The 57,671-nt window shown below is 43.1% G+C and carries 48 protein-coding genes; 26 read left to right on the top strand and 22 right to left on the bottom strand.

From position 1 onward, the window contains the following. Positions 1-73: 73 nt before the first annotated feature. The 9 genes from ACF8EG_RS13200 (at position 74) to ACF8EG_RS13160 (ending at position 10,198) form a co-directional block, all read left to right on the top strand. Positions 74-1,201, top strand: a complete 1,128-nt coding sequence (locus tag ACF8EG_RS13200; protein WP_015296287.1) for a bifunctional tRNA (adenosine(37)-C2)-methyltransferase TrmG/ribosomal RNA large subunit methyltransferase RlmN — start codon at positions 74-76, stop codon at positions 1,199-1,201. Between the two features lie 413 nt (positions 1,202-1,614). After that, positions 1,615-2,565 (top strand): cytoskeleton protein RodZ, encoded by a 951-nt coding sequence (gene rodZ / locus ACF8EG_RS13195; RefSeq protein WP_025526823.1) that lies wholly within the window; start codon positions 1,615-1,617, stop codon positions 2,563-2,565. A gap of 6 nt (positions 2,566-2,571) precedes the next feature. Further along, positions 2,572-3,690 carry a flavodoxin-dependent (E)-4-hydroxy-3-methylbut-2-enyl-diphosphate synthase gene (ispG, locus tag ACF8EG_RS13190; protein ID WP_005460234.1) on the top strand — a complete coding sequence of 373 codons (1,119 nt, stop codon included), beginning with the start codon at positions 2,572-2,574 and terminating at the stop codon, positions 3,688-3,690. A 26-nt stretch (positions 3,691-3,716) separates the two neighbouring features. Then, on the top strand, positions 3,717-4,985 hold the full coding sequence (hisS, locus tag ACF8EG_RS13185) for a histidine--tRNA ligase (protein ID WP_020904180.1): 1,269 nt from the start codon (positions 3,717-3,719) through the stop codon (positions 4,983-4,985). Between the two features lie 125 nt (positions 4,986-5,110). Next, the gene (locus tag ACF8EG_RS13180) at positions 5,111-5,725 is read left to right on the top strand and encodes a YfgM family protein (RefSeq protein ID WP_005460236.1); all 615 of its coding nucleotides are present in this window, start codon (positions 5,111-5,113) and stop codon (positions 5,723-5,725) included. Positions 5,726-5,740: 15 nt separating this feature from the next. After that, positions 5,741-6,901 (top strand): outer membrane protein assembly factor BamB, encoded by a 1,161-nt coding sequence (gene bamB, locus ACF8EG_RS13175; RefSeq protein WP_025526815.1) that lies wholly within the window; start codon positions 5,741-5,743, stop codon positions 6,899-6,901. 167 nt (positions 6,902-7,068) lie between these two features. Continuing rightward, positions 7,069-8,565, top strand: coding sequence for a ribosome biogenesis GTPase Der (der, locus tag ACF8EG_RS13170; RefSeq protein ID WP_005483018.1), 1,497 nt, complete (start codon positions 7,069-7,071; stop codon positions 8,563-8,565). Positions 8,566-8,798: 233 nt separating this feature from the next. Continuing rightward, positions 8,799-9,680, top strand: coding sequence for an alanyl-tRNA editing protein (locus ACF8EG_RS13165; RefSeq protein WP_069506873.1), 882 nt, complete (start codon positions 8,799-8,801; stop codon positions 9,678-9,680). A gap of 293 nt (positions 9,681-9,973) precedes the next feature. Further along, positions 9,974-10,198, top strand: a complete 225-nt coding sequence (locus tag ACF8EG_RS13160) for a zinc ribbon domain-containing protein (RefSeq protein ID WP_005460239.1) — start codon at positions 9,974-9,976, stop codon at positions 10,196-10,198. Positions 10,199-10,219: 21 nt separating this feature from the next. On the opposite strand, the gene xseA is transcribed toward ACF8EG_RS13160, so the two are convergent. After that, positions 10,220-11,551 carry an exodeoxyribonuclease VII large subunit gene (gene xseA, locus ACF8EG_RS13155; RefSeq protein ID WP_023586017.1) on the bottom strand — a complete coding sequence of 444 codons (1,332 nt, stop codon included), beginning with the start codon at positions 11,549-11,551 and terminating at the stop codon, positions 10,220-10,222. Between the two features lie 233 nt (positions 11,552-11,784). Between xseA and guaB the strand changes: the two genes are divergently transcribed. The 6 genes from guaB (at position 11,785) to ACF8EG_RS13125 (ending at position 20,435) form a co-directional block, all read left to right on the top strand. Next, a complete protein-coding gene (guaB, locus tag ACF8EG_RS13150; RefSeq protein WP_069506863.1) occupies positions 11,785-13,251 on the top strand; it encodes an IMP dehydrogenase in 1,467 nt (488 codons plus the stop codon). Positions 13,252-13,349: 98 nt separating this feature from the next. Further along, a complete protein-coding gene (gene guaA, locus ACF8EG_RS13145; protein ID WP_069506860.1) occupies positions 13,350-14,903 on the top strand; it encodes a glutamine-hydrolyzing GMP synthase in 1,554 nt (517 codons plus the stop codon). A 165-nt stretch (positions 14,904-15,068) separates the two neighbouring features. Continuing rightward, positions 15,069-16,589: a Na+/H+ antiporter NhaC family protein gene (locus ACF8EG_RS13140; RefSeq protein WP_069489110.1), complete on the top strand. Its 1,521-nt coding sequence runs from the start codon at positions 15,069-15,071 to the stop codon at positions 16,587-16,589. A gap of 214 nt (positions 16,590-16,803) precedes the next feature. Continuing rightward, complete coding sequence (locus ACF8EG_RS13135) at positions 16,804-18,507, top strand: chitinase (protein ID WP_005483748.1); 1,704 nt, start codon at positions 16,804-16,806, stop codon at positions 18,505-18,507. 171 nt (positions 18,508-18,678) lie between these two features. Beyond that, positions 18,679-19,269 carry an acetate uptake transporter gene (locus tag ACF8EG_RS13130; protein ID WP_005460258.1) on the top strand — a complete coding sequence of 197 codons (591 nt, stop codon included), beginning with the start codon at positions 18,679-18,681 and terminating at the stop codon, positions 19,267-19,269. Positions 19,270-19,454: 185 nt separating this feature from the next. After that, entirely contained in the window at positions 19,455-20,435 is a 981-nt protein-coding gene (locus ACF8EG_RS13125; protein WP_069506857.1) for an HAD family phosphatase, read from the top strand. A gap of 104 nt (positions 20,436-20,539) precedes the next feature. On the opposite strand, the gene ACF8EG_RS13120 is transcribed toward ACF8EG_RS13125, so the two are convergent. Together ACF8EG_RS13120 and ACF8EG_RS13115 are read right to left on the bottom strand one after the other, a co-directional pair. Beyond that, the gene (locus ACF8EG_RS13120) at positions 20,540-22,087 is read right to left on the bottom strand and encodes a sodium:alanine symporter family protein (RefSeq protein WP_005464242.1); all 1,548 of its coding nucleotides are present in this window, start codon (positions 22,085-22,087) and stop codon (positions 20,540-20,542) included. Positions 22,088-22,391: 304 nt separating this feature from the next. Continuing rightward, complete coding sequence (locus tag ACF8EG_RS13115; protein WP_065765025.1) at positions 22,392-23,648, bottom strand: D-amino acid dehydrogenase; 1,257 nt, start codon at positions 23,646-23,648, stop codon at positions 22,392-22,394. 107 nt (positions 23,649-23,755) lie between these two features. Here ACF8EG_RS13115 and ACF8EG_RS13110 point away from each other — a divergent pair, with 107 nt between their 5' ends. From ACF8EG_RS13110 to ACF8EG_RS13100, 3 genes are all read left to right on the top strand, one after another. Continuing rightward, the gene (locus ACF8EG_RS13110; RefSeq protein ID WP_069506854.1) at positions 23,756-24,676 is read left to right on the top strand and encodes a LysR family transcriptional regulator; all 921 of its coding nucleotides are present in this window, start codon (positions 23,756-23,758) and stop codon (positions 24,674-24,676) included. A 152-nt stretch (positions 24,677-24,828) separates the two neighbouring features. Further along, the gene (locus ACF8EG_RS13105) at positions 24,829-25,401 is read left to right on the top strand and encodes a DUF6795 domain-containing protein (RefSeq protein ID WP_029784488.1); all 573 of its coding nucleotides are present in this window, start codon (positions 24,829-24,831) and stop codon (positions 25,399-25,401) included. A gap of 1 nt (position 25,402) precedes the next feature. Next, on the top strand, positions 25,403-26,545 hold the full coding sequence (locus ACF8EG_RS13100) for a lipase family protein (RefSeq protein WP_069506851.1): 1,143 nt from the start codon (positions 25,403-25,405) through the stop codon (positions 26,543-26,545). A gap of 154 nt (positions 26,546-26,699) precedes the next feature. Here the strand turns inward: ACF8EG_RS13100 and ACF8EG_RS13095 are convergent, their stop codons facing one another. Continuing rightward, the gene (locus ACF8EG_RS13095) at positions 26,700-28,445 is read right to left on the bottom strand and encodes an amidohydrolase (protein ID WP_020840163.1); all 1,746 of its coding nucleotides are present in this window, start codon (positions 28,443-28,445) and stop codon (positions 26,700-26,702) included. 291 nt (positions 28,446-28,736) lie between these two features. Between ACF8EG_RS13095 and ACF8EG_RS13090 the strand changes: the two genes are divergently transcribed. From ACF8EG_RS13090 to ACF8EG_RS13080, 3 genes are all read left to right on the top strand, one after another. Beyond that, complete coding sequence (locus tag ACF8EG_RS13090; protein ID WP_020840164.1) at positions 28,737-30,005, top strand: O-acetylhomoserine aminocarboxypropyltransferase/cysteine synthase family protein; 1,269 nt, start codon at positions 28,737-28,739, stop codon at positions 30,003-30,005. Between the two features lie 209 nt (positions 30,006-30,214). Next, positions 30,215-31,546 (top strand): aspartate aminotransferase family protein, encoded by a 1,332-nt coding sequence (locus ACF8EG_RS13085; protein WP_069506847.1) that lies wholly within the window; start codon positions 30,215-30,217, stop codon positions 31,544-31,546. Beyond that, positions 31,537-32,376, top strand: a complete 840-nt coding sequence (locus ACF8EG_RS13080) for a 3-keto-5-aminohexanoate cleavage protein (RefSeq protein ID WP_069506846.1) — start codon at positions 31,537-31,539, stop codon at positions 32,374-32,376. Before ACF8EG_RS13085 ends, ACF8EG_RS13080 begins: the two co-directional genes overlap by 10 nt. A gap of 75 nt (positions 32,377-32,451) precedes the next feature. On the opposite strand, the gene ACF8EG_RS13075 is transcribed toward ACF8EG_RS13080, so the two are convergent. The 4 genes from ACF8EG_RS13075 to ACF8EG_RS13060 form a co-directional block, all read right to left on the bottom strand. Next, on the bottom strand, positions 32,452-33,819 hold the full coding sequence (locus ACF8EG_RS13075; RefSeq protein ID WP_005464256.1) for a Na+/H+ antiporter NhaC family protein: 1,368 nt from the start codon (positions 33,817-33,819) through the stop codon (positions 32,452-32,454). A 166-nt stretch (positions 33,820-33,985) separates the two neighbouring features. Then, a complete protein-coding gene (locus tag ACF8EG_RS13070) occupies positions 33,986-34,573 on the bottom strand; it encodes a DedA family protein (protein WP_042769575.1) in 588 nt (195 codons plus the stop codon). 222 nt (positions 34,574-34,795) lie between these two features. After that, positions 34,796-36,328, bottom strand: coding sequence for a bifunctional GNAT family N-acetyltransferase/carbon-nitrogen hydrolase family protein (locus ACF8EG_RS13065; protein ID WP_005464264.1), 1,533 nt, complete (start codon positions 36,326-36,328; stop codon positions 34,796-34,798). Between the two features lie 135 nt (positions 36,329-36,463). Continuing rightward, a complete protein-coding gene (locus ACF8EG_RS13060; RefSeq protein ID WP_025795027.1) occupies positions 36,464-37,354 on the bottom strand; it encodes a LysR family transcriptional regulator in 891 nt (296 codons plus the stop codon). Between the two features lie 399 nt (positions 37,355-37,753). On the opposite strand from ACF8EG_RS13060, the gene ACF8EG_RS13055 reads away from it, so the two are divergent. Beyond that, the gene (locus ACF8EG_RS13055) at positions 37,754-38,317 is read left to right on the top strand and encodes a porin family protein (protein WP_005455971.1); all 564 of its coding nucleotides are present in this window, start codon (positions 37,754-37,756) and stop codon (positions 38,315-38,317) included. A gap of 118 nt (positions 38,318-38,435) precedes the next feature. On the opposite strand, the gene ACF8EG_RS13050 is transcribed toward ACF8EG_RS13055, so the two are convergent. From ACF8EG_RS13050 to ACF8EG_RS13015, 8 genes are all read right to left on the bottom strand, one after another. Next, positions 38,436-38,618 carry a hypothetical protein gene (locus ACF8EG_RS13050; RefSeq protein ID WP_228090049.1) on the bottom strand — a complete coding sequence of 61 codons (183 nt, stop codon included), beginning with the start codon at positions 38,616-38,618 and terminating at the stop codon, positions 38,436-38,438. 489 nt (positions 38,619-39,107) lie between these two features. Next, a complete protein-coding gene (locus ACF8EG_RS13045; protein WP_029786578.1) occupies positions 39,108-39,590 on the bottom strand; it encodes a helix-turn-helix transcriptional regulator in 483 nt (160 codons plus the stop codon). Next, positions 39,575-40,936, bottom strand: a complete 1,362-nt coding sequence (locus ACF8EG_RS13040) for a type II toxin-antitoxin system HipA family toxin (protein WP_180787742.1) — start codon at positions 40,934-40,936, stop codon at positions 39,575-39,577. Before ACF8EG_RS13040 ends, ACF8EG_RS13045 begins: the two co-directional genes overlap by 16 nt. 489 nt (positions 40,937-41,425) lie before the next feature. Next, on the bottom strand, positions 41,426-42,208 hold the full coding sequence (locus ACF8EG_RS13035; RefSeq protein WP_193283959.1) for a metallophosphoesterase: 783 nt from the start codon (positions 42,206-42,208) through the stop codon (positions 41,426-41,428). A gap of 620 nt (positions 42,209-42,828) precedes the next feature. After that, on the bottom strand, positions 42,829-43,215 hold the full coding sequence (locus ACF8EG_RS13030; protein ID WP_077458083.1) for a transcriptional regulator: 387 nt from the start codon (positions 43,213-43,215) through the stop codon (positions 42,829-42,831). A gap of 372 nt (positions 43,216-43,587) precedes the next feature. Then, positions 43,588-44,580 carry a DUF2955 domain-containing protein gene (locus tag ACF8EG_RS13025; RefSeq protein ID WP_140320263.1) on the bottom strand — a complete coding sequence of 331 codons (993 nt, stop codon included), beginning with the start codon at positions 44,578-44,580 and terminating at the stop codon, positions 43,588-43,590. Next, positions 44,570-45,676, bottom strand: a complete 1,107-nt coding sequence (locus ACF8EG_RS13020; protein ID WP_086597685.1) for an HlyD family secretion protein — start codon at positions 45,674-45,676, stop codon at positions 44,570-44,572. The genes ACF8EG_RS13025 and ACF8EG_RS13020 overlap by 11 nt, the downstream gene beginning before the upstream one ends. 19 nt (positions 45,677-45,695) lie before the next feature. After that, positions 45,696-46,190, bottom strand: coding sequence for a hypothetical protein (locus tag ACF8EG_RS13015; RefSeq protein ID WP_017041459.1), 495 nt, complete (start codon positions 46,188-46,190; stop codon positions 45,696-45,698). Positions 46,191-46,336: 146 nt separating this feature from the next. Here ACF8EG_RS13015 and ACF8EG_RS13010 point away from each other — a divergent pair, with 146 nt between their 5' ends. Continuing rightward, positions 46,337-47,017 carry a potassium channel family protein gene (locus ACF8EG_RS13010; RefSeq protein WP_161608934.1) on the top strand — a complete coding sequence of 227 codons (681 nt, stop codon included), beginning with the start codon at positions 46,337-46,339 and terminating at the stop codon, positions 47,015-47,017. 412 nt (positions 47,018-47,429) lie between these two features. Here the strand turns inward: ACF8EG_RS13010 and ACF8EG_RS13005 are convergent, their stop codons facing one another. The 3 genes from ACF8EG_RS13005 to ACF8EG_RS12995 form a co-directional block, all read right to left on the bottom strand. Next, positions 47,430-48,041: a hypothetical protein gene (locus ACF8EG_RS13005; RefSeq protein WP_029839331.1), complete on the bottom strand. Its 612-nt coding sequence runs from the start codon at positions 48,039-48,041 to the stop codon at positions 47,430-47,432. A 298-nt stretch (positions 48,042-48,339) separates the two neighbouring features. Then, positions 48,340-48,852: a hypothetical protein gene (locus ACF8EG_RS13000; protein ID WP_049878306.1), complete on the bottom strand. Its 513-nt coding sequence runs from the start codon at positions 48,850-48,852 to the stop codon at positions 48,340-48,342. Positions 48,853-49,396: 544 nt separating this feature from the next. Next, a complete protein-coding gene (locus ACF8EG_RS12995; protein ID WP_242536731.1) occupies positions 49,397-50,254 on the bottom strand; it encodes a MarR family transcriptional regulator in 858 nt (285 codons plus the stop codon). Between the two features lie 483 nt (positions 50,255-50,737). Between ACF8EG_RS12995 and ACF8EG_RS12990 the strand changes: the two genes are divergently transcribed. After that, positions 50,738-50,821 (top strand): AlpA family phage regulatory protein, encoded by an 84-nt coding sequence (locus ACF8EG_RS12990; protein ID WP_239524785.1) that lies wholly within the window; start codon positions 50,738-50,740, stop codon positions 50,819-50,821. 411 nt (positions 50,822-51,232) lie between these two features. Continuing rightward, complete coding sequence (locus ACF8EG_RS12985; RefSeq protein ID WP_140320324.1) at positions 51,233-52,048, top strand: restriction endonuclease; 816 nt, start codon at positions 51,233-51,235, stop codon at positions 52,046-52,048. Positions 52,049-52,502: 454 nt separating this feature from the next. Here ACF8EG_RS12985 and ACF8EG_RS12980 read toward each other — a convergent pair whose 3' ends face one another. Both ACF8EG_RS12980 and ACF8EG_RS12975 read right to left on the bottom strand, forming a co-directional pair. Next, positions 52,503-53,120, bottom strand: coding sequence for a deoxynucleoside kinase (locus ACF8EG_RS12980; protein WP_193283957.1), 618 nt, complete (start codon positions 53,118-53,120; stop codon positions 52,503-52,505). A gap of 77 nt (positions 53,121-53,197) precedes the next feature. Continuing rightward, positions 53,198-54,115: a viperin family antiviral radical SAM protein gene (locus ACF8EG_RS12975; protein WP_054395014.1), complete on the bottom strand. Its 918-nt coding sequence runs from the start codon at positions 54,113-54,115 to the stop codon at positions 53,198-53,200. 129 nt (positions 54,116-54,244) lie between these two features. On the opposite strand from ACF8EG_RS12975, the gene ACF8EG_RS12970 reads away from it, so the two are divergent. Next, positions 54,245-56,920: an ankyrin repeat domain-containing protein gene (locus tag ACF8EG_RS12970; protein ID WP_083148243.1), complete on the top strand. Its 2,676-nt coding sequence runs from the start codon at positions 54,245-54,247 to the stop codon at positions 56,918-56,920. 293 nt (positions 56,921-57,213) lie between these two features. Here the strand turns inward: ACF8EG_RS12970 and abiEi are convergent. Continuing rightward, on the bottom strand, positions 57,214-57,671 hold a 458-nt coding region (gene abiEi / locus ACF8EG_RS12965; RefSeq protein WP_392419483.1), incomplete at its 5' end, for a type IV toxin-antitoxin system AbiEi family antitoxin.

Below are 57,671 nucleotides of genomic sequence, written 5' to 3'. Positions count from 1 at the left end.
GACCTCTTGTTGTAGCTGCATAAAGGCTGTACAATTCGCGCCCTTATTCTTGTTTCAGTCATTGAGAGGCAACATGACTACTGAAAAAATCAATCTACTCGACTTTGATCGCAAAGGCATGCGTCAGTTTTTCGCGGAAGAACTAGGCGAGAAAGCGTTTCGTGCTGATCAGGTTATGAAGTGGATCTACCATTTCGGTGTTGATGACTTCGACAACATGACGAACATCAACAAGAAACTACGTGAAAAACTGCAGCACAAGTGCGAAATTAAAGCCCCAACGGTTGCAGAAGCTCAGCACTCTTCAGACGGCACGATTAAGTGGGCAATGAAGGTGGGTGACCAAGACGTAGAAACGGTTTACATCCCAGAAGAGGATCGCGCGACGTTATGCGTATCTTCTCAGGTAGGTTGTGCGTTGGAGTGTAAGTTCTGTTCGACCGCTCAACAAGGCTTCAACCGCAACCTAAAAGTATCTGAAATCATCGGTCAGGTGTGGCGTGCTGCACGTGAAATCGGTTTGCAAAAAGAAACTGGTCGTCGTCCAATCACTAACGTCGTAATGATGGGTATGGGTGAGCCTCTTCTAAACATGAAGAACTTGATCCCTGCGCTAGAAATCATGCTTGATGATCTTGGTTTTGGTCTTTCTAAACGTCGCGTTACTGTATCAACTTCAGGTGTGGTTTCTGGTCTTGATCAGATGACAGGTAAGATTGACGTCGCATTGGCTATCTCCCTACATGCGCCAAACGATAAGCTACGTAGTGAAATCATGCCAATCAACGATCGTTGGGATATTCAAGACTTCTTAGCGTCAGTTCGTCGTTACATCGCATCTTCGAACGCAAACCGTGGCAAAGTAACAGTCGAGTACGTGTTGCTTGATCATGTGAACGATGACATGGATCACGCACGCGAGCTGGCTGAGTTGATGAAAGACACACCATGTAAGATCAACCTTATTCCGTTTAACCCGTATCCAGGTTCTCCGTACAAGAAGCCAAGCAACTCACGTATTGACCGATTCCAAAAAACATTGATGCAATACGAGCATACGGTGACGGTTCGTAAAACACGTGGTGATGATATTGATGCGGCATGTGGTCAGTTAGTCGGTGACGTTATTGACCGTACTAAACGTACTGCGGCTTTAAAAGCTGCGCGCGGTGCAGAAACCATCGACGTAAAAGCGGTATAATTTGCCCCAAATTAAAAATAGCCAGAGCCTTTGCTCTGGCTATTTTGTTTGTTGTATTTGTAAAGTAACCCCTGAAATTGAATGGTTTTGGCGTTTATTTCAATTTACTGTGTCAAAGTTTGGACAAAAGCTTGAGCTATCTGTTAGTTTGAGTGGAAAGAGTTTTTGTCTTCGTTATACATTCGCTTATCATGGTGAAGAACATTCATGAAGACACCGATTATTCTCAACATTTTTTCTCATACGCTTTGCTGATTTTTGCAAAACGGGTATTCACACTCAATTGTTGAGAATTTCTTAAAAATATAATTTTGGTTAACGCGAACAGGCTAGCTATCTTTAAGTGAGGCTTAAGAACAACAACGAAAATAAATAACCGTGTTAGCCACTAAAACAGATTAAATACCACCATTATGACAGAACACGAAAATACCAATGAAGTACCGCTTTCGATTGAAGCGGGCACATTACTCAAAAACAAACGCGAATCTTTAGGTATGACTCAAAAGCAAGTTGCTGATCGCCTGAGACTTCGCGTTTCTGTTATTGAAGATATTGAAAACAACCGATTTGAATCTCAGCAAGTAGCGACATTCACTCGCGGCTATTTGCGTTCTTACGCAAAGTTTGTCGGGCTAGATGAGAAAGTGGTGCTGGTTGCTCTAGAACAGACGGCAGATGTAAAGCCAAAAGAGCAAGAAATCGAAATGCAAAGTTTTTCTCGTAAAACCAAACACGAGAAACACAACAGCCGAATTATGTTGCTGACTTGGGTAATAGCCATTGTCATCATCGGTATCTCAGCAGCTTGGTGGTGGCAAAATCAGCAAGAAAATAGTCTCGCTCAAGTTGTAGCAGAGGCTAATGTTGAAACAAGCCAACCAAGTGCCGATGAAATTGCTGATATTGATCTAATGACCGAAGAAGAGCTGATCGCAAGTACTCCAGCAGAACTAGCGGCATCAAACAATACAGCATCAGAATCATCCATCAATGCAGCGCAAACTGATGAAGTGGTACCTGCAGAAACAGAAGAGTCGACAACAGAAGCAACTCAACAACCAGTTGCTGTGATTGAAGCAGCAGAAGAGATTCAAGATGCATCTCCTGTCGTGCCAGAAGGTATGACTCTGCTCACCATGAAATTTAAAGCAGATTGCTGGATCCAAGTAAAAGATACAAACGGCAAAACACTCGTAAGTGGCACTCAGAAACCGGGTCAAGACGTGGAACTTACCGGAAAAGCGCCATTTAAAGTGATATTAGGCGCACCGGAAGGTGTAACAATGACATTTGCAAGTGAACCTGTCGACCTTTCTGGGTATACTTCAGGTAAAGTAGCTAGATTCACTCTACCGTTATAAAAAATTATGCAACACGAATCTCCAATTATTCGTCGTAAATCGACGCGTATTTATGTGGGTGATGTGCCAATTGGTGATGGTGCACCAATTGCCGTACAGTCAATGACTAACACTCGCACGACTGATGTGGAAGCGACAGTCGCACAAATCCGAGCACTAGAAAAAGTCGGCGCAGACATCGTCCGTGTTTCAGTACCAACGATGGAAGCAGCAGAAGCGTTTAAGCTGATCAAACAGCAAGTATCTGTTCCTCTGGTTGCTGATATTCACTTTGACTACCGTATCGCACTGAAAGTCGCGGAATACGGCGTCGATTGTTTGCGTATCAACCCAGGTAACATTGGTAACGAAGAGCGTATTCGCTCGGTTGTTGATTGTGCGCGTGATAAGAATATCCCGATCCGTATTGGCGTTAATGGCGGCTCTTTGGAAAAAGATCTGCAGATGAAATACGGTGAACCAACGCCAGAAGCCCTAGTTGAATCAGCGATGCGTCATGTAGATCATCTCGATCGTCTTAACTTTGATCAGTTCAAAGTCAGCGTTAAAGCATCGGATGTATTCCTTGCGGTTGATTCTTACCGCTTGCTAGCGAAGAAAATCGACCAGCCGCTTCACTTAGGTATTACTGAAGCTGGTGGTGCACGCGCAGGTGCCGTGAAGTCAGCAGTTGGCTTGGGCATGCTTTTATCGGAAGGTATTGGTGATACGTTACGTATCTCTTTAGCTGCTGATCCAGTCGAAGAAATCAAAGTCGGTTTCGATATTCTGAAATCTTTGCGTATTCGCTCTCGTGGCATCAACTTTATTGCTTGCCCAAGTTGTTCACGCCAAGAATTCGATGTTATTGGTACCGTAAATGCGCTTGAGCAGCGTTTAGAAGACATAATCACACCAATGGATGTGTCTATTATTGGCTGTGTGGTAAATGGTCCTGGTGAAGCTGAGGTTTCCCATTTGGGTCTTGCGGGTAGCAACAAGAAGAGTGCGTTCTATGAAGACGGAAAACGTCAAAAAGAGCGTTTCGATAACAATGACCTTGTGAATCAGCTAGAAGCAAAGATCCGTGCGAAAGCGTCTATGATGGATAGCGAAAATCGCATTGAAATAAAAGTACAAGATTAATCTCAACGAGTATTACGGTAAGTATTGTGGCAAAAACAATCCAAGCAATCCGAGGCATGAACGATTGTCTCCCAACTCAATCTCCACTGTGGCAGAAACTTGAAAACACAGTGAAAAATGTAATTAGCGCATACGGTTATAACGAAGTGCGCATGCCAATCGTTGAAGAAACAAACCTATTCAGCCGCGCTGTTGGTGAAGAGACAGACGTCGTTTCAAAAGAAATGTACACCTTTGATGATCGTAACGGAGACAGCCTAACACTTCGCCCTGAAGGTACTGCGGGTTGTGTACGTTCATGTATTCAAAACAGCCTGATCAACCGTGACGAACAGCGTCTGTGGTACATGGGGCCTATGTTCCGCCATGAGCGTCCGCAGAAAGGTCGTTACCGTCAATTCCACCAATGTGGTGTGGAAGTGTTTGGTCTAAATGGCCCTGACGTTGACGCCGAGCTTATCATGATGACTGCACGTCTATGGCGTGAATTAGGCATCGACAAGCACGTTCGTCTTGAACTGAACTCAATCGGTTCTCAAGAAGATCGCGCAGACTACCGCACAGCACTGGTTGCCTTCCTTGAACAACATATCGATGTGCTAGACGAAGATTGTAAGCGCCGCATGCACACTAACCCACTGCGTGTTCTGGATACGAAGAACCCTGACATTCAGGCTATTTTAGGTGATGCACCGCGTCTTTCTGAGTACTTAGGTGAAGAATCTAAAGCACACTTCGCAGGTCTATGTGAACTTTTAGACGCAGCAGGTATCGAATACACAGTTAACGAACGTCTTGTTCGTGGTCTGGATTACTACAATCGCACAGTATTTGAGTGGATCACGGAAAGCCTTGGTGCTCAAGGCACTGTGTGTGGCGGTGGTCGCTACGACGGTCTTGTAGAGCAACTTGGTGGCAAACCAACACCAGCAGTTGGCTTTGCAATGGGTCTAGAGCGTCTAGTTCTTATGTTGGAAACTTTAGAGCTTACAGACGTTCGTCGCAGTGTGGATGTTTACGTGGTAACTGCAGGTGAAGGCACCATGATGGCAGGTATGAAGCTAGCAGAGCAGCTTCGTGAGGCTATTTCAGGCGTTCGCGTGATGAATCACTTCGGTGGCGGTAACTTCAAGAAACAGTTTAAACGCGCAGATAAAGTAGGTGCTGTTGTAGCATTGGTTCTGGGTGAAAACGAAGTTGCCGACAATACCGTTGTACTAAAAGACTTAGTTGGTGGTGAGCAAGAGACTTACAGCCAAGCTGAAGTTGCTGAGAAGATCGCAGCACTGATTTAAGTCTTTTAATAAGCTAAAGATTAAATCCTAGTTCGTAACAATAAGGCTCCCAAAATCGGAGCCTTTCGACGAAATAGGAGCAATGGCAGCTTTGCTGCCATTTACATGTTTTAAGAGGACAGGAAGTGGAACTTTACGATACTGAAGAACAACAAGTTGAAGCTATTAAAGACTGGTGGAAGGAAAACGGTAAAGCCGTCATCATCGGTGCTGTTGTTGGCTTAGGTGGTCTATTTGGCTGGCGTTACTACCAGGATACTGTGATTCAGGCGAGTGAAACAGCTTCGCAAAGCTACACAACCGCAATGAATACGCTGCAAGAAAAAGGCGTAGATGCGCAATCAGATGTGCAAGCTTTTATCGAATCGAACGAAGTTAAAGAATATTCAGTATTGGCTGCTCTGCAACTAGCAAAAGCACAAGTCGAAGCGAAAGACTTTGCTGCTGCTCTTGAGCAACTTAAATGGGCTCAAAGCAATACGAAAGATGCTGCTTTATCTCCACTAATTAGCTACCGCATCGCTCGTATCGAGACAGAAATGGGTAACTTTGATGCTGCAAACACTGAGCTAGGCAAAGTGACAGATACAGCATGGGCTGGTCGCATTGCTGAATTGCGTGGTGATATTGCACTTCGTCAAGGTGACAAAGATGCAGCTTACGCGGCTTACACAGAAGCGCAGCAAGCAGCAGATGCAAGCCCAACACTGCAAATGAAATTGGACGACTTGGCGAAATAATAAGGACCGCATTGGATGAAAAGAGTCTTTAAGAAAGCCTTGTTAGGGGCATTAACGGTGGGCATCCTAGCTGGTTGTGCTGGCGAGGAAGATACCATCGTTATGGCACCACTACCGCAGGTAGATAGCCAGTTTACGACCAAGAGTGAATGGAACACATCGATTGGTGATGGTGTTGGTCATTACTTCTCAAAGCTTTCTCCTGTCTACGCAAACGACATGTTGTTTGTCGCGAGCCGTGATGGTTTGGTGAAAGCGCTTGATCCAGAAAATGGTAAGCAATTATGGCAAACCGATCTGGAAGAAGACGTGATTGCTCGTCTGTCTGGCGGTATTACTGCGGCGTACGAACATCTTTACATCGGTTCTGAAAATGGTGAAGTGATTGCACTAAGCCAAGAAACTGGTGAAATCATTTGGCGCATTAAAGTCGGTGGTGAAGTTCTGGCGAAACCCGTTGCGGATTCAGGCTTGATCATCGTAAATACCAGCCGTGGTATGTTGATTGCTTTGGATGAAAGCTCTGGTGAGCAGCGCTGGGCATTAAGTACTGAAGTTCCAAACCTGACACTACGCGGAGACAGCACTCCAACTGCGATTGGTGGTGGTGTTTTCTGGGGTACGGCAAATGGTCGACTAGCCGCAGCGATTGTGGAACGTGGTCAGCTTATTTGGCAACAGCCAGTAGGCACACCGAAAGGCGCTACGGAAATTGACCGTCTGGTTGACGTTGACTCTTCTCCTATTGTACTGGGCGGAACTCTTTTCACCATTGGATACAATGGTCAGTTGATCGCTATTGATTTGCGTTCGGCTAACCCAATCTGGAAGCGTAATTATTCGTCAGCGAACGATATCGCAACGGACGGCAGTCGTATCTTTGTGATCACCGAAAAAGATCACGTGGTCGCGGTTGATGCTCGAAGCGGTACTGAACTGTGGGAAAATAGCCTATTAGAACACCGTCAGTTAACTGCGCCAGTTATCGTCGGTAACTATTTAGTTTTAGGTGATACCCTAGGTTACCTGCACTGGTTAGATCGTTCGACGGGTGAGTTCGTAGCTCAACAATTCGTTGATGACAGTGGTTTTGCGGTTGGTCCGACTCTATTGTCTGATGGTTATGTCATTACAACTCGCAACGGCGATGTAAAGAAACTAACCATTAACGAATAATATCGTGATATAATTCACATTCGGCTCCTGGCTGGTGACAGTTAGGAGCCGTTTTGTTGTTTGAAATTTTTAACCCTGACGTGGTTATAGGTAAAAAGCTGGCTTGATTTGGCATCGGGCAAGTCGTTACCTATAACTACAGAAGAAAGATTATTGTAGAGGTTGTTATGGTACCTGTTGTTGCTCTAGTTGGGCGTCCGAACGTAGGTAAATCTACACTATTTAACCGATTGACACGCACACGTGACGCGTTGGTTGCGGACTTTCCAGGCCTAACGCGAGACCGTAAATACGGCCAAGCTCGTCTTGATGAAGAGCACGAATTCATTGTCATTGATACTGGCGGTATTGATGGCACAGAAGAAGGCGTGGAAACCAAAATGGCAGAGCAGTCGCTAGCAGCGATTGATGAAGCTGACGTTGTGCTATTCCTTGTTGACGGTCGTGCTGGTCTTACACCTGCTGATGAAGCGATTGCGGCGCATCTGCGTAAAATTGAAAAACCAGCGATGCTGGTAGTAAACAAAATTGATGGTATTGATGCTGACGCTGCGTGTGCTGATTTCTGGCAGCTTGGTGTTGATGACATGTACCAAATCGCGGCTGCACACGGTCGTGGTGTTACAGCGTTGCTTGAGCGTGCGCTAGCTCCATTCTTTGATGATTTACTAACAAGTGAATCAGAAGAAGGTGAGATTGAAGATCTGACAGAATTTGAAGACGCTGAAATTGCACCAGACGAATACACCGAAGAAGAAGCGGAAGCGGAGTTCCAACGTCTACAAGAACAGCCAATTAAACTGGCAATCATTGGTCGTCCAAACGTTGGTAAGTCGACGTTAACCAACCGTATTCTTGGCGAAGAACGTGTTGTGGTATACGACATGCCAGGCACAACTCGTGACTCAATCTACATTCCTATGGAACGTGATGGCCGTGAGTATGTAATCATTGATACTGCGGGTGTACGTCGTCGTGGTCGTATTAACGAAACGGTTGAGAAATTCTCCGTTGTTAAAACGTTGAAAGCCGTCGAGGACGCAAACGTAGTGCTATTGGTTATCGACGCACGTGAAAATATTTCTGACCAAGACTTGAGCCTGCTAGGTTTTGCATTGAACGCTGGTCGTTCAATCGTATTAGCGGTAAACAAGTGGGATGGTCTAGATAACGAAGTAAAAGAGAACGTGAAGAAAGAGCTGGACCGCCGCCTAGGTTTCGTTGACTTTGCTCGTATTCACTTTATCTCTGCACTGCACGGTACTGGTGTTGGTCACTTATTTGAGTCTATCCAAGAAGCGTACAAGTCGGCAACGACACGTGTTGGTACCTCTGTTTTGACTCGTATCATGAAGATGGCGACTGATGATCACCAACCGCCAATGGTTCGTGGCCGTCGTATCAAGCTAAAATACGCGCACGCAGGTGGTTACAACCCACCAATCGTCGTGATTCACGGTAACATGGTTCGTGAACTTCCGGATTCATACAAGCGTTACTTGATGAACTACTTCCGCAAGTCACTGGAAATTATGGGTACGCCAATTCGTATCAACTTCCAGAATAGCGAAAACCCGTTTGAGAATCGTGCGAACAAGCTAACCTTGTCTCAAGAGCGTAAGCGTAAACGTATGATGTCTGTGGTTAAAAACCGCAAAAAATAATTTAAGTATTTGAAGATGCCCAAGTTTTTACTTGGGTATTTTTTTATCTGTTTTTTGCAACCTCTAAAAGTGATGTGAGATGTGTCCTTTTCTAAACCTTACTTTCATCATTATCACAATATTCTTCTGCGCGGTTTTCCTCTAGTGATATTAGTGATGACGTGCAGATTCCTGTATCTTCAAATGCTCAGCACAAAACCTTAACTTCTTACATTCACAGAGATAAGCAAAGCATGACGATTACCGCGACACAAACCCGTTTCTGCCATCAAACTTGGCAGTTGGACGCTCAGATTCAACTCGTTCAAAACCACAATGAAGTGACCTACGTAGTCACCGACGTGACTCCGTTTCATCCCGTTAGCCATATCTGGCCTGATCATCCCGCGGATAAAGGCATCTTAGTATTTAATGATCAACAATTTGAAGTGATTGATTGCCAAGTTGGTGCCATTGAAGTGGCAACCGGAGAGTTATTTGTTGGAGCGGCAATCCCTGTAAAACGCGATACAGAAGGTTGGTTATTTGTTGTCGTACATGTATTAGCGCTTGTTGACACTCTATCTCAAGATACACGAGTGACGCTGAAAGTGGACAAAGAGTACCAACAAGCATTGAGTCGTGGACACAGTGCAGGTCATCTCGCCTACTTAGCCCTAAATAAAGTCCTCGCTGCCAGTTACTGGCGTAAAGATGCTGATCGTAAAGACCCACATGGCAACTATGATTTTAATAGTTATGCCCAAGAAGCCAGCTTTGTAACACCAGACAAGTGCCTAGATACTTACCGTTTAGGTAAAACACTCCGTAAAAGAGGCCTAAACAGCGCAGAAATGCTGTCAGACTTAGAGAAAATAGAGAGTCAGGTGAATGCACAATTGAAGCTTTGGCTGGAAAGCGACGCGGCGATCATTATGGACTGCCATGGTGACAACTTGACCGATTCTCGTTATTGGAAATGTGACTTGGGAGAGGGGGAATTGGCCGTGATCCCTTGTGGAGGAACGCACGCAGAGCATTTGAGTGACTTTGGCTCGATACACGTCAAGTTGGTCGAAATGGATTCACAAACGATTGAAATGCACACCGATGTAATAGCTTGCTTTTCTAATTAGATCTTTTTATTAAATTCTGTTTTTTCTTTTTTTGAATTTAATTTTGGTGTTTTATGCTCCTTTAAATTGGAATGCAGAATATGTAACTTATGCTTTCGGTGTGTGGTTATATAAATATTCTTTTAGGGGGTGATCGCTGATCAAATGGTAAATATCCGATGATCAGAATAAGATCTTTCTTAAAGTAAGCTTCTCGTGAAGTAAACCCATTACCTTGCATACGGTGATATACATCAAGGTTAGCGGTTAGAAAATGTGAATACTGGAGAGAGTGAAACAGTAAGGTGAGAGATATGCAACAGAACAAATGTCCAGATTGCGAAGTAGAACTAGAATGGACTGGCCAATACCATTGTGGCCAATGTGAATCCGATTTCAAAAAAGTAGGTTTTTGTCCGGACTGTGGTGCTGAGTTAGAAAAGCTTCAGGCTTGTGGGGCTGCGAATTATTTCTGCAATACCTGTAATGAACTCAAATCCAAATCTCGTGTGCGATTTGAGTTTCAAAAAATCAGCTGATTAAGCTCATTTTAAAGTCGGCTAACTAACGGTAGAGTGAATCTCACCATTAGCCAAACGGGTGACTAAAAGGTCGCCCGTTTTTACATCATCTGCGCTTGTAACGACCTTACCTTGCTCTGTTTGCGTGATGGAGTAACCACGCTTGAGTGTCGCTAGGGGACTGACGGTATCTAACTTCTCTGCCGCAATCGCTAACTGATGACGCATCGTCAGTAGTTTTCGATCCATTGCGTCTAATAGCTTGTGCTCAACACGTTCAAGTCTCGATTTTTGTTGTGCTAAGTGTTTAACAGGAGAGTTTAATTGCAGACGGTGGTGTTTACGCTCAACGGCTTGTTGACGTGTATCGATGAAGCGCTGCATAGCTCTACGCAAACGCATATCCAGCTCATCGAGTTGCTGTGACTGACGCTGCAATTGGTAGCTTGGATGCTGACGCTCTAAGCGATGCAGAAGTTGCGCAGATTGCTGTTTTTGCTGCGCTAAGTAGTAGCGCATCGCACTAGCTAGTTTATGCTGTTTCGCTACAAGCGATTGATCTTTATGGCTGTTGTCACGGCTAACCAGTTCAGCGGCAGCTGATGGAGTAGGAGCTCGCACATCGGCAACAAAATCGGCAATCGTCATGTCGACTTCATGGCCCACAGCACTAATGATCGGGATTTGACTTGCAGCAATAGTGCGAGCAAGGATCTCATTGTTAAAGCACCATAAGTCTTCTAGAGAGCCGCCGCCACGACCAACAATCAATACATCACATTCATTTCGGCTATTAGCACGACCGATTGCTTGGGCAATTTGAATGGCTGCGTCATCACCTTGGACCATGGTCGGATAAATCACCACGGGTAGGGAAGGATCACGGCGTTTTAAAACGTCCAATATGTCGTAAAGCGCTGCACCTGTTTTAGAAGTGATGACACCAACACGCTTTGGATGTTCTGGTAGTGGCAGTTTGTTGGTTTGAGCGAACAAACCTTCCGCTGCCAACTTCATCTTAAGCTCTTCAAACTCTTGTTGCAGGCGACCATCGCCTTCAGGCTGCATGCTTTCGATGATCAATTGGTAGTCACCACGTGGCTCATACAGAGACAGACGGGCTTTAACTAAAACTTGATTGCCGTTTGCAGGTTTGAAAGTAACGCGACGATTGTTACCACGGAACATGGCACATTTTACTTGAGCACGAGAATCTTTAAGGGTGAGGTACCAGTGACCGGAAACAGGAGCAGAGAAGTTGGATATCTCTCCGACAAGCCAAACGATCCCCATTTCGTTTTCAAGGAGTAAACGAACTTCTGCGTTGAGACGAGAAACAGTGAAGATGTTCTGATTGGTCTTGGAGAGCACAGCTAATCTCTTAGACGTGAGTATGGAAATTAGCGGCAATATAATACATAGCAAGGGGGTAATTGCAAGAAAAAAATCAAAAAAACTTGTAGTCAAGCGATTGCGTTGAACGTATAATCCCTCCGCAATATCTAATCCAAATGTAACTTGTTAACTAAAACCAGTTACCCTCATTATGCGAAACGATGAGATTGGATTGTTCTTTTTACTCCTCTAATTGTGAGATATTGCAAATGCTAAGAATTGCCAAAGAAGCGCTGACATTCGATGACGTACTACTTGTGCCAGCACACTCCACCGTTCTCCCAAACACAGCTGATCTTCGCACTCAGTTGACTAAGAACATCACCCTAAACATCCCAATGATTTCGGCATCTATGGATACCGTTACTGAAGCTCGTCTAGCTATCGCGCTAGCGCAAGAGGGTGGCATTGGCTTTATCCACAAGAACATGTCTATTGAGCAACAGGCTGCCGAAGTTCGTAAAGTAAAGAGTTTCGAAGCGGGTGTTGTATCAGACCCTGTGACAGTGAACCCAGACGCAACCATCGCTGACGTAGTCGCTCTGACTGAAAAGCACGGTTTTGCAGGCTTCCCTGTAGTAACAGAGCACAACGAACTGGTCGGTATCATCACTGGCCGTGACGTACGCTTTGTGACTGACCTATCTAAGAAAGTATCTGCAGTAATGACGCCTAAAGAGCGTCTGGCTTCTGTAAACGAAGGTGCAACTCGTGAAGAAGTTCAAGAGAAAATGCACGAAGCGCGCGTTGAAAAGGTACTGGTAGTGAACGACGAGTTCAAACTAACCGGTATGATCACTGCTAAAGACTTCCATAAAGCAGAACGTAAACCAAACGCATGTAAAGATGAGCGCGGTCGTCTACGTGTTGGCGCAGCTGTTGGTGCTGGTGCGGGTAACGAAGAACGTGTTGCTGCACTTGTAGAAGCAGGCGTTGACGTACTACTTATCGACTCTTCTCACGGTCATTCAGAAGGCGTTCTACAACGTATTCGTGACACTCGTGCTGCGTACCCAGATCTAGATATCATCGGCGGTAACGTCGCAACAGGTGCTGGCGCGAAAGCACTGATCGAAGCTGGCGTAAGCGCAGTGAAAGTCGGTATTGGCCCAGGTTCTATCTGTACGACTCGCATCGTAACGGGTGTTGGTGTTCCTCAAATCACTGCAATCGCTGACGCGGCTGAAGTGGCTAACGAATACGGTATCCCAGTGATTGCTGACGGCGGTATCCGTTTCTCTGGTGATATCTGTAAAGCAATCGTAGCAGGCGCATCATGTGTGATGGTTGGTTCTATGTTCGCAGGTACAGAAGAAGCGCCGGGCGAAGTGATTCTTTACAACGGCCGTTCTTACAAAGCTTACCGTGGTATGGGTTCTCTAGGCGCGATGTCTCAAGGTTCTTCTGACCGTTACTTCCAGTCTGATAATGCAGCAGACAAGCTTGTACCAGAAGGCATTGAAGGTCGTATCGCATACAAAGGCCGCCTAAAAGAGATCGTACACCAACAAATGGGTGGTCTACGTTCAAGCATGGGTCTAACGGGTTCTGCAACTATCGAAGACATGCGTACTAAAGCTGAATTTGTACGTATTTCTGGTGCGGGTATGCAAGAATCTCACGTACACGACGTTCAGATCACTAAGGAAGCGCCAAACTACCGTCTAGGTAACTAATAGCCTAACGTAAACGTTTGCTTTTTCCTTGAAGCATTAAGAAGAGGCGAGTACACTCGCCTCGGTTTTAATCACTTAGCCTTAAAAGACTGCTCAAAATGACTAAAAATATCCATGACCAACGTATTCTGATCTTGGACTTCGGTTCTCAGTACACTCAATTAGTTGCGCGTCGCGTACGCGAAATCGGCGTTTACTGTGAGCTATGGAGCTGGGACGTAGAAGAAGCGGATATTCGCGAATTCAACCCAGATGGCATCATCCTTTCTGGTGGCCCAGAAAGCGTTACAGAAGAAAACTCTCCTCGCGCTCCTCAATATGTATTTGACTCAGGTGTTCCTGTACTTGGTGTATGTTACGGCATGCAAACCATGGCAGAACAGCTAGGTGGTAAAGTAGCGGGCTCAAACGAGCGTGAATTTGGCTACGCACAAGTAAAAGTTTCTGGCGAATCTGCGATCTTCAAAGATCTTGAAGCGACTCAAGACGTTTGGATGAGCCACGGCGACAAAGTAGTAGAAATCCCAGCAGACTTCGTAAAAGTTGGTGAGACAGATACGTGTCCTTACGCAGCGATGGCGAACGAGGAGAAGAAATACTACGGCGTTCAGTTCCACCCAGAAGTAACGCACACAAAACAAGGCCTACAAATGCTAGAGAACTTCGTTCTTGGCGTGTGTGGCTGTGAGCGTCTATGGACCTCTGAATCTATCATCGAAGACGCTGTTGCTCGTATTAAAGAGCAAGTGGGTGACGATGAAGTTATTCTAGGTCTTTCTGGTGGTGTAGATTCATCCGTTGTTGCTATGCTGGTTCACCGTGCAATTGGCGACAAGCTTACATGTGTATTCGTGGATAACGGCCTGCTTCGTCTAAACGAAGGTCAGCAAGTAATGGATATGTTCGGCGATAAGTTCGGCCTAAACATCATCAAAGTTGACGCAGAAGAGCGTTTCCTTGAAGCGCTGAAAGGCAAGTCTGACCCAGAAGAAAAACGTAAGACTATCGGTCACGTGTTCGTAGACGTATTCGATGAAGAATCGAAGAAGCTGAAAAACGCAAAATGGCTTGCTCAGGGTACTATCTACCCAGACGTAATCGAGTCTGCTGCATCTAAAACTGGTAAAGCGCACGTGATCAAATCACACCACAACGTGGGCGGTCTACCTGACGATATGGAAATGGGTCTAGTTGAGCCACTACGTGAGTTGTTCAAAGATGAAGTTCGTAAGATTGGTCTTGAGCTAGGTCTTCCGTACAACATGCTTTACCGCCACCCATTCCCAGGTCCTGGTCTAGGCGTTCGTGTTCTTGGCGAGATCAAGAAAGAGTACTGTGACTTGCTACGTCGTGCTGACGCTATCTTTATTGAAGAGCTTCACGCAGCAGATCTATACGACAAAGTATCTCAAGCGTTCACGGTATTCCTACCAGTTCGTTCTGTAGGCGTAATGGGCGACGGTCGTAAATACGATTGGGTGGTATCACTGCGAGCAGTTGAAACCATCGACTTTATGACAGCGCATTGGGCACACCTACCATACGACTTCCTAGGTAAGGTATCTAACCGTATTATCAACGAAGTTGAAGGTATTTCACGAGTTGTTTACGACATTTCTGGTAAGCCACCAGCGACAATCGAATGGGAATAATTTTCCTCTAGATTGTTGAGTTTACAAGAACCAGCCTCCGGGCTGGTTTTTTTGTACTTCAAATTTGTGAAGAGGTGGCTCAACTTTTTCGTGAGAAATATATACACACGCCCAAATTAAATATATATTCGTTTTTATTGTTTAAATATTAAAAATGGTATTGCTATGGAACAGGCTGACGTTACCTCTCTCATTCCCATCCTTATTACTCTTTTCCTCGCGCTGACTACGAGAAATGTCGTCGTTGGTTTGTTCGCCGGTGTGGTCAGTGGCGTCGCCATGCTTGAAGGCACCTTTGTTGAAAAAGGACCACTAGACTCGTTTAGTGCGTTGATGAAAAGCTATCTACTGCCGCAACTTACGGATAGCTACAACGCTGGTGTGATTTTGTTATTAGTGTTTATTGGTGGTTTCGTCGCTTTAATGGAAAAGTCCGGCGGCGGTGTCGCCTTTGCTAAAAAGGTTACCCAATGGGTGGCGAGTAAATGCCAAGCTCAACTATCAGCATGGTTCGGTGGTGTCGTTATTTTCTTCTCAGACCTTGGTACACCACTGATTGTTGGCCCTGTTTTTCGCCCTTTATTTGATAAGTTAAAAGTATCACGCCAAAAATTAGCTTTCATTATCGATTCTACTTCCTCTCCCGTCGCAATCTTGATTCCTTTTATCGGGTGGGGCGTTTACATCATGGGATTGATTCAAAAAGAGTTTACTGCCCTGAATGTCAGTATGAGTGACTGGGATGCTTTCATTGGCGCGATCCCGTATCAGTTTTATGCCTTTCTTGCGATCGCGATTGTGCCGATTGTCTCTTTCTTCAAGTTAGATTTCGGACCGATGGCGAAGGCTGAGCAGTTAGCAGAACAGGGTTCCGACTTTGGGAAAGTGCAGGAGTCGATGAATGTGTTTATGCATAAAAATGCAAAATCCAGTTTTGTGTGGGCACCTTTGCTCGTTATGCTGGTGGTTCTATGTACCATCCTGGTGCCACACGGTTTTCCATTTCAAAAAGTGGCAGGCTCAACGTTTAGGGCTGCACTCTCTTCGGCGTACTTCTTCGCGGCCTTCACTCTAATTGCGCTGATGGCGTTTTATGGCGTCAGAAAGCTTTCCGATGGTATCCAAGTGTACCTCAAAGGTATGTCAAACATGATGTCTGTCGCGGTTATCTTGGTATTGGCTTGGGCGCTTAGCTCTGTTGGGAAAGAATTAGGTGCAGCTGCATATATTGCTGAACAAGCTCAAGCCGGTTTCCCGTATTGGCTATTGCCAGCCGTTGCTTTTTTGCTTGCCGGTATTATCTCGTTTGCTACGGGATCATCTTGGGGCACGTTCGCCATCATGATGCCATTAGTGATCCCAACGGCCGTTGCGATTGATGCTCCTTTGCTAGTTTGCATTGGTGCCGTGTTATCTGGCGGTTTATTTGGTGATCACTGTTCTCCAATCTCTGAAACCACGATTCTGTCGTCAACAGGAGCAGGGTGTGAACAGTATGAGCACTTCCGTACACAGTTGCCTTACGCGGTGTTGAATGGTGTGATTGCACTTGGGTGCTTTCTTTTGGCAGGCGTTGCTGCCTCACCTGTGATTGTACTTGCGGCGATTGTCGCTCAGTTCGCTATTTACTATGTGCTATCAAAACAGAAGCCAACCGAGCAACTTGAGTCTGTTTCAGCAGAGTAATAGAGATAGAAATATCATCAAACGGAGGCGTAGTCAGCCTCCGCTTTTCTTTTGAGTCAAGGTAACATTTTTCTTGTGACAAAATGTGTGCAAGGACTTATTTATTCATTTTGTCTCGCAGAATGAACTCACTTCGCTCGGCGTTTTTTATATATGATCCACTATATGTCTAGTTATTCCTTGTATATTGTATTGTTAAACCCGGAGACTAGACATGTTTGCACTCAAACATCTTCCTATTGCATTGAGTTGTGTCCTAGCGGCACAAGCGAATGCAAGTATGAATATCCAGCCTGATCCGCAAAATCCGAATGGTTATGTCATTGCTCGTGGTGACGTTCAAGCTATGGAGCAAAGCAAAACCTCTGACCCTATGTATGCCATTTGGTCACAAGCACTAGAGACGCGTCCTAACTCAGTCGTCGAAGCGATTGTTCCTGGAGCGGCAACCAACCCAGAAAACGTGAAGCGTGTAGAGCGCGTGTTCCCTGAAAGTGAGTGGGACTTCCTGACTCAAATGGCAGCACCAGAATACACTTACACGCGTTTCCTACGTGCGATTGGTAAATTCCCAGCATTTTGTGGTGAGTACACTGATGGCCGTGATTCGGATGCGATTTGTAAAAAATCGATCGTGACAGCCTTTGCTCACTTTGCGCAGGAAACTGGTGGTCATATTTCGATTGATAACGTATCGGATAATCCTCTTGGATTGGAAGAGTGGCAGCAAGCTTTGGTTCACGTACGTGAAATGGGCTGGTCAGAAGGTCAAGAAGGTTACACGACAGGTTGTGGTCAGAATGACTGGCAAAACAAACGTTGGCCATGTGAACCGGGACAAGGTTACTTTGGACGTGGTGCTAAACAGCTTTCTTACCACTTTAACTATGGCGCGTTCTCTGAAGTGATGTTTGATGGTGATGCATCTGTATTGCTGAAAAATCCAGGTTTGGTTGCGGATTCGTGGCTGAACTTGGCATCGGCTATCTGGTTCTTCCTAACCCCACAAGCACCTAAACCAGCAATGCTACATGTAATTGATCGTACTTGGGTTCCTTCACAACGTGAACTTGATGCAGGCATTGGTTACGGCTTCGGTACCACTATCAACGTGATCAATGGTGGTATTGAGTGTGGTGAGCAAAACAAGGATAAAGGTCAGCCTGTTAACCGTATCCGTTACTGGGAAGGTTTGGCGGCACACTACCAAATTCCAATTGAAGCTGACGAGAAGAACACTTGTTGGCAGCAAACGCCTTACGGCAGCCTAAACCTAAATGGCGCAACTGACGTGCTTTACACTAACTGGGATGGTAACTGGAAATACTACTCAGATCGTCCTGGAGGCCATTCGTTTGAATGTGAGCTGGTTGGTTTCCAAACGGCTTACTCTGCGCTAGTTGCGGGTGATTACGAGAAGTGTGTAACTAACTTCTACCAATCTCATGCGGGTTGGCCTGAAGTTCGTGTGGTTGACAAGTTAGACCCTGTAGATCCGGTCGATCCGCCTGTAGGTGGCGTGGCAGCTTGGGATTCAGGCAAAGTCTACAACACTGGTGATCAAGTTTCTTACCAAGGTGCTGTTTACGAAGCGAAATGGTGGTCACAAGGTAATGAGCCAACGAAAGGAGACCCTTGGAAGTTGGTTTCAGGCACTCCTACGGAGCCGCCAACAACGGAACCTGAACCACCTGTGACTGAACCAGAACCGCCAGTCACAGAACCAGAGCCTCCGGTCACTGAGCCAGTGCCACCAGTAACAGGTAACTTCATTCAGTGGGAGCCAGGCGTAACTCAAGTGGCTAACGGTGATAAAGTGACGTACCAAAACAAATGCTTTGTCGCAAAAAACGGCCCTGGAGTGTGGGAAAGCCCAACGCAGAGCAACTGGTTCTGGGATGAGATTTCCTGCCAATAAATAATTTAACTCTTTATAAAGGCTCTGCTTTTTAGCAGGGTCTTTTTTTATTTGTGCTGTTGCTTATTTGTGGAATCTAAGTTTTCAATAACGGCTTTTCTCTTTTTGTTGGGTGTCCATTAAAATTCGCGCGCATTTTTTATCAACATTTTTGAAAAAAGGTATTTGTACATGTCGACAAAACTGGCTAACCCAGCACCGCTAGGTCTGATGGGTTTCGGTATGACCACTATTCTGCTGAACATTCATAACGCAGGATTTTTCCCACTTGACTCTATGATTCTAGCGATGGGCATCTTTTACGGTGGCCTTAGCCAAGTAATCGTTGGCATCATGTGCTTTAAACGCGGCGACACGTTCGGCACAACTGCGTTTACTTCTTACGGTCTATTTTGGCTAACATTGGTTGGTCTAATCGTAATGCCTCACATGGGTCTTCCTGCAAGCCCAGCAAGCTTTATGGGTTGGTACCTAGCACTTTGGGGTATCTTCACTGGTTTCATGTTCATTGGCTCTCTATGTTACCCAACAGCGAAGCAGGTGGTATTTGGTTCTCTAACTATCCTGTTCTTCTTGCTTGCTGCTCGTGATTTCACTGGTAGCGAAGTTATCGGTGCTATCGCTGGCTTCGAAGGTATCTTCTGTGGCGCAAGCGCAATTTACTTCGCAATGGCGCAAGTACTAAACAACGAATTTGGTCGTGAAGTTCTACCTGTAGGTAAAGCAAAAATCGCTCGTAAAGTTGAAGCAGTCGCAGCTTAAGCGTTAAATCGAACTCATTGAAAAAGCGGGCCAATAGGTCCGCTTTTTTATTTCATTGAATTTTATGAATATTTTTGGATTTCAAGTAGGAATGTTCCGAATAAGACATTGTTGTGACCAAGAGCGAATTTTTTCTTCGAAAATGCTCCATTATTAAACTCCCCTATATAAAGAGTTTACAACTGATGAAAAATTACCTCTCGAATGTTTTTACGCTCGCTGTCGCGGTGATTTCATTTCCTATTTTGGCGCAAAATAGTGACCCATTGCCTTCGTGGAACGACGGTCAAACCAAACAAGCAATTATCCAATTTGTCAGTGATGTTACTGACGCTAACTCTCCCAATTTTGTTGCTCCTCAAGATCGTATTGCCACTTTTGATAACGACGGAACGTTATGGTCAGAAAAGCCGATGTACTTCCAAATCTTGTTTGTGCTCGACCAAATTAAAGAGCAAGCGGCTAGCCACCCTGATTGGAAGACGACTAAACCATACTCACTGGTGTTAAGCGGGCAGATAGATAAGCTGAGCTTAGAAGATGTTCTAACTATGGTGCAAAAAACGCATTCAGGAATGAGCAGCGATGAGTTCACGTCTATTGTGCAAGCTTGGATAAGTACGGCTAAGCACCCCGTAACGGGTCGCCCATACACCGATATGGTGTATCAACCAATGTTAGAACTGTTGGACTATCTTGATAGCAACGGCTTTAAAAACTTCATTGTATCTGGTGGTGGCAATGCCTTTATGCGAGCTTGGGCGACGGATGTCTACAACATCCCATCCGAGCGTATCATTGGTACTCGTCTATCTACAGAGTTCGTTAATGTTGATGGTAGTTACCAAGTTAAGCGCGTACCGGGCATTGAAGTGAATAACGACAAAGCGGAAAAACCACAGCAAATTTATCAGCACATTGGTAAGCGCCCAATAGCTTCGTTTGGCAACTCAGATGGTGACCTACAAATGCTACAATGGACGACGTCAGGTACTGGTCCTCGTTTAGCAATGTATGTTCATCACACAGATGACCAACGTGAGTGGAAATATGACCGCACCTCTAGCATTGGTAAGCTAGATAAAGGATTGGATGAAGCGAAAGCGAAAGGCTGGTTAATCGCTGATATGAAAAACGATTGGAAACAAGTGTATCCGACCAAGTAAGATTTCAAATCTGACTGATATAAAAAGGGGTTAACCACTGGTTAACCCCTTTGTTGTGTCCGAAGAACGGACCACTGCTTTTTCTTATTTTTAAGGAAAGAAACTTAGGTCGAAGGTTGTTCTACCGTGTCTGTTGCGGTAGTTTCAGTCGTTGGTGCTTGACCCGTTTTACGTTTGTATTTCTCTTCCCAGTAATCTGCACCTTTGATACCTAGCGCAACTGGGTTGAACGTAAACTCTGTGACACCTTGCTTCTGTTGTTCTTCGTAGTCGGTCAGCGCTTTCAGAGCAGGCTTCGACATAAAGAAGATGATCAAGATACCCACGATGTTCAGCCAAGCCATCAAACCTACGCCAACATCACCCATCGCCCATGCTAGGTTTGCGGTTTTTACTGTACCGTAAAACACGGCTGAGATAAGTACCAGTTTTAAGATAAACATCAGACCGTTGACTTTAAAGGTACGGCGAATGTAGGCAATGTTTGTTTCTGCGATGTAGTAATAAGCCAAGATAGTGGTGAATGCGAAGAAGAACAGTGCAACAGCGATGAACGGTTTACCAACTCCAGGTAGAGCACTTTCAATCGCCATTTGCGTGAATACTGGACCATTCGCACCAATGTCAGCGGGTAGGTTTTGCACAAGGAATGCACCTTCAACCGCACCGTGTACGTTGTACGCCCCTGTGATAAGAATCATAAACGCAGTTGCCGAACATACTAGTAGTGTATCGATGTAGATTGAGAATGATTGAACCAGACCTTGCTGTGCAGGATGATCAACGCTTGCTGCCGCTGCTGCGTGAGGGCCGGTACCTTGGCCTGCTTCATTTGAGTAAACACCACGCTTAACACCCCAACCAATTGCGGCACCAACACCAGCCATAGGAGTGAACGCGTCTCCTAGGATCATGCCGATAATGCGTGGGATTTCACCGATGTTTAAAAGAATGATAACGAAAGCGGTGATGATGTACGCCAATGCCATGAATGGCACAACGATCTGAGTGAAGTTCGCAATACGCTTTACGCCACCAAAGATGATGAAGGCAAGAATGACACAGACAACCGTACCAGTGAAAATTTTAGCAAAACTGAAGGTACCAATAGCGGTTTCGATCATGTCACCAGAGCCAAATGCTGCTTCTACCGCGTTACCAATACTGTTGGATTGAACGCCAGGAAGTAGCACACCACACGCAAAGATGGTCGAGATAGCAAAGATCCATGCGTACCATTTTTGCCCCATTGCTTTTTCGATGTAGTAAGCAGGACCGCCACGGAATTCACCTTCATCTTCTTCTTTGTAGATTTGAGCGAGAGTGGATTCTGCATATGCTGTTGCTGCGCCAAAGAAGGCAACAACCCACATCCAGAATACGGCGCCAGGGCCACCAAAGCCGATGGCCGCAGCAACACCGGCAATGTTACCTGTACCTACACGGCCAGATAGCGAAACGGCAAGCGCCTGAAATGATGAGATCCCCTTGGTTGAACTTTTGCCCGAAAGTAGCAAGCGCCACATCTCAAAGAAATGACGAATCTGCACAAAGCGTGTCATGATCGAATAGAACAAACCCGCCCCAAGACACAGGTAGATCAGTACTGGGCTCCAGATAATTCCATTCAGAAAATCAACTAATGACTGCATGAGTATTTTCCCTGTTAGTTGTGTTTGTGGTTATTTTTCAAACAACACATTACCCTTTTTGTAATGTAATTGTTAACTTTTTTGTCTATAAATCGTTTATAGCGTGATGGTGGGCACAGAATGGCTTGGTGTTGTTAAAATTTGGTTCTGGTTTATTATTGTGCGCAATTAGATGGGGAATTTATTGGTTTGATTAAATATGCAGCACGTTGTCATTTTAATGTGCTGCATATTCGATGAGTTAAAAATGCTAACTACTATGCAGTATGTAGAGTAAAGGCCTGTTTGATTTTTGTGCGATTATTTACGCGTAACGAAGTAAGTTGAGCTCTGAGTTCTCCATGATTTTGGCTTTTTCACCTGTCATGATATTGGCCAATAAGTGCCCAGAACCACATGCCATTGTCCACCCTAACGTCCCATGCCCGGTATTAGTAAAGAGGTTGTCGTATGGCGTTGCACCTATGATTGGTGTGCCATCTGGCGTCATTGGGCGAAATCCTGTCCAGAATTCTGCTTGGCTGAAATCACCGCCGCGAGGGAACAAATCGCGAACCACCATCTCAATCGTGTTTTTACGCTTTTGTGGCAAGGATGGGTCGAAACCTGCAAGCTCAGCGGTGCCAGCCACTCGTATGCGGTCATCAAATCGAGTCATAGCGACTTTGTAAGTCTCATCCATGACAGTAGAGCGCGGTGCGTATTCTTCATTTTCTATCGGTAGCGTCAGTGAATATCCTTTAACCGGATACACTGGAATATCAATATCGAGCTGCTTTAAAAGCGCAGTGGAAAAGCTACCAGAAGCAACGACAAATTGGTCGGCCTTAAACAAACCGTGGTTCGTTTGGGCACCTATGATCTTTTTGCCTACAGTAACCCAATTACTCACTTCGGTATTGAATTTAAACGTGACACCATGCGCTTTCGCAAGTTCTGTCAGCTGTTGGCAAAACTGAAAGCAGTCACCTGTTTCATCATCAGGCAAATACAACCCGCCTACGATTTTATCTTTGACCAGTGCTAAACCGGGTTCTTGTCGAAGGCACTGTTCAACGTCCATCAACTCAAATCGAGTACCACTTTGCTCAAGCAGCTTGAGGTCTTTTTCGATTGCGGTTAACTGTTGAGTTGTGCGGAACACTTGCAAGGTACCAAACTGGCGTCCTTGGTATTCAATCGCGTGCTCATTACGTAATTGTGCTAAGCAAGTTCGGCTGTGGTTGGCGATAGACAGCATGCGAGCTTTGTTGATTTGATAGCGAGGCAAGGTGCAGTTCGCAACCATCTTGCTTGCCCAACTGATCATGTCTGTGCTTAGCGACGGCTTTATTTTTAGTGGAGCGTGTTCTTCCATCAGCCATTTGATCGCCTTGAGCGGGATACCCGGAGCTGCCCATGGGGATGAGTAGCCATAAGAAATTTGTCCTGCATTGGCAAAGCTTGTTTCCATCGCGCTGCTTGGTTGGCGATCGATGACCGTGACTTGATAGCCTGCTTGAGATAAATACCAAGCAGAGGTTAAACCGATAACACCGCTGCCTAATACGATGACTTCCATTGAGGTACTCCACACATTTATCAGTAGCGGTTAGTTTCTTTTCTTTACCTTTTGTTAACAATCGATATAAATTACATACAGCGTTTAGAAAAACTATAGGCTTAGTAATGAGAAGTAACGTGATAAGTGGTTTATGGTTATTTAACCAAGTAGCGGAACATGCCAGTTTTACAGGCGCTGCTAAGCATCTACACCTTACGACAGGAGCTGTAAGCCAACAAATAATCCACTTAGAGGAGTCGTTAGGTTTTACTCTTTTTGAACGCCACTCTCGAGGAATCCGCCTCACCGAAAAGGGAATACAACTGCAACAAGCCACGCAGTTGCATTTCTCTGAGTTAGGCAAGTTGCTTGATGATCTGAGAGTAGAAAAGCATATCAATGAGGTTCGCTTGAAGCTCACTCCCTCATTCGCCTTTAAGTGGCTAGTTCCTAAACTCGAAAGCTTTCAACTAGAGAACCCAGAAATACAAGTGCAGATCTTTGCGGAAGGAGCGCTAGTCAACAGCGATTTGAAAGACTATGACGTCGCCATTGACTACGGTCTTCACCCTTATCGAGACCATGATGCCGAGTTGATTCTCGATGAACAATTGCTGCCAGTGATGAGCCCTAAATACCTTGAGGATCATCGGTGGCTAAAAACTCCTTTTGGTGATCAAACACCGTCAATGTCTGCGAATCAATGGCAAGCGGCTACGTTGTTGCACGACGCGATGCCGTGGGAAAAAGCGACACGTGACTATGAGTGGTTGTATTGGGCTTCGGCAATGGGATTGGATTTTAAAACCGATGTCGGTCACTTTTTCAATCGAACAGACATGGCGATGTCTGCGGCGGAAGCTGGAGTCGGGATCGCGATGGCACGCATGGCGTTGATTGAGGATGAATTGACGACGAAACGTTTGGTTTCTCCATTCGCCCCCATTCCTGCCAATGCTGGGTATTACTTGATCATGAATACAAGAAGCCAGTCAACTGAGCGATTTAGAGAGTGGCTTTTGAAGCAGATTGAGTCACGACGATGATTTAAGTGTTTAAGAAATAATAAAAATAAATGTCTTAATTACATATTATCTTGAGCCACTTCCCACAAATTACCTTCACTTTATTAACTTCTCTCTCTTACTCATCTTTTTCCATATCATCCTAGAAAATAACTAATGGATAGAGAAAGGCTATGGCTAAAAAAAACTCGCTTATATTGGTCCTAGCTCTATTTTCGGTAGGAGCAAGTGCAATGTTTTGGCCGTTTAAAAAATACGATGTGGAAATGTCACCAGAAGTACGTGGTGTTATTAAGCTTGATGGTAAACCACAAGTTGGGCTAACGGTTCATCGAGAACTTTTTTATGAAGGATATAAAGACGGAGAAAAAGTTTCTGACGTAGTAAAAACCAATAGCAAGGGTGAGTTTTATTTTCCTGAATACCATGTTCGTTCTCGAGCTCCAAAGGACGTCTTTGGACAGAACTTCGTTATAGCGCAAGAAATATATACAAAGAAAGGTGACAAGGATATTTACCTCTGGAACGCAACTAAACAGGCAAAGGCTATCCCCTTAGTGTCAGATCTTATGTCAAAACTTGTTTGTGATCTGAACCAAGAAAAGCTCAATTATGAATTGAGAGATCCGGATACTGGTGAGCGAATTTATTTACCTTTAACCTCTATTTGTCGTTGGCAAGGAATTAAGGGGTATACAGATGAGCAATTAGTTCAAAAAGCGAATGAATTAAAGTTAGAGGAATAACATGGCCACATTATCTCCTATTATCGCATCAGATATTGCGCGAGCTGCGTATCAAGCAAGACTAAAAAGAAAGTCAATTTCTTTAGATAACAATACCAAGGTTCATTTTACGTTTGATATTAGCAACGTTATAACTGGCAAATCTGGTGGTTTTTTCTATCGCCCAACTTCAGGCTTTCTAATCGCAGGACAAGGTATTAGCGAAATTTACAAAAGGGATATCGTATTTTCTTTCAGAGGCACTAAAACTCTTGCTGACGGATTAACCAATGCGACTGCAAATTCCAAAGGTACTCAATCTGGAGAGTTGGTGCACAACGGATTCCAAGGAACTTTTAACTCGATGATTCCTGATATGAAGTCTTTTATAAAAAATTCTCAGTCACTTGGAATCGCAAACATTCATTGTGTCGGCCATAGTCTTGGCGGCGCATTAGCTACATTGGCTGCAAACTGGTTGAAGTCTTCTTCTGAGGTTAATGCAAAAGTCCACTTGTACACATTTGGTGCTCCAAGGGTTGGTGGGAAAAGCTTTTCTAGAAATGCGACGCAACGTGTGGATAGCATTTATCGATGTGTCAATAGCGCAGACCCAGTACCTAAAGTACCAGTATGGCCTTTTTATCATGCTCCTTTTAATGGTACTGAATATGTAGCGAGCAAGCAGCAAGGTTTGGTTATTTCGGCTCATGATATGTCTCGTTACGCTAGTTTGACTGACTTTCAGAGTTGGGAAAAAATTTATACTCAAAAGTCTGCCAATGCGTTTGAGAGAGTCGTTCTAAATTATAATAATCGACTTGATGCCAAACCAAACGATCTTTGGGCAGATAAGATATCTGCCGCAATTTTAACACTGTTAGTTGATGGTGGCTTTGCTGCGACAGTGTTCGCTTTGCAAAGTGCAGGTTCTGCTATTGCTACTATATATGACGCGATTGCTCGTTCAATCGTCAAAATTTCAGAACTCTCTAGCGAATTTTCTGAACGCGTAAAAGGTTTACTTGGCCACATGTTGGTATTTGCGGGGAAAGGTGCAAATATCGCGATCAAATTTACTTATTCCTTTATTCGTTGGGTGTTTGAATTGGTGCTAAGTAAGTTGAATCAGGCTGTTAAAGCCGCCCTCAAAACGACCTTCTGATTTTGATTAATCCACCTTTGCTTAGGTGTGGTTTATTCTTAAATACGAAAAGTTTCGTACTTGGTTATTACAGCAAGTGGCGAGCAAATAGATAAAGTGCTTGGTGAGTCAGATAGAAAACACCGCCTCGATAGCGGCGGTGTTTGATTCTGGATTACTGTCGTTGATAAACCGATTGACCTCTGCTGATTGTTTCTTCCACGTTTAGGTCTTTTAGCGCCTTAGGTTCAATCTTCATCGGGTTGTTATCGAGGATGATTAAATCCGCATTCTTACCGACTTCGATAGAACCTTTATACGACTCCTCAAAGTGTTGGTAAGCCGGCCAAATGGTCATGGCTTGCAGCGCGGTGTACGTGTCAACGCGCTGATCTGCACCCAGTACTTTATCAGTTCTGGTGGTGCGATTGACGGTCGCATCCAATACTCGGAATGAACTTGGCAGCGCCACAGGTGCGTCATGGTGAGTACTGAACTTTAACCCTGCCTTTCTCACCGCTTGAGTTGGTGAAATGAAATCGGCACGAGGATGGCCGAGTACCGAGTCCACATGCCAGTCACCCCAATAAAAAGTATGCATTGGGAATAGAGAAGGGAAGATGCCTTGCGCAGCTAAGCGATCCACTTGGTCTTGGCGCATGGTTTGGCCGTGAATGAGTACAGGTCGGCGGTCTTGCTTTCCTAGCTTTTCATTTGCTTTGGTTACCGCATTGATAAATTGCTCGATCGCCGCGTCACCATTGGCATGCGTCAGCACTTGCCATTCATTTTTAAAGGCCGTTTCTACGTAATCGTAAGCTTGTTTATCTTCGAAAGTTGGGTAGCCAGCGTAGTCTTTATCTTGTCCATGTGGCGGGTGGAAGTAAGGCTGACTTAGCCATGCCGTTTTACCTTGTGGAGAGCCATCAAAGTTCAGCTTTACGCCACCGATGCGGAAATGGTTGGTGTACTCTGGCGTGTTGTATTCCGAGTCCATAAAATCACTGCTCGATACCATATCGGCGTACGCAACCAAGTCGATCATCAGCTTGTCGTTTTTCGACGCGCGTTTCATCGCTTCATAACCTTCTGATGTTGCTCGTCCTTCTTGAGCTGTGGTATAGCCATATTTCGCGTACATACCTTGCGAGGCTTCTAACATGCGATCTTGAAGTTCAGAATCAATCAACTTATTGAGGTTGAACAGCATTGCAAAGTGCGCGTTTTCTTCTAGGACCCCATTGGGTTCTTGGCTGTTTTCCATTCGGCGGATAATGCCACCTTTTGGATCTTCCGATTCTGATGTGATGCCTGCTAGCTCTAACGCTTTACTGTTCGCGACACTCAAATGCCCCGAAGTGTGGATGATCAATACAGGCTTATCTGTGCTGACTTTATCGAGATCCGCTTTGGTAGGGTAGTAATCCAGTTGGGCGTCGTCGTAACCAAAACCTAAAATCCACCCGGTTTTCTCAATGAATAGGCGTTGCGTGTCATTGTTCGCGGAATTTTTTAGAGTTTCGATGATTTTCGCCACGGTATCGGCTTCGCCATCAGGAGATGGTAGTACGTTTGCGACCATGGCTTGTAGACCAACGCCATACACATGACTGTGCGGATCAACAAAGCCAGGCAACATGGTTTTGCCTTTTAAGTCGACCAACTGTGTTTTACCGAACTTGTGTTCCATCGCTCCATCTTTGCTGCCGACATAAATGATTTTCTCGCCTAATGTCGCGACGGCTTCGGCGTACTCTGGCTTATCGCTAGCCATGGTTAGGATATCGCCACCATAATAAATTTTGTCTGCGGCGGTTACTTTTAGCGGCTCGGCGACTGCTTCTACTTCTTTCGCTTCTTCAGAAAAACACCCCGTTAAAGCAAGCCCAGATAGGGCAATAGGGATCCAGTTTTTGTTCATCGGTCATCTCCATACAGAGTAAGTTTTTTGCCTATTGAGCCCCAGTCTCAATGAGTTTGAGAACGCAATAGGCCACATTCACTTTAGTTCATATTGAAGGAGGATTATCAACAAGATTAAAGACTTTCAATCAAGCGCACGTTATACCCATCGATGAATATCAAAAATGTTACATTTTTCCATTTCATAAACGATTCTGGACTTAGGCAATGTGACCCATAACGAGGTTCTATGGTTAAAAAGTCGGCATGATAAGTCCACGATTTATCTCGATGACGCTCAAGGAAGAACATGAAAGACGAAACGCTATCCATCCATTTTGGTTACGAAACTGACCCTACCACTAAATCTGTCGCGACACCGATTTATCAAACGGTCGCGTACGAGTTTGATAACGCGCAGCACGGTGCTGATCTGTTTAACTTGGAAGTACCGGGTAATATCTACACTCGTATCATGAATCCGACTAATGACGTTTTGGAAAAACGCATGGCGGCGTTAGAAGGCGGCATTGCTGGATTGGTCGTGAGTGCGGGGAGTGCGGCAATTAACTATGCGATTCTGACGTTAGCGCAAGCGGGCGATAACATCGTTTCTACGCCGCAACTTTATGGCGGTACTTACACCTTGTTTGCGCATATGCTGCCAAATCAAGGTATTCAAGTGAAGTTTGCCAAAGATGACAAGCCAGAAAGTTTGGCCGAGTTAATTGATGAAAATACCAAAGCGGTGTACTGCGAGAGCATTGGTAACCCTGCGGGTAATATCATTGATTTGGAACGTGTAGCGGAGCTTGCTCACGCACAAGGCGTACCTGTGATTGTGGATAACACCGTCGCGACACCAGTACTGTGCAAACCCATCGAATTCGGTGCGGATATCGTAGTTCACTCTCTCACTAAATACGTTGGTGGGCATGGCACCACATTAGGTGGCGTGATTGTGGATTCCGGTAAATTCCCTTGGGCGCAGCACAAAGACCGCTTTCCAGTTTTCAACCAACCAGAACCTTCTTACCACGGAGTCGTGTATACCGAAGCGTTTGGTGAGGCGGCATTTATCGGGCGCGCGCGTACCGTACCATTGCGTAATACCGGTTCGGCATTATCACCGATGAATGCATTTATGCTTATGCAAGGGCTAGAAACGTTACCGCTGCGTATGGAACGCCATACTGAGAATGCACTCAAAGTGGCTGAATTCTTGGAACAGCATGACAAAGTCAGTTGGGTGAGTTACGCCGGCTTGCCAAGTTCAGCACACTTCAACCTCGCCGAAAAATACATGAAAGGTAAGCCTTCTGCGATTTTGTCGTTTGGTTTAAAAGACGGTTATGAAGCAGGTGTGCGCTTTTATGATGCTCTGAAAATCTTTAAGCGTTTGGTGAACATTGGCGATGCAAAATCATTGGCTTGCCATCCAGCATCGACGACTCATCGTCAGTTGAGCGAAGCAGAACAAAAACAAGCTGGTGTGTCACCAGAGATGATTCGTTTATCTGTGGGTATTGAGCATATTGACGATATCCTAGCCGATTTAGAACAGGCACTAAACGCGTAAAACGATTCTTTTTTTTAGCTTTTGGTTACCCATAGGCCAGCCTTTAAAAAAGCTGGCCTTTATTTGTTTTATTGTTTAAATATCAAAGGCTTTATTGTTTTTGGGTTGTGGTATTCCAAAAGCTCATGGTGGGTGAAATTTATTCCCTTGTCGCGTTTGGGTTTGTTCCTGATGATATGTGCAAATCTTATACATTGGAAGGGACTCAAATGTCTTACGTATTTCACCGTCATTGCCATGCCACGCTGCCAATCATCGATAAAGGTGAAGGTGTCTATCTATTCGATAAACAAGGAAAACAGTATCTCGATGCTTGTGGTGGCGCTGCGGTATCAAACCTTGGCCATAGTCATCAAGCCGTTAAAAAAGCCATGTTGGAACAGCTCGAGAGAGTGCCGTTTGCTCATACTGGATTTTTTACTAGTGACAGCAGTGAGCGACTAGCGGAATTGATTTGTCAGCATATGCCTGAGCAGTTCAACCATGTGTATTTAGTCAGTGGCGGATCAGAGGCGGTGGAGTCGGCACTAAAAATGGCGCGGCAGTATTTTGTAGAATCAGGTAAGCCAGAGAAAAAGCAATTCATCGCGCGTCAGCAAAGTTATCACGGCAATACGTTGGGAGCTCTGGCGGTCGGCGGTAATGAATGGCGACGTGAACCGTTCAAACCTATCTTGCATCCGAGTCATCACATTGCCCCTTGCTATGCTTATCGTTATCAGCAGAGTCATGAGTCGGAATTGGGTTACTCATTGCGAGCGGCGAATGAACTAGAGGCAAAAATTCTTGAGTTGGGGGCTGATAATGTAATGGCTTTTGTCGCCGAGCCTATTGTGGGAGCGACAGCTGGAGCTGTGCCTGCGACTCAAGGTTACTTCAAACGTATTCGCGAAATATGCGACCAATACGATGTGTTATTGATCTTGGATGAAGTCATGTGTGGCGTTGGGCGAAGTGGCAGTTTTTTTGCGTTTGAGCAAGAAGAGGCAGAGCCCGATCTGGTTTGTATGGCTAAAGGGCTTGGTGCGGGTTATCAACCTATTGGCGCGGTGGTTGCGAATGATCGAGTCTATCAAGCTATTGCTGATGGAAGCGGTTTTTTCCAACACGGTCATACCTTTATGGCGCACCCTATGGCGTGCGCTGCCGCCGTGGCAACAATTGAAACCATCTTCCAAGATGACTTATTAACGGCGGTGAGTCGGCAAAGTGTTTTGCTGCGTAATGAGCTTACTTCTGCATTGGCCCATTTACCGTACATTGGCGACATTCGTGGTAAAGGCTTGTTTTTTGGCATTGAGCTGGTGGCGGATAAAGAAAGCAAGTCGCCTCTGAGTAAAGTCACATTGGCAGACAAACGCATCAAACAGCGAGCAATGGAAAATGGCTTAATGTGCTACCCAATGGGCGGAACGATTGATGGCGTTAATGGGCACCATATTTTGCTCGCACCGCCATTCATTATTCAGTCTCATCATATTGATGAACTAGTCGGCAAACTCTCACTGACGTTAAAAGAGGTGGCGAAGACATGGAAGTAGCAAACCAATATTTGCGAGAACCTATCGCCATTATCGTGGCCCCAAACGGTGCTAGAAAAACTAAGCACGATCACGCCAACTTACCCATGACAAAAGACGAACTGGTTGCAGAGGCTATCGCTTGTCAAACGGCAGGGGCTGCCATGATCCATTTGCATGCTAGAGACGCCAACGGACGTCATTCATTAGACCTCGACGACAACATGGCAATTTACCATGCCGTGAAAGAAGCGGTGGGAGAAACCATGATGGTTCAGCTCACCACAGAAGCGGTGGGTTTATATTCTCCGCCACAACAGCGGGCGTTAGTCAAAGCTGTGAAACCTGAAGCGGCTTCTTTCGCATTGAGGGAGTTAATCCCCGATCGCGCAAGTGAGAAAGAAGGGCATGCCTTTTTCCATTGGTTGGCAGAGAACAGCATCGTGAGCCAAATTATTCTCTACGATGCAACCGACATTGAACGTTATTTCCAACTACGCGATGCGGGCGTGCTACCTAAAACGCATCAGCATGCATTAGTGGTGTTAGGGCGTTATCACCAAGCTCAACAGTCTTCGCCATGGGATTTACGAGGTTTGGATTTGGCGCGTTTTGTCGAGGAAGAAATTCGATGTGCCATTTGTGCTTTTGGCGCGCGAGAGCAAGACTGTTTAGCGAGTGCGATGTTACTTGGATTCGATGTGAGAGTGGGGTTTGAGAATAACCACTTCGATGTGGCAGGCGAATTAGCAATCAGTAACGCGGATCAGGTGGAAGCTCTACGCGATGTGGCGCATCGCTTCGCGATTCCTTTACACAGTGCGCAAAGTTTGCGTTCAGTTTTAAAGTGAATCTGTTTGAAGCAAGGAAAATAAAGAAGAACGGAAAGCAAAAAGGCTCCATCGGAGCCTTTTCGGTATTTGTCGTTAGTTTTCGGTTTGTACTGCGGGTTGGCGTGCTGGGTGTTTGATAAACACCGCCACAATGGCTGCAATTGCCAGCGCGAAACAGTAGTAAGAGTTGGCAACCACTTCTAATGGAGAAAGGTTAAATACTGAGCCTAGCAACAATACTTGCGCGCCGTAAGGCAAAATGCCTTGTACCACGCACGAGAAAATATCCAACAAGCTTGCTGAGCGACGAGGAGAGACATTGTTCTCTTCCGCCAACTGGCGCGCCACGCTACCCGATACGATGATGGCGACCGTATTATTTGCCGTGCAACCATTCACCATAGAAACCAAACCCGCGATACCTAGCTCACTTGCGCGGCTGTTCGCGTGTTTTGAATGGCTAGAGCCAAACGCGTGGATCATGCTGCTCACTAAGTTGGTTAGGAAAGCAAGACCGCCTTGGCGACGCATCAACTCACTCAGACCACCAATCAGCATCGATAGTAGGAAGATTTCCTGCATGTTGCCAAAACCGCTGTACACGTCTTGCGCTAGGTTCGTTAGACCGTAGTCGTCAATCGAAACCAAACTTACGCCACCCGCCAGTAAAATACCGATAGTCAGCACAACAAATACGTTAAGCCCTGAAACCGCCAAAATCAAAATGGTGACGTACGGTAGCACTTTTAACCATTCAATTGGACCAGTCTCTGGCACTTGAGTCGCAGTGCTATTGAAGGCAAAAATACCCATAGCAACCAGTGCAGCAGGCAGTGCAATGCGGATGTTCTCTTTGAACTTGTCCTTCATTTCACAGCCCTGAGAGCGTGTTGCCGCGATGGTGGTGTCAGAGATGATAGAAAGGTTATCACCAAACATCGCGCCGCTGAGCACAACACCAGCAGTTAATGGCAAGCTCATGCCTGCAGATTGAGCAATGCCTAAAGCCACAGGTGCAACGGCAGCGATGGTGCCCATCGAAGTGCCCATCGCTGTCGCAATGAAGGCTGAGATCATGAAAATACCAGGCAAAATCATGCTGGTCGGAATGGCAGATAGACCTAAGTTTACGGTAGCATCGACACCGCCAGAAGCCTTTGCAACGGCAGCAAACGCACCTGCAAGCAAGTAGATCATGCACATTGCGATGATGTCTTGATGACCAACACCACGCATAAAATGTTCGATAGAGCGGTTAAGTTTCTCTTTGCTGAGAAGAAACGCAATGATGATGGCTGGTAATACCGCAATTGGTGCTGGCAGCTGGTAGAAGGCAAATTCAACGCCTTGCAAAGATAAGTACGTGCCTACGCCAATAAATAGCGCAAGGAATACGATCAATGGGATCAGAGCGACCGCAGACGGTGCAACTGTTTTAGTAGTTTGTTGGGAACCGGACATGTAAACGACAAAGATAATAATAAGAGAAGTGAGCAGACTAATCTCACCGACTTTTATTGTCAACGTCTAGACGTCTAAATGGCTGCGTAATTTTTATATTTGGATGAAAGAAAAAAGCTCATGGCATCTATCTTACTGATACCAAGAGCCTTTATTGAAAGTACATTTATAGCGACGATTTTGTTTTTTTTCGTTTAAGCAAGCCTAGGATCATCAATGCGAACACAACCGCGGCGCTCGCCCAGATTGCGTATTTGTAGTGGCTATATAAATGGCTGAGTGCGCTGAGGTGCTCAAATGCAAAATGCGTAAGTAAACTGAACACCAAAACCCAAATGGTGGCAGCGAGTGCGTTGCCGAGTAAAAACTCTTTGCGTGGCATTTTTGCTATCCCACACGCCAGAGGCATAAATTGCTTCATCCCTTCAATAAATCGGCTGACCACCAAACAAGCAGGGCCATATTTTTGAATGGTGCTTTGGAGCTTCTGCATTTTAGGGCCAGAGATGTAACCTTTTTTATCTAGCCATCCTTCAAAGTAGTAACCAAGTAAGTAACCACAAGTATTGCCCAAAAAGCAGCTGAGCCAAGATATAACCATAACCATACTCAGATTCATGACTTGTTCTGAGGCCAGAATTGACGCTGCGATCATCAAAGATTGCCCAGGCATGGGAATGCCAATACCTTCAAAAAAGATGCTGACAATAAGCGCAAGGTAGCCGTACTGCTCCAGCAGAGGCTTCATGGAGATGAGTAAAGCGTTAATGTGTTCCAAATGCTTTCCTCTAATAAAATCGGAAGGAAATGGGAGTGATACTCCTGTTGTTTTCTCTGGTCAATTCTTGTTTCTCATTCCCGAGAAAAACTGACACACCTCTGATAATTGTGTTTACCTGATGCGCTGTTGTGCTGGATTCCGCTCGCCGTTTGATTCGCGACGGCGAGCGGTCATTACCATGGCTTGGGTCTAAGGCTACTCTTTTGGTGTTGTGAACGCACCGTACAAATCGAGGCGTCGATGGCGCAAGTTCGTTACCGAGCCTTCGGTGTTGAGCTGTTTCAGCTTGGTTAAGTCAACATCGGCAAAGATGATCATTTCCGTATTCGCACTGGCTTCCGTCAATGTGGCGTCGTGGGGGAAATAAATGTCTGAAGGTGAGAACACCGCTGATTGAGCATATTGAATGTCCACGTTATCCACGCGCGGTAAGTTGCCGACACTGCCGCCAATCGCTACATAACACTCGTTTTCGATCGCGCGAGATTGAGAACAGATCCGCACACGTTGATAGCCGTTTTTGGTATCAGTCCAGAATGGCACAAAGATAATTTGCGCACCTTGTTCGGCGAGCATACGACCCAACTCAGGGAACTCGCTGTCGTAACAAATCAGAATGCCTACCTTACCAGCATCGGTTTCGAACACTTGTACATTATCACCGCCATCAATTACCCAGTCTTTTTGTTCGTGTGGCGTGATGTGGATTTTGTACTGAGCGTTAATTTCCCCATCGCGTTGCAGTAAGTACGCAACGTTGTAGAGCTTGCCATCTTCGATGAGCGGCATACTGCCAGCAATGATGTTGATGTTGTAAGTGACCGCCATTTGCGAGAAACGGTTTTTGATCTCTTCTGTAAAGCTAGCAAGAAAGCGAATAGCTTCAACCGAGTTTTGGTCGTTTTGCAATCCCATCAACGGAGCATTGAAGAACTCAGGAAACAAAGCAAAGTCGGCTTTGTAGTTGGCCAGAGAGGAGATAAAAAACTCGGCTTGATCGAGCAAGTCTTCCAAATCGTTCATCGCGCGCATTTGCCATTGCACCACGCCAATGCGAATCAAGGTTTTCTCGATGTCGTGAACGGATTGAATGTCTTCCTCGTAGAAAAAATTATCCCACTCTAGCAACGTGGCGTAGCCTTTTGAAGCGTTATCTTCTGGTAAATAGCCACGCATGATGCGTTTAACATCAAAGTCATTCGCAAGCTGGAAGGAGAGGATCGGGTCGTGCAATTCGCGGCGTTTTACTTTGTCGATGTACTCTGCAACGCTCAGTTCGTCCGCGTATTGGTGGTAATTCGGAATGCGGCCACCGGCTAGTATCGCTTTAAAGTTTTTGCTGCGGCATAACTCTTTGCGCGCGTCGTAAAGACGTCGGCCCAAGCGAAGCCCACGGTAATCAGGGTGAACAAACACATCTAGGCCATACATGGCATCGCCTGTCACTTGGTTCTGAATGACGTTATTTTCGGTGATGATGTCAGTGTACAGGTGAGGAAGTGAAAATCGGTTGTAGTCCACTTTGATCGTCAGCGCAGCGCCGACAATTTTGCCGTTATCCTCAATACAGATTTGTCCATCGGGAAACTGATGAATGAGATCCATGATGGTCAGGCGTGGCCATGAGCCGCCCACATCAGGAAAAACGAGGTCCATTAATTCCGCGAGCTCTGGGTAATCGGTCGGCTCAATGGTACGTAAAGAGAGTCTAGGCGTGTTGCTGTCCATATCCTACTATCCATTTATCCTTTTCAAATAGTATGGATGAGAATGCCATAAATTTAACCATACTTACATTTGAGGCGCGGTAGGTGATAGGCTCTGCACAATCTTCATATTTATACTGGTTTCATATCGGTAGCTTTAGGTATGATGGGTAAGTTTGTCTTTTAACCAGTCATGAAAAAGTGCCACTTTTCTTGACGTTAACCGGAAGTTTGGGATCACCACATAATAGCCATAGCCGCTGTGAAGCTTTAGATTCCCAATATGTTGGATGTCACCACGTAAAATAGAAAATTGCGCCATAAAATCGGGCAGCAAAGCCAAGCCCTTCTCCATTCTCACGGCTTCACACGCCAAATAAAAATGCTCAAACCCGACGGAGTGATAGGTGATTGGGCACTCTAAATCGTTCTCCTGTTTGAATTGCTCCCACAGCTGCGGGCGAGTCGTTTGCGGAATAAATGGGTAATGGCTGATAGCTTGGCTGTCTGACAGTTTTGGTAGGTTGGTGTTGCCAATCAGCAACAAGGTTTCCTCACATAAGAGCTGGCTATATTCAGAATGATTAGAAAGAGGCAAACACCGCACATGCAGATCACTTTCACCATGAATGTTTTTAACTGCGCCATCTCCGGTAAGAATTTTCACGCGAATATTTGGATGGCGCTGGTGGAAATCATCGATATTTGGCACGAGCCAAAGACTGGCAAATGAGGGTGTGACATCGACAACCAACAGCTCTTGATCGGTGTTGGTCTGAATTAGGCTGGCGGTTGCGTGCTGAATGAGCTCCAGAGCTTCTGTTATTTGGGGCAAATAGCGCTTTCCTTCCTCTGTTAGCTCCACGCCGTTTAACCCTCGATGAATGAGAGGAAGCCCAACGAGTTGCTCTAAAGATGCCATCTGTTTACTGACCGCTCCTTGTGTTACGCACAGGTCATCGGCGGCTTTAGAAAAGCTGAGATAGTTAGCCACAGCAACAAAAGTCCTCAACGCACGAATGGAAGGGTACTCACTGCCTTTTATCATTCTTTCAATTCCATTGAATTTGCTTAGGCACAGAGTAGAGGATTTGTGCTTTTAAGCAAAGCAAGGCACGACGGATGTGTGATTGGCTTCCTTTCTAGTAAACACGCCACGTGATATTTCAATGACTATTTAACAACTCAAGAATATTCACGCTGTGTATTTTTATTTTGAAAAAACTACAAATTAGCGAGAAGCTTTTTCACTAGTTATATTTATCCTACATTTATTTTGTTTGTGTAAGGTAAATAAATAGCCTGTATTTTGTTTTTTGTGCGAGTGTTTTTAGCTAATTGTCAGAATCTTATTAAATTAAAATAGCTTTTCATGAATTTAATATTGGCATTGCTTTTGCAATTTATGATTGGAATTTTCGATAATCAGTTAATTTAGGAGAACGAAATGAAAAGCAATGTTGTTACTCTGGTTGGTCTATTTTCTCTAGCAACGTTTAGTACTTTATCTTACGCAGCGGACTCCAAAGATCATGGCGTTTATGTAGGTGCGAACTACGGTTATTTAAAAGTTGATGGACAAGATGATTTCGATGACGACAGCGATGCAATGCAAGCATTGGTGGGTTATCGCTTTAACCGTTACTTAGCGTTGGAAGGTGGCTACATTGATTTTGGTAGCTATGGTAACAACTTGGCTAATGCAGAGACGGATGGTTATACCGCAGCATTGAAAGTGACGGCTCCAATCACCGATAGAGTGGATGTGTACGCGAAAGGTGGCCAAATGTGGTATTCGACAGATTATAACGTTGCTGGATTCCATGGGAACAAAGATGACGAAGGGGTATTTGCTGGTGCTGGTGTAGGTTTTAAAGTAACGGATAACTTTTTAGTTAACGCAGAATACACTTGGTACGATGTGGAATTGAATGCAGAAAATGTATTTGATGGTGCGAATACAAATACAGACTTTAAACAAGCATCTTTAGGTGTGGAATATAGATTCTAATAATTCTAAGCCATAATAAAAATGCGAAGCTTAAATAGCTTCGCATTTTTTGTTGTGATATATGAACCAGACCTGAAATTCTTAGTAAGGAGAAAATTGAAGAGACTATTTTACTCACTCAATCTGTTGCTAATGAAGCAAGAGCACCACCTAAACTATGACCTACGCAGTGTATTACCTTTGGTGCTTTTATGTTCTTTTTCGAATAACCAGCGATGCATGCTGCAAGTTGTGGCTTTATTGTATTGAAGAGATTTACAAAACTAGCATGTACTCTGTAACCGGATGAAGTACCTGATATCCCAAAAGCTTAGAGAACTTTAAATTGAAAAGTATATAGTAAGTACACACTTTCTACCTTTTAATGAGTACTTTTGAATTCTCATGTGTGGTTGGTGTTGTACTTATGAGCATATAGTCTGCGACTTAATACTCAACGAGTTTTTAAATTAGCATAGGTTGTAAAGTTACGCAGTAATGCTTGTGATAAGTTATCAGGTAGCATGAGTGACTGAGAAAAGAAGGCAATATGATTGTTGATACAAAAAAGGCCACCCGAAGGTGGCCTTTTCCAAACGTTTGGTGGGCTGGCGGGAGTTGAAATGGTTTCTCATTTTTCATAAATTCAGCAACTTATAACGATGTTACCAATTTGGTGTTGCATCAAATGTTACATCAATTTCCTGCTTCAAAAGGAACTGAACCCGCGTCCATGTATTACTAAATCATTTAAAAATGCTAACTTGTTATAGCAATTTAATCTAAAGCAATAGCGCTGATATTGAGTATTTTACCCAGCCTCACCATCTATTAGTAGCGATTTTAACACATCGGGAGAAGACGGTAGCATTCCGACTTTTAAGCCAAATGGTTTGAATACCTTGTTGAGAATCTCTGTATTGTAGCTGCCCCGATCATTCTCTATATCTGAGAGTGTTTTTCTTGAGACATCTACAAGTCTTGCGAACACATCCTGTTTGAGTCCCAGTATATTAATGCGTAAACTTTTTAACGCTTGGCCTTGTGTTAGCTCTCCAAGCAATAAGTGTTTGATGATTTTGTTTGCCTCTGTTTTGCGTTCTGCTGCACTTACTGCTTTGGCGTTTTTTGAGGTTTTCGATCTAGTCGGAGTATTAAGTTGCGATCGTTCTTTGGTCGAATGAGTTGCATCCGTCCCAGTCTTGGGCTGATGTTGATTTCGGTTTGCTCTTAGACGAGCAACGGTATCTTGTACGGACTCTTTATTGCTTGGCTTATTCATAGTAGCCCCCATTTTGTGAGCTTTTCTGATATATGATTAAGTCCAACGGCTGGCATCTCTAAGATTTGTTCTGGTACTCCTCGTAATGCTAGTCTCTGCTTTAAATCAATGCATTTACTTGCAGTAACCTTTAGCTCTTGTAATAACACTTCTTTTGGCACGAGATCAGATAAGGTGTCCGCTATTCCTACGAAGTCGTAAGTTCCGCCAACCTCTAGTGGGGCTTTCCATTTTGTTGTTCTTGGAATGCCTTCAGGATCAGCTTTCATTGGTGCGAAGTCGTAAACGGGAGCAAGCTTTATGACTCCATCACCTTTTAAGAATGAAGTGTTTCTGCCATGGTTATCACTATTACCAAACAAGATGTTGAGTAGATCTCTCTTCACCCATTCAATGACGAAAGCTTGGGTATCAAACCTATACCCTTGGTGTTTAACCATATTGCTTTCAGTAATTTTTTCTATGAGAGTTCGGATTGTTGTTTCGTGATCAAGAGTGACCCCAGCGCCTTTGTTCAAAATGGAATACACAGATTCCATGCCAAATTTCTCTATTTGTTGCTCAATAATTTGAACATCAAATCGAGGAAGCCACAAGGAAGGGTAGTTTAATCCTTCCTCCAAGCGCATACCGTCGGTGGAGATCGTTTCAACTCCCATTTCAGTTAGCTCGTGGTAGAAGTAGAACTCAGCTCTTAGAATATTACAGTCGATGGTGCTTCTTGAGCCTCTAGGGTACTTTACTAAGTAATGTAAGTCGTGGTTGCTATTGTCATCTTGGTATGGGTCAATCCATATTTTTTCGCTGCCAGATCCATGATCGAAACCACATCGGAGGATCAGTTTTGGCGCTTCACCTCCAGCCCCTGTTGCACCACCTGCGGCTGCCCCTCTTTGCTGTGCATAGTCGAGGAAATCACCTGCTCGATTTTTAACATCATCAACAGAGAAGTAGAGGTTGTCTGCTACTTCGTAGCGCTCAGGAAGAGAGTCTTTTATTCTTAAGTTACCAATAGGCGACAGTGTGCCAAACTTGAGCAAAACATAGTCTTGTTCATCAGAACTAAGGTCTTCAATATCTAGGTGTTTGACCCAGTATCGTCTACTCGCGCCACTAGGCATAATATCGTCTAGAAACTTTAACCATCCAGGTTTACCCATGTCATCAAAAAAGAATGAGACAGGGTGGTTTAGTGAAACAGCGTGAAAGTCATCTTTATCGTGATGTTCTAGCGCATAGTCGCTGAGGTAGTTGAGTTCAGTCACTCGAAAATTATGTTGGCTACTTTTAGGGAATGAGATGATACCAATATCTATCCATTCACCTCTTATAAAAGCTTGTACGGTTAGTTCTTCCATCGACAACACCTCTACTTATCAATGAGTAAAACTTTACTCTTAAAGTCATTTTTTTTCAAGTTGTGAGTAAAATTTTACTCATAAATGTGTGGAGAGGCTCTTTATGAGTAAATGATTACGCATGGCTTGTAAGTCAAAATTGTTGATGAGCAGAATGAATTATTTTAGCTATGAAAGCTGCTATAGGGAGTGGGGCGTTAATTGTTTGTTCAGTTATGCAGGTTGTCCATAATAAATGAACAGTTGCCTTAAATGAACAAAGTGAATGAGGAGATTAAGAATGGCTGCTACATACAAAAATACAGTTAATACACTTTAATGCGCGTAAAAGTGTTTGAACGTTACTTTTTAATGCGCATAAAAGTGTTGTTTGCTGTGCAGATAGATGATGAACTGTACATAATTCCTAGGGTCTTATTCACAAGGTGAGTAATGAGCGAAGTGAGAAAGCCCTAGCGGACTTTCAGATGCCGAAGTGTTGGCTAGCTCTTATAGGTAATAAGCTTTATTAGTAAGTAATCCACAGGTTAAGCTGACAGAACCCTTGGGGTTAGAAATGAATGTGGTACTACCGTCAGCGATCACTTTTTCTACAGCATCATGTTGATGCCCTGCAACCCAATACCTAGCTCTTGAGATCAACTCATTACTTAACCCTGCATGATAATACGGAGCATAATCGCTGCTGGCATTTTGCTCGAAAGCAAAAGCTTCTTTAGAGGGAAGGTGGTGAGATATTGCTAGATCAACTTTCTCTGGAAAGTTGTTAATGAATGCTTTGTGCTGCTCTTCAATCATTTGATGGCTGATGTACTTTGTATCATTCATCAGTTCTGAGTACGCATCAATCAGTGCAGACGAGTATGTGTGAATAGGAAACCAAAGAGTTCCGCCATAAATGCTATATCCATCTAAGTATATTGACTCATTATTCAAAAAGAACAGGTTTTCAGTGGTATCGCTATGAGCCTTAAGCTTTGCTAATACTGAACTCTTAGAAACGTTGAGAGAACCTGAGTTAGTACTAGATTCGCACTCACTTATATATCGGTAGGATTTACTCGTATTGCTATACCATTCATGGTTTCCTGCAATCATGATGACCGCCTTAAAGTGGCGGCAAAGTACATTCTTTACGTATGCTATGCCTGATAGACCGTTTGCCGTGTCACCAGCAACGACCAACGTGGCTTCTTTATCGAAGTCATGCCAAAAATCGCGGCGTATTCCGTGAGTGTCCAGGTGTAGGTCAGAAACAATGTAAAACTTCAAACTATCATGGCCTTAATATTGATTGACTACTCTATGGTACATTGGTTATTTGGATTAGAGAAGTGAGCATATGCGCTAAGCACTTTAACATTAGTAACTTAAAGTGAAACTTCTATGGAGTATAATGACTGGTCGATTTGTTTGATTTTTCGCCACTAATATTTAGACACTAACTTTTAGTGTCTAAATCTTAGTGGCTTATAACTGAATGAAATTAAATGTATTTGTTATGAATTATTAAGATTTTTTGCTGAGGCGACTTCTAAGAGGCTGGCGAGAGTGTAATTGTGCTACGACCGTGCTTACGACAGACATTTTTATGAGTGAGGCTGATATGAAGAACGAGGTTAAGGCTAAAAAAAAGTGATAACGAGCAAGCCGAATCAAAGGATAGTGAGGTTGCGCTAAATGATTTTTTTGACTTGCTTGATCACGCTATCTCTACCAACACTGATAAGCTAGTTGAAGTAACTTAAGCACTCAAAATAAACTGGAAGAGAGCATCGGTGACTATCAAGTTGGCCTAGACGGGAAGTATTAAGAGCACCCCCCATTCGAGTCTGCACAGCATAAAGCTGTGCTATGTAAGCGGCATGCGCCGCAGTAACGAGTGATGGACATCATGCACAATAGCTTTCTTGCAGTGTATTCTCTAATTCTTTGCCGAGAATAATCTCAAAGTCAGTAAATACAGCAATAGGGCGGCAAGCGCTGCCTTTTTCCTCGAACTGGATGAATCCTTTTGATGATAAGTCGTCGAGTGTTCGTGAGAGTTCGCGGATATGATGGCCGCTAATCTCCGCAAGCTCAGCTAGGCTTTCAGGCTTTTCTCTACTGATCAGAAGCATTAGTTCGATATTCTCATTACATAGTAGCTTTGAAGCTTCATTTAGTGACGTGAACCAAAATGTGGGGAGATGCTTGCTATGATTAATGTTGCCTGCGGCCAAATTAATCATGTGCCTACGAATGAGATCTTCCGATGTAACCCCAATGCGAGCTTTCATGAGTCTATCCTTCTCAGAACGAAGTAATAGAATCCTAGTGTATACGATGCTGTTCTGAAAGGAAAAGTAGATAGTTATATTTGCTATGCTAATGGACGCCCCTTTCATGACAGAGAGGTCAAGAGAAACAACGATATCTGAATAGTCACCGATTTTATAGACATGCTTCGGTTAGACTCGTTTACTTGGTTTTATCCAATTTAACTTATCCGAAGTGCACGATTTTGAGCACCAACTATAACCCGTCTCTGCCCCATTCCTTGTTAGTACGCCCACTCATTTACATCATATTGATGCTACTTGCACGCAGTACAACTTATCCCACAATAAGACAACCAAGCCGAGTTAGACCTAGGCTTGGTTGTTATGACATTAAGTTCTATTTCTAGGGTATAAGATGATCAAACTCATGATACCGACTATTACCGCGGCAAAAACCGAAGTAAAACGCACGAGGTCATCTGAAATCGCACTAATACTCGTTGAAGTAATACCATAAAACACTAAAACCACATAACTGGAATACATCAGTTGAATTGAGTTATAGCTAGCTTTCTTTGTAACGGCATGAATCCCCATAAATAAAGCACTGACTACAGCAACACCTACAGTTCCTACCAAATTGACTTGCAGCAAACTCATGATTAGAGGAGGAATCGCATACAGCACGCTCGCGTATGTTGTCAGCAGCCTTCTTAAACCATAATCTTTACCAATACTAGGATCAGGATCTTTAATCATTAACGCGACGATGATGGTAATAATCGTACTTTGCTCCAAGTCCAATTGTATCGTACACACCATCATGGTCATGACAATGATCGCTTTGAGAAAGGTTTGCCAATCAAGCAAATATTTCGTTGTCGAACTGACAGGTGGCATGCTTATCGCGAGTGGCTCACCTCGTGGAAATAGCAGGTAGGCCAAATAGGCGGTGAAGCCAGCGATAAAAATATTTTTTAGCAGAGCCATAGGGATTTGCTCAACGCTAATCCCTTTCTGCTGCGTAAAAACGGCAATCATTGCGGTTGAGACAATCAGCAATATAGCAAATACATCTTGCGGATTTTTCTTGGTACGCTCCATGCACCAGTAAAAAATTCCAAACAAGAACAGATAGTAAACATGTGCGTAATCAATCAATAGTTCACTCATTAGTGCCTGAAACCAAGCAGTAATGAATAAAATGCCCCCCATAACAAACACCATAATTACAGGCGGTGGTTCATGAGTGGTAGTGAGAAAAACCGCACACATCGCTGGAGCGAGTAAAGGCAAATCCGTCCCATATACATATTGCCAAAACAGCAAAAGTACAGGGAATACCGCAACTCTTATAATTGGGTTAGCGGCACTATGATACATAGCTGATATAACTCCATGCCCAGATCCACAAATCTTGTAGTCTCTCACCTAAGTAGCTTTCATCAGGATAGAAACCCACCACAGCTCGACCACCGTATCTCAGATTTAGATCGGCAGGCAACGACGTGAACTCGATATTGACGGGGAAACGCTGTGCTTTTGAACTGCTTGTTGGCGACGTCATAAGGCCATTACTGGCATCTTGGGCAAGGCTACCATTACCGCTACTTCCCCAACCGATTGAAGAAATTTTTCCTTCATAGACCTCGCCAGGGTTTGCATCAAAAACAATTTTGACTTTATCGCCAGGCTTTAAATGAGCCAGTGAATTCTCTCTCACCATGGCCGTCAGCCATAAGTTGTTGTTATTGATAAAGGTAAGAAGTGGCTGCCCAGCAGCAGCATAATCGCCAACAGCAACATCCATATTAGTGATCACACCATTAGCAGGTGCCGTCAGTTTGGTGTGATTGAGGTTTAGTAGAGCCTGCTCTTGTCGGTTTAATACCGATTGAATTTCAGGGTTATCAATTCCTCTCGGGCCAAACTCTTGTTTCGCTTTTTCTAGTGCTGAGGACGCTTGAGCCAACCCCGCTTGTGCCGTCTCTAGTTCGGCGATTATGTTATCCATTACCGCTTGACTTATCGTTCCTTTATTGGCGAGAACGCGATTACGCTCCACATTCTTCTTGGCATTATTGACCTTAACACGAGCTGCGACTTCATTTGCTTGAGCGACACTGATTGCTGCTGAATCCGCTTCATAAGACTGAGCTGCTTGTTGCAAATCAAATTTGGCGGCCTTAACGGCTAATTCAAAAGGACGCGGATCGATCGTGACGAGTTCATCTCCTGCCTTGACAATACTATTGTTAGTAATAAGTACTTGTGAAATAGGGCCAGAGACTTCTGGGCTAATGCGGATCAATTGGCCATTTACTCTAGCTTGATCTGTCATTGGCGTCATTCTGTCCGCCCATAAGGTATAAAGCCAAAGAGCAGCAACTAAGGCAAAAATGTAGTAAGTGAAAGAGCGAGCTTGGCTAATTTTTTTATCGCTTTGTTCAGCACTGGTTTGGACATTGTTATCTGACATTTTCTATTCCTACTGTCGTTTACTGAGGTTGTTCCAGTAAATTTATCTTTTTATAAATGATACTTTTCTTAGTTCGTACTTCGACGGCAATGGTAATGATGAATGCAAATAGGCCAACCAGTGCAACAGCGCTTGAAGAAGAGACCATCACTTCGCCAGCGTATTTTGTCCAGATCACAGCTATAGCCACAAACCAGCCAAATAGCGCTGCTGCATGGGTGACTGCAATAGGAACAAGGTGAGACCAAAAACCACTCTGAAGTTGACTAATGTGTTGTGGGTGGGATTTATTGAGCTGATGAATAAATAGCTTGGATGTGATCAACGACAAAATGATCCCTAAACCAAAAGTTAGAGATACCGCTTGTCCCCACACAGTCACTTCAGAATTCGTGATCACGTTAAGCGACATCGGTACGCTATCCATTCCTTTGAAATGGTGGCTCGCAATATAACCATTGATAACGCCGTTAATCACGCCACCAATCAATGAATCTTTCACTTTGATATCCACGTCTAGCACCTTCACTGTTGTACAATAAACTCTTGCTGATTATAACGAGAATGTTCGAATAAATGCATATCAAACATGACCATTTTTGTTACTGTTGTGGCTAGAGCATACTTGTGCGCCATGATAACTGTGGAAAGGAGTCAATCATGAAGCTCGATAAAGCGTTGTCAAATATTAGCGAGAAGAATAACTTCATCTACTTAACGTTAGCTTTAATCATGCTGTTAATTGCCGCTGCCCTCGTTCAACTACTACAAGACAATGTGATCGAATACGTCATACAGGGGATTATGGTAGTGATTTTTATTGTTTGCTTTGTAAGTTTGCGCTTTGATCGAAAGTGGACGCATTTTTTAAGAGGTTTAGCCGTGGTTTGGATAGCTGCTATTGCCGCGAAACACCTCTTTCATATCAAAGAGATGAGCATATTGATGCTTTCTCTGACTTTTGTCTTTTTCTATGGCACTTTCCAATCTTTAGTAAGAAAAATCTTGTTTTCAGGCCAAATAGACACTAACAAACTTATTGGTTCTGTAGCCCTATTCTTATTGCTTGGCTTAATGTGGGCGGTGGCTTACCTTTTGTTACTTGAGGTAGACCCCTTTGCATTTCGCGGGTTAGAAGCGATTCCATGGGAAGATAATTTTTCTAATAGCGCTTATTTTAGCTTCGTGACCTTAACCACTCTCGGTTATGGGGATATCAGTCCAGTGACTACAATTGCGAAAACGTTAGTCTATTTAGAGTCGGTTGTTGGTGTTTTTTATATGGCAGTAGTGGTGTCTAGTTTAGTCAGTTCGAATTTAGGTAGAAACACGGCTAGATAAAAGACATCCCTTAAGTGGTAAAGTTATTGCTAATGACAATTTCCATATTTACATTGATTCATAGCGGTGGTAAGAGACTGTTCGGAACCTTACTTTCTGATCAGTGTTGTCGTTTGAGTTTTGGATTAGTAAACGTTATGTCAAAAAGCAATATGGTTTTTTAGCTCTAAATGACTTCTGTCCAGAAGTGAGCTGTGTGGACGAGTACAGGCGCATGACCAACTTATATAATCAAAACTGTCGGATCGTGTATGACTCAATACAGCTAATGTCAGCAAGTTCCTCTAAATTATTCGTATTCTCTTAACCGATATGAATCAAGAGTTTGAAATTTTCCTTGGGAGGGTGGTCTTGCTATGTACACCAGTGCTTAGGTTAGTCCATATCCACTATTACTTAGAACTAAGATTGATTACTTTTGGTTGAACAAAGCATTACATTGAAAACGATTTTCTACGATTTCATCTGCTACATCTTTTAAATACTCAAACCATTCGTCATTGACGATGTTAGTCACTAATACATACTCTGTATCAGCAATGCAGAGTAATTGGTTTACTAACTTAGTAAAAAAACCTTTCCCTTGCAGACCAGGGTGTAAATCTAATCTCTCAATCTGAGCCACTTTCTGCACGGAAAAATCCATTAACAACTGGCACCACACTTCAGAGTCAGCATTGTTTTTGCATATAACTAATACCTCTCCGTTAGGTAGAACTAATTCCTTAGTAGGTATGTTTTTTTCGTTAGCATATTTAATAATGTGAGTTTTAGTTTTATCAAATTGCGTTAGGTAAGTTATGTCACTACGATAAGCAAGATGAATAACTTCCTCTCCGTTGCTGTCATGAATTAGTAAGCCGAACTCCCCATTTTTTCCTTTTTCTAATGAGGAAATATATTCTTTTGTTGCAAGCTCAATTAACTGCTCAACTAGATTCTGCCCTGGAACGTTTGGAACTAGAAGTGCTGTAGATGCTTGAAGCTCATGAATAGGGGAATCTAATTTAAATGTGAATGCCATAGGTTTTTCCAAAAAAGTTTAATGATGTTTATCCTTACAAGGTCTAAGCCGCTTTTGACATATAGCTTGTACTCTACTCGGATGCTTGTAAGGAGAGTCTTTGAAGCATTTTCAATGCATTGTCGAAAATAGGGCTAGAGATATGTTCTGGAAAGTCATTTGGCAATCTCGTATTTAAACGGTCTATAGCTTCTGGAAGCTCGTTGTTCATATATGCAGTGAGCGTTTCCATTACCAGTGAGCTTTTTTGCTATACGGTTTTGTCTCGTTTATCAAACAGAGTGTTGGCAAGAGCCACTTAGCGAGTGATTTGACTAACGACGTCACCGAACAAGACTGGTCTAAATTGAGTCTGATCTACTGATACATTGATATAGCGGGGATCTGGTTTGCCTGCATCATCTAGAATGATACTGTCATGTAAATGCCCGTGAACATTGATCTTTCCATGTAATTCCTGAGGATGTATAGGGCAGTGTGTAAACCAGGTATTTCGTTTAGATAGCATCGAGTGAATCTCATCGAAGCCATCAGCGAGTGCGAGCATCTTGCCGTTGACCTTCATGTTTGTACAATGATTGCCAAGTACGAGCACCTTCTTCGTACATTGAATACTTGCAACCCTCTCTAGCCAAAATGGAGTCGTTGCAATATCTCCAAGTAGGATTAACGTGTCACGAGGTTGTACAAATGATGCAAGGTTATCAAATAGAATATTATGGTGCTCTTCAGGAGAATCGAATCCTGAACGATATTTCAATATATTATCATGTCCGAGGTGCAAGTCTGCGGAGAGTACAAATCTACTCATAAGAATATTCTCAATAACGATATTTTGAATAATATACACTTGAACTGTAGTATTGTTCAAATAAATATTTTTCTTTACCTTGAATGTAATATATAGAAAATAATAAACACAAAGTGTTACTTTTTATTTATTAAAATAATGCACTGTATGTCTGCCTAAGTTTTTTAGATCAAAATTGCTTGGCACATTTTTTTGCCAAGATTGGCAACGAGACTGCCAGTAGTGGCAGAGTAAGTGTCAGGATTGGCAGTGAATGTGCCAAGTGTGGCAGAAGAAATTTAGCAGAAAAAACGATGTTCTACCTTTTATTAAGTGATTTTAAATAATGTATCCTTATATTAGAATTATAACTTTATAATAATTATAACAGTTATAATAGTTATAACATGAAAAAGTCAATAAGTAAAAACTATTTTATTACCATAATTATCTTAGTTCAATTTAATAATTGAATTATTCGTAATTATATTTATGATTTTTATTTGATTTAATAATTAAAAATGTAAAATAAATTAGATTATTTTTTGCACAGTTACTTTGCTGTTTAGGAGAGCAATTGATGTTTTTTAATGATCTGGTGTATGCGTTGTCTGCTAAGCCCAAGCGTTCTGGCGATATCACTTAGGTTAGTTTTGTTATTCGTGGCTAGTTGTTGTGTTAACAGGTCTTTGATCTGCTGGTGTTGTTTTAGATTCGCTCCATATCCAACGCTCGGGCCACGTCTAGTTTCAATGCTATTGATTCGTTCTACACACTCAAAGCGATGCAAGATCCCAATCAATGTGGTCCAAGTATTCAACTCATTGAAAAGCGTCAGGCACTCTTTTTCGTTCCAAGCATTTGGCTCCGTAGGATCTAAACATCTCACAATCGCGATACACCACGAGGGCCAGTTTCTAAAATCATCTGGTTTGATTTGTTTTATTTTTTTATAGCTAGCTGGATAAGTCACTTTGCATGTCTGAACAATGTTCTTTGATAGTGTGATCCAGTCCCCTGACATAGCGCTATCTTTACAGTGACGTAGAAATACTCGTGGATGCGGCGCATAGCCGCTGAACAGATCATACAGTTGTCGTCCTAACTTTTTCTGTTTGTTAGGCTGTGCAAGATACTTTTCGTAAGCAGTGCTGTTATGGTCGGGCAGGTGTTTCAATGCAGTGATAACTGCGTATTTTTGCTGTTTATAAAGTTTAGTGGACTTAATGGGATGGTGTTTTTCGCAGTAGTAGTGAGATCGGCTGCGTAGACGCCAGCATAGTGCGCAGTAAGGTAGAACACTGTTCCAACGAACCTCTTCCTCTTGATGTTGTGGAGTGAGTGAACGCAGATCCTTTAACCCCCAGAGCACTTGATCTAAAGAATCAGTGTGTTGCTGGCTATCAAGCCCGAACCCCCGCAAATCTAGCACCGTTTCAATAAGTTTAATTGTTTTATTTAATCCGCCATAAATTTCTACGATATCTGCAAGCTTGATAGCGTTGGAGCTACGGTGCTTTTGGAGTACAGAACCATGTTGACTGAGTAACGTGTTAAACCATGGTTCGAGAACAATGTTCCGAAAGGCATCGACAGCGTATAAATACCCAGAACGACGTCGCTGAGCAATTTTACAACCTTGAGATTCGGCCTGGTTTTTTTAAGTCATTAATTGCTGTTTCTAGCTGTACTCTCAATGCATTGCGTTTTTGATCTAAGCTCATTAGCTATCATGTCAATATGGTTTGTTGCTTATTCTATATTATGAGTCAGGTGATGAGAATCTAAGATGCGACTAAATAATAGAGAAATAAAGGTAATAAAATGTTTGTAAGACAAGAGCAGTTAGCGAAAGAAATCGGGGGTAAGCGTAAGTACTTTGTGGCGTTGGCGTCGGGATGGAAAAATGCCACCCGTTGTTACGCTTAGTTCTAGGGTAGTGGGCTGGCAGAGAAAAGACATTGAGCGATGGCTAGAAGAACAAAAATAGATACAACTTGTTACTGCGAGAACAGTGTTCTCGCTTAACCTTCGTAAATATAAAGTAAGTCATTGTTTGCATGATTAATAACACGAATAAAAAATGCTCTTGCAGGAACCTTGTTCCTGCTTTTGTCTATCTCAGGGAGCTAATTTCTTCTTAAATCTTCATCAGTTGAACGGAGAACGATGTTCTCCGAATGACGAAAGACAGAGTTAGGTGTTATCCGACTCGTGTTTGGGTATCTCAGGCAAAGGCTGATAGCTTTCAAACGCTACTACGAGAACACGGTTCTTGCTCACATCATCAAAAACTAAAGTTTGGTCATTTAATTAATAAATAAAAAATGCTCTTGCTAGAACTATGTATTAGGTCTGGTAATTGTGCTTAAATGCATTTAGATGCTTATTGGGAGGAATTATGGCTCGGAAGAATGATGGAATTATTTGGCATTTGATGGATGCGCCGTGGTGGGTGAGTATCTTGTTCTCAGCAGGCATTTATGTTGGTTTATCTTTCCTACTGCCAGGCTTAGCGGCTCGCAGTGATAACTTCATCTTCAATGCCATTGGGCCGAATCTTCCGCAAATGGCACCGTATTTTTCTTTTTTGTTTTTAATTCCTGCTCCCATTGCATTCTTTAAGCAGTATCAGAGAAAGCATAATTATCTTGCGACGACGTCTCAAATCAGAGCAAACAAAAACACGACTCCGCTTAATTCCCTCAGCTGGATTGAATTTGAAAGCTACATTGGCGAGTACTTTAAGCAGCAAGGCTACGACGTTAAACAATCTTTCTCAAAGCAGGCTGATGGTGGGGTAGATATTTGGTTAACTAAAGACGGTGAGTTGAGTCTTGTACAATGTAAGCACTGGAAAGCTAGAAAAGTCGGAGTTCAAGTCTTAAGAGAAATGTATGGTGTGATGATCGACAATCGTGCTAGCAAAATGATCATCGTAACATCGGGAGATTTTACTTCTGAAGCTATCGCTTTTGCTCAAGAGAAGCGCCTGTGGTTGGTTAATGGTAGCGAGCTAGTCCACATGATTGAAGATGGACGCAGCTTTATGAATAAGCCAGTCATTGGTGAGCCTACACCCGAGCATCATTCCAAGGTTTGCCCAAACTGCCAGTCTAGCCTTGTGATTCGTGTTGCTAGAAAAGGCCGTAATGCGGGTAAAAGTTTCTATGGTTGCTCTGCGTATCCTAAGTGTCGCTACACTTGCGACTGTTGAATGTGAGTGAGGATTCAAGCAGTCTAACCGTATAGAAGGGGGTTCTCAGAACATAAAAGTTAACCTTTTGAGCATAATTTCCAACTGAAAATGCTATTGCGAGAACATTGTTCTCGCTCAAATCATCAAAAACTAAAGTCTGCTCATTTCATTGATAGATAAAAAGCCCTCTCAGTGCAGAACTCTCTGGTGAAAAATGTGTTACCTATTATCTTTCATAAGTGGGTTTGTCAGAACCAATGGGGTAATGAACGTAAGCTCTGAAACACTTTTGCCCCTTTATGAGTTTGCGCAATAAATCGCTGTTCAATCTAGCCAGAATGTCACCTTACATTTGCTTATGTCGCATCACGGAGCAGTAGTGCTCATTTTCTCCCAAACATAAGCAGAAGCGGCTTTCTTTACGAGCCGTTTGTGTCCGCATATTAATGCAATATCACCGAGAGATATCGAACTAGAAACTGTACAAATTATTCCCTCCCGAAAGAACGTGCTCGACCCGATCTTTCATTAGTTGGTAATTTTCTTCTACCGAACGGCCATGCTTTTCTGATGTATCGACCTCTACAATTGGAATATCAAACCATTCAAAAACTTTGTGATATGCTGATTCAACACTATTATTTTGCGTAACCGCATCGCCGTACCACTGAACTGTACCACCTCTGGTCTCTATTCTGTTGTTTATTGTTTCAATATCGGCTTTAACAAAAATGATCACTTCTGGAAGAAGTATTTTTTTATTAATTCTAAGTGTGTCAAAAATTTTTTTGACAATATCTTCTCCAAGCATAATTGTTTGGTAAGCCAAAGTTGAAAATATATATCTGTCTAATATGATATCTTTATCGTTTAATACTTTAGAAACCTCGTTACTCTTCAATAAATTATTTAACAAAAAAAATAGAAATGCACTCTCTTTTGACTCATAGGAGTCAATGACCTTTCTTAGATCATGAGCTTCAGGGACTACCGCATTATGAACGATAGTATTCATTTCTTTCGCATATAGAGAGCTTAATGTTGTTTTTCCACATGCATCTAACCCTTCAAAAACGATAAATTTATTCATCTGTTCCTCATCTAGTATTTTGTGATTATTTATAGCTCCTATAATAAGGAACCTAGATTTATTTTTTGTTAGTAGATTTATGAGATTTCTACAATATCTATATTGGTTTCTTTATATCTTGAAGCAAACGTAATTGGATTAAACTCTATTTGAGAAAGAGCTTTTTCCACACCGCATGAATTAATGCATTCGCTATATTTATACCCAGGTTTATTGGCAGTATTTTGGTAAAAGCAACCCTCTGGACTAATCATTAAGTATGATTCTGTCATAGTAGAATTAGACTCAGAATACATAGGTAACCCTAATCCACTATGTCTTTGAACAAAATTATCGAACTGTTCTTTGGAAATTAGTATTTCATTATCACCATAAGGCATGACCTGTAATACTTTCCATTTGTATGGTTTTAGACTAGAAATTAAATTAGAGAAATCCTCTTCCCAATTAAGACTATTAATTACAGTATTAATCTTTGTTTTGATTCCTGTTTGTGACTGTGTAAGGTTCGCTAGAGCATGTGTTAAATCATTAACACCAAAAGAGTTCCCTTTTCGATCGTTTCTTCCTATTTTCATACGTGTACTTAAGTACTGACTGTCAAAGCTGATTCCAATCATGTCTAAAGTATCTTTCGGCAACGGTGATTTTCCATGAATTAGGTAATGTCCATTAGTTATGATTGAGGTTTTAAATCCTTTTTGTTTTGCAAGAACCAAAGCGGTAACGAACGTATTTCCTAACATCATTGGTTCCCCTCCTGCAAAGTTAAGACGAACACTTTCGTACCCCAGCTTTTCTTTTAAGACTGGAGTGCCTTTGATGAAGTAGTCTGCTAGCTTATCCAATAAGTTAGCGATTGCCTGTTCTGAACGATGGAGTTCTTTGGGGCGGCCCCATTTTGCAAAACAGTATTTACAACTGTAATTGCAGACCTCTGTCATGTGCCAATTGATTACGAGTTCTTTTGTTTTTCTAGATTGTGTTGTTGTCATGCTTTTTATACTCAGGTATTCAGATGGCTTCAGTATGATAAAATCGGCTCTGTAGAAAAATGAAAAGCAACATCCCCCCCCATCAAATTTCTTTTTCTAGCGGAAAACGAAACAATAAAAGGACATTCAGTGGCTACTTTTCCAACCTTCGAATCGGTACTTCTTCAAATTGCTAAAGCGCTTGGCGCTAATAGTCAGATGACTTCAAAATCGAAAAGCACGTTTAAATATGTCGAGATGACGATGGATAATTTATCTAATACTTGGGAAAGTATTTTGGGTGATATAGCGGATGCTTTAGGGCTTGATGAAAGAGCGAAAGAAGACCTGATCTCCAATGTTGCAGATGATTACTTGATGCATAAGAACATCGAACTCAATGTTTATTCTTCAAAGGCGTCACAAAGAAAAATCGTTTGGCATTATTTAGCCAGGGTTATCATACCAGCTCTAGCGAGACATACGGTATTTTGGCAAATTGAATCAAAAATGGATGAGGGTATGCCTGGCGGACGGTTTTGGTATCTTCCTGCCGTAGACTCTACGATTGAACCTACGCAGCTTCTTCTCCCTGTACCGCAAGTCTTGAATTGGCTTATCGACTTAATCCAAAACACCAAAACATCTATTGCTAATAATTTAGACAACGATCTAGATAGTGATGATCAATACGAGAAAGTATTAAGGAATCTTTACAACTGGCAAAAAGGCACGAGCACCCCTGAAATATCAAGTATCGAGAAAACGTTTTCGGACAAAGTGAATATACAGTTTTGTGGCTGCTTTGAGCCTGATGAAAAGTCTTCGCAATTTGAACAGGCTCTGGAGTTTATTGAAAAAAAAGGTTTGTCTTATGATGACTTACAGCATGAAATAGCTATTGATTGTGAAGACTTAAAGCTAATATTAAGGAGTGAATGCTCAGCAGCGGAGCAGCAAGATTTTGTACAGAAACTAAAAGTACGATATCAGGCACCAAGCTCTAAAGTGATACGTATGAGGTTGCTGATAGCCAGAGCTATTCAAGAGGGATATGAGCAATTAGTTAAGTATTTAACACCTGAAGTTGATAAGCTATGTTTTGACTTAAATGAAAATAAAACACTTCAGTTAGTTGAACTTTACGACTATGTATATAACCTGACTTTTGAGGCTCATATTCAAAAGGGAAATTTAGGACACCATGAGGAAAATAAGTTTTTTGAAGAACAACTTCCTTCTTTTTTAAGGTACGATTTATTGCGAATTTTTACCTCAGCCAATAACCACAGTATTCCATGGAGCACTACAGATAGAATTAATGATATTTTTAGCCGTTCTGGAGAAGAGGATATATTAGATAATATATTTCCTACGTCTGAATATGAATTTAAAAAAATAAATAAACTTATAAAAGAAGAAGGCGATTATTCAAATAATTACCTTATGCGTAGAGATGTTTTGATAGATAAGCTAAAACAAAATAAAGCTCCATTTAAACAATTGCAGGATATTGATGATTTTGAGGTGGTATATGGAGCTAGAATTATTCAGGTGAATCAATATTCAAATCCTAATATAGTTGACATGATTGTTGAAAGGTTAAAATTTCTAGAAGCCACACCTACTGAGTCGATGAAGCGAATATTATTTGAACTAGAAGCTCATCTACTCCTTAAGAAGTTTGATTCAAAAACCGAAGAAAAGGTATCTGCTTTACTCGATGAGGCGAAAAACTGTGATGATTTTGAATTTTCAAAAGCAAATATACTACGTTATGAAGCACTTCATTATATTGCGCAGAACAAGCTTAAAGAAGCAGAAAAAAATCTAAATTTGGCTATCGATGAATGTAAGAAATACAGCTTTGGAAAGTTTAGAGGATTGTTAGCTAGAGATGCATTCGCATTGGCTATAGCAAACCAAAAACTCATTCCTAATAATCACGAAAAGTACTTTAGAGACATGTACTACTGGGGGGGGCTGAAAGGAGAATCTAATATTTATGACGTTTCGCGTGGGTTACATGAGTATTTTTGGGAAAAGTTATATCAATGCTATCCTAACTATCAACCGCTTTTTGCTTCTTGTTCTAGCGATATGGAAAAGTTTAGTCGTGATTTCGTAGAGTGTATAAAAAATGGACGTTCTATTGAGCTAGTACTAAAAAAACACAAAGCTTTAAAAAAGAAACAACTGAAATATCCACAAGCAGATAGCATCATTTTTCTAATGATGAAGATGAGCTATGAAATGCGTACTAAATTAAATTCTTATAAACAAATCGATATTGCTAACGAAATTAGTAATGTATTTAGTGCAATGGTTACAGGCATCAGGAAAATCATCGAATTATGGCCAGAAATCGTTAATATAACTGACTTTAAACTCCAGACACCTTTGATGTTAGCTGCAAACAACAGAGATCATCAAACGGTAGAAGCATTACTAAAAGCAAACGCAGATCCGAATCTTCAAGATTTCACGGGTAGAACAGCCCTTCATGCAGCAGCAGCTAGTCGATGCTTAAAATCAGCTTATCTAATACTAGAGCATGGTTGTGATGCAACGTTAATTAACGAAGAAGGTGCAACAGCGTTACATACGGCTACTCGCATGGGCGATCTGCCTATAATTGAACTATTAATTGAAAAGAGACCTGAGCTACTAAAGATTGAAGATTCAAAAGGAATAATACCTGAGCAATTGGCCAGAGAAATTGCCAATAATCCGCTAGCTTACGACGTTCTGAAGAACTTTCTCTTGTCTGAAGGCCGTAGTATTGCCAGACACGAGACTTATAAGAAAATCTTAGAGGTTTTTTAACGGTAGATTTAGTTATAAGTTTCGATTTGAGTTGAAATTTATTTCAGGGTACAAGTATTTCTAAGGATGGTTTGCATGTTATGCTGAAAAAGTGCATAACATGAATCTAACACAACTGGTTGAAGATGGAAGTTTTTGTCCATTTTCTTGAATCTCTGTAACAGTGATAAGCAGAGCCTGATTATGCTTTTGGATACTAAAAGTTATTAATAGGGTGAAAGTTAGTCCGTCGATGTCAAATTAAAAATGTCCAAAAGTGAGTTGTGTTGGTTTTTGGGAGTGCCAGCATCTACCTAATCGTGATTTGTCACAATTAAGTGCGTGTTTCTGCCAACCCTCTTCAAATCTCGAATCGCAGCTTCTTTTTTCGCAATCCGCAGGGGGCGATCTGAAGTTATGGTATTGTTGATAATGTCAATATAATCACGTTTTGTATGTGTGAACTCGATAACTCCGTAGTGGGTTCTAAACTCCCCTTTACGCCCTGTTGTCATGATAGTGATTCGATCAAGCATCACTTGGGAAATGACGCTGTATTCTGAGAGTGCTGATTCTAGAGAGATGTAATTGTACTCTCCCCGTCGCAAGCATTTAGCAATGTATTCAATAGTATAACCACCCCTATGACGGCTGTATGAGAATATATAAACACCATTACACGCCCGCTCTAGTACTCCTGCTTTTACTAAACGTAGCAAGCTTTGCTGGAATGCTGTAAGTGAATCATCAAAAAATAATCTCCTGAGATCAC

The sequence above is a fragment of the Vibrio sp. YQ_11 genome, from assembly GCF_043103065.1.
GTDB lineage: Bacteria > Pseudomonadota > Gammaproteobacteria > Enterobacterales > Vibrionaceae > Vibrio > Vibrio parahaemolyticus.
The sequence above is the reverse complement of the archived record's forward strand: the minus strand, read 5'-3'. Positions and strand labels throughout refer to the sequence as shown.

Bases quoted from the DNA above. Each gene is read 5' to 3' on its own strand.
- ACF8EG_RS13200 (WP_015296287.1), top strand. From the start codon at position 74: ATGACTACTGAAAAAATCAATCTACTCGACTTTGATCGCAAAGGCATG.
- rodZ (WP_025526823.1), top strand. From the start codon at position 1,615: ATGACAGAACACGAAAATACCAATGAAGTACCGCTTTCGATTGAAGCG.
- ispG (WP_005460234.1), top strand. From the start codon at position 2,572: ATGCAACACGAATCTCCAATTATTCGTCGTAAATCGACGCGTATTTAT.
- bamB (WP_025526815.1), top strand. From the start codon at position 5,741: ATGAAAAGAGTCTTTAAGAAAGCCTTGTTAGGGGCATTAACGGTGGGC.
- der (WP_005483018.1), top strand. From the start codon at position 7,069: ATGGTACCTGTTGTTGCTCTAGTTGGGCGTCCGAACGTAGGTAAATCT.
- ACF8EG_RS13165 (WP_069506873.1), top strand. From the start codon at position 8,799: ATGACGATTACCGCGACACAAACCCGTTTCTGCCATCAAACTTGGCAG.
- ACF8EG_RS13160 (WP_005460239.1), top strand. From the start codon at position 9,974: ATGCAACAGAACAAATGTCCAGATTGCGAAGTAGAACTAGAATGGACT.
- guaB (WP_069506863.1), top strand. From the start codon at position 11,785: ATGCTAAGAATTGCCAAAGAAGCGCTGACATTCGATGACGTACTACTT.
- guaA (WP_069506860.1), top strand. From the start codon at position 13,350: ATGACTAAAAATATCCATGACCAACGTATTCTGATCTTGGACTTCGGT.
- ACF8EG_RS13140 (WP_069489110.1), top strand. From the start codon at position 15,069: ATGGAACAGGCTGACGTTACCTCTCTCATTCCCATCCTTATTACTCTT.
- ACF8EG_RS13135 (WP_005483748.1), top strand. From the start codon at position 16,804: ATGTTTGCACTCAAACATCTTCCTATTGCATTGAGTTGTGTCCTAGCG.
- ACF8EG_RS13130 (WP_005460258.1), top strand. From the start codon at position 18,679: ATGTCGACAAAACTGGCTAACCCAGCACCGCTAGGTCTGATGGGTTTC.
- ACF8EG_RS13125 (WP_069506857.1), top strand. From the start codon at position 19,455: ATGAAAAATTACCTCTCGAATGTTTTTACGCTCGCTGTCGCGGTGATT.
- ACF8EG_RS13120 (WP_005464242.1), bottom strand. From the start codon at position 22,087: ATGCAGTCATTAGTTGATTTTCTGAATGGAATTATCTGGAGCCCAGTA.
- ACF8EG_RS13115 (WP_065765025.1), bottom strand. From the start codon at position 23,648: ATGGAAGTCATCGTATTAGGCAGCGGTGTTATCGGTTTAACCTCTGCT.
- ACF8EG_RS13110 (WP_069506854.1), top strand. From the start codon at position 23,756: ATGAGAAGTAACGTGATAAGTGGTTTATGGTTATTTAACCAAGTAGCG.
- ACF8EG_RS13105 (WP_029784488.1), top strand. From the start codon at position 24,829: ATGGCTAAAAAAAACTCGCTTATATTGGTCCTAGCTCTATTTTCGGTA.
- ACF8EG_RS13100 (WP_069506851.1), top strand. From the start codon at position 25,403: ATGGCCACATTATCTCCTATTATCGCATCAGATATTGCGCGAGCTGCG.
- ACF8EG_RS13095 (WP_020840163.1), bottom strand. From the start codon at position 28,445: ATGAACAAAAACTGGATCCCTATTGCCCTATCTGGGCTTGCTTTAACG.
- ACF8EG_RS13090 (WP_020840164.1), top strand. From the start codon at position 28,737: ATGAAAGACGAAACGCTATCCATCCATTTTGGTTACGAAACTGACCCT.
- ACF8EG_RS13085 (WP_069506847.1), top strand. From the start codon at position 30,215: ATGTCTTACGTATTTCACCGTCATTGCCATGCCACGCTGCCAATCATC.
- ACF8EG_RS13080 (WP_069506846.1), top strand. From the start codon at position 31,537: ATGGAAGTAGCAAACCAATATTTGCGAGAACCTATCGCCATTATCGTG.
- ACF8EG_RS13075 (WP_005464256.1), bottom strand. From the start codon at position 33,819: ATGTCCGGTTCCCAACAAACTACTAAAACAGTTGCACCGTCTGCGGTC.
- ACF8EG_RS13065 (WP_005464264.1), bottom strand. From the start codon at position 36,328: ATGGACAGCAACACGCCTAGACTCTCTTTACGTACCATTGAGCCGACC.
- ACF8EG_RS13060 (WP_025795027.1), bottom strand. From the start codon at position 37,354: ATGATAAAAGGCAGTGAGTACCCTTCCATTCGTGCGTTGAGGACTTTT.
- ACF8EG_RS13055 (WP_005455971.1), top strand. From the start codon at position 37,754: ATGAAAAGCAATGTTGTTACTCTGGTTGGTCTATTTTCTCTAGCAACG.
- ACF8EG_RS13045 (WP_029786578.1), bottom strand. From the start codon at position 39,590: ATGGGGGCTACTATGAATAAGCCAAGCAATAAAGAGTCCGTACAAGAT.
- ACF8EG_RS13040 (WP_180787742.1), bottom strand. From the start codon at position 40,936: ATGGAAGAACTAACCGTACAAGCTTTTATAAGAGGTGAATGGATAGAT.
- ACF8EG_RS13030 (WP_077458083.1), bottom strand. From the start codon at position 43,215: ATGAAAGCTCGCATTGGGGTTACATCGGAAGATCTCATTCGTAGGCAC.
- ACF8EG_RS13025 (WP_140320263.1), bottom strand. From the start codon at position 44,580: ATGTATCATAGTGCCGCTAACCCAATTATAAGAGTTGCGGTATTCCCT.
- ACF8EG_RS13020 (WP_086597685.1), bottom strand. From the start codon at position 45,676: ATGTCAGATAACAATGTCCAAACCAGTGCTGAACAAAGCGATAAAAAA.
- ACF8EG_RS13010 (WP_161608934.1), top strand. From the start codon at position 46,337: ATGAAGCTCGATAAAGCGTTGTCAAATATTAGCGAGAAGAATAACTTC.
- ACF8EG_RS13005 (WP_029839331.1), bottom strand. From the start codon at position 48,041: ATGGCATTCACATTTAAATTAGATTCCCCTATTCATGAGCTTCAAGCA.
- ACF8EG_RS13000 (WP_049878306.1), bottom strand. From the start codon at position 48,852: ATGAGTAGATTTGTACTCTCCGCAGACTTGCACCTCGGACATGATAAT.
- ACF8EG_RS12990 (WP_239524785.1), top strand. From the start codon at position 50,738: ATGCCACCCGTTGTTACGCTTAGTTCTAGGGTAGTGGGCTGGCAGAGA.
- ACF8EG_RS12985 (WP_140320324.1), top strand. From the start codon at position 51,233: ATGGCTCGGAAGAATGATGGAATTATTTGGCATTTGATGGATGCGCCG.
- ACF8EG_RS12980 (WP_193283957.1), bottom strand. From the start codon at position 53,120: ATGAATAAATTTATCGTTTTTGAAGGGTTAGATGCATGTGGAAAAACA.
- ACF8EG_RS12975 (WP_054395014.1), bottom strand. From the start codon at position 54,115: ATGACAACAACACAATCTAGAAAAACAAAAGAACTCGTAATCAATTGG.